Consider the following 57,671-nt stretch of genomic DNA (forward strand, 5'->3'; position numbering starts at 1 on the left):
CCTGGCGGGACATCGGTATTCTGGTGATTTCTGTTTCCACGGTGTCGGTGATTCCGGTGATCGGGTTGTTACTGGGTATTTTGCTGTTTTTGGTGATGGTCTTACGCTTCTCCGGTTGTTCAGTGATCAATGCGGCGGCGTTGGTGGGGCTGACCAAATTGGTTTGGTTAATAGCTGTCGCCGTGTTTGGCGCGAGCTTTCTGAATTAAACCAGTGCCCGGGCCGCCCACTGCGAATCGACTGCCATACTTATTGGCTCAGCAGTGCTTCCAACACCAGCGCACAGGCGCCAAGGGTGTGGTAGTCGCACTTCGCGCCGGCCTCGCTTTTACGATCGGTTACCTTGCTGTTGTCGGCATTTAAAATACGAAACCAGGCGCCATGTTGATGATCGACAAAGTGCGCCCAGCTGTAGTGCCAGAGTCGGTCGTACCATGTCCAATACTGTTCCTCTTCGGTCACCAGTGCCAATAACGCTGCAGCGGCAAAGGTTTCTGCCTGCACCCAAAAATACTTGTCGTCGTCACAGATGGTCCCGTCCGGTGCGAACCCGTAAAACAATCCACCATGCTCGTCATCCCAGGCTTGGTTAACAGCGGCATCGAACAGTGCCTTGGCGCGGTCGACCATCCAGGCTTCGGGTCTGTGTTTGTGCAGCATCAACAAAAGTTTCGTCCATTCTGTTTGATGCCCTGGCTGAAAACCCCAGGGGCGATACAAGTTTTTCGGATCGTCTTTGTTGTAATCCCAGTCTAGTGTCAGATCTTTATGGAAGTGCTCCCAGATCAACCCGTCGGCACGGTCCGCCTGATCAACGGCAATTTTTTTCGCCAGGGCATAAGCGCGGTCGAGGAATTGTGTGTCTTGTGTCGCTTCAAACGCCAGTATCATGGCCTCGCAAGTATGCATATTGGCGTTTTGGCCTCGATAGTCTGTCAGAATTTGCCAGTCGGCGGACACTTCATCCGCATATAAGCCAACGTCAGCCTGCCAGAAGTGTCTCTCTAGTAATTCGTAGGTGTGGTAAATATCGGCGCGGGCACTTTCATCGCCGGCTTGAAGGGCTGTGGCGTAGGTGAGCAGAACAAACGCCAGTCCATAGCAGTGATTGGTTTCATCCGCGGGGGCATTGTTGTTCAGTGTCCAGGCATAACCCTGACGTTCATTTTGCCAGTGCGTGCCGCGGATGAACGCCAAACCGTGTTGCCACAAATGTCTGTATTCTGGGTCTTTGAAGAGGTGTTCGGCGGTGGCGAAATTAAACACCATCCGGCAACTGCTGACCAAATGCTTGAGTTCCGGTGCAAAGGTTTCGCCAGAATCGAGATAGTTTTGGTAGTAGCCACCCGTTGGGTCAAAGGCGCGTTCGGTATAAAACGCCAGAATGCTGTCCATGTGATCTTTCAGGAACTGCGGTGAGCGAAAATCTGGAGTCATAGTCGTACCCATGATGTGATGGACAGGAAAAGAGCTGAACGAGGCTACTTTAGCAGAAATTTAACGCCATTAGAGCGTATCAAACACTATGTAACAAAGTCGATTTGCCTTCAGAGCGTCACCATCAGCATGCAGGGTAATAAAATGGAAGGCTTGCCTTCGAGTTACTCGCGCAATGGATTGCAATGACGGCATCCATTCACGGTAAGATGGCGTATAACGGTGGTCCATGTGCAGACAGAGAGCGATGATGAAAAATGTGGTGGTGTTTGGGCTAAGCCTGATGTTACTCGGTTGTGCGCAGCCGATGAAATGGCCTGCCGCGCCCCTGTACGAATTACCTAACACGGCGCCTACCGCACAGTCCTATTGGTCTGAACGGCAAGTCAAACAAGCATTGGTGGGTCACTATGCTCATTACGATATCGTGGCTTACGAAGACACCACCGCTCGCCAGCCGATGCGCAGTTTTATCGTTTCCTATGGCTTTACCGACTTTCGACTCGAGGGTGACCAATTACTGGAGCAGGACCGCTTTTGCCGTGCCACACACCAGCTGAATTATGACACCGTGACCAGTTTTTTTAACGATCAGGCGACCCAGGCGATTGTGCCGCCGCCTCAGGCTGTTGAAGTCACCTGGCAGGATGGGCTTTGGCAGATTTATCGCCCGGCAACTCCGACCCTGTTGGGTATAACCGGTAACCCGGCGTTACCGTTGACACAAGACCCTGGCGACCCGGACATTATCGATGCTGACGGGGATGGCAAACCAGGGGTGACCGTCGACCTCACCATTGCTGAACGCTGGCAAGAAGAGCTGTATATTATTCGCCGCGAAATCTTTAGTAACTTAATGTGGTGGTACCCGGACGGCTCACTCCGAGGCTATGTCATCGATCAATCGGAACAATTGGTTATTGGTGCATCGCGGTTTTTTCTGAACAAGGCATCCAATCCGGCGCAGGCCAAACCCATAGGCCTAAGCCCAATCTGGTTGGTGCCTATCGATGAGGAGATCGATACCTGTGCGGAGTTGATGGCCCAGCGGGATCGCTGGTTTCCACCAGAACCCCGGTTTGTGACTGCTAACGAAGAGCAGCCTTAATTCGGTCTCGCAGATGTTCAAAGCGAAACGGTTTCCCGACAAAATCGTTCATGCCCGAGGCCAGCGCTTTGCTGCGGATGTCCTCACTGGAGTTTGCCGTCAAAGCAATAATCGGAACGTCCGGGTCTATTTCGCGTATTTTCAAAGCACATTCAAAACCATCCATTTCCGGCATTTGGATATCCATGAGTATCAGGCTGAAATGATTGCTTTTAAAGGCCGCGAGGCCTTGCTTGCCATTGTCAGCAGTGACGACATGGAATCCGAGCTTGGCCAGCATCGCTCCGGCAATTTTTTGGTTTACACTGTTGTCTTCGACCAATAGAACCCGGCCCTGATGATCATCGGCAGTCGGTACCTTCCTGGCCGGTCGTTTTTCGGTGGTTTCCTTGCGCTGCGGCATCAATGGCAAGCTTAACGTGAACCGCGTGCCTTCATTTTCGTCGCTGCTGACTTCAATCGACCCGCCCATCATCTCGGCTAATTGCTGGCTTATAGTCAGCCCCAAACCTGTACCGCCAAACGTGCGGCTTGTTGTGTCTTCGGCCTGTTGAAATGGCTGGAAGATGGCTTGCAGCCGGTTGTGGGCAATCCCGATGCCGGTGTCATTAACCTGCCACTGAATATCGGTTGAGGTCAGCTGTCTTACAATCAGGTCGATCTTTCCCTGTTGGGTAAATTTAACCGCGTTACTGAGCAGGTTAAGCAAAATCTGGCGGATCTTAATACTGTCGCCCATCACCCATGCGCCGTCTTGCCAGTGTGGCGGTAAGCTAACATTCAGTGAGATCTTTTTCTGATCTGCCAGTGGTTTCATAACAGCGATGATCTGGTGCATCAGTAGATTCAGGTCGAAGGCCGAATGCTCCAAAAGGACTTCGCCGGTTTCAATGCGGCTGAAGTCGAGCACGTCGTTGATCTGAGCCAGCAGTGCCTCGCTGCTGGCACTTAATGTATCCAGCCAGTCATTTTTGATGGTGGGGTCCTGCTGCATAATCTGGATGGTTCCGATGATGCCATTCAGCGGTGTGCGCAGTTCGTGCGACATGTTGGCCAAAAATTCGGATTTCGCATGACTTGCTTTTTGCGCCCGTCGCATCATGCGCCTGCCCTGCACGGTACTCAGGGTTAATAAAAAGGCGAGCACCAGAATGACGCCGACCAGGGAAATGAGTTGCAGGCGGATCTGAAAATAGGTCGCGATGACACTCTGACTCATTTCCTCATAACGGAAATAACTCAAACCAAAAATTTTCACCACCTGTGCCCGATAGGCCTGCGTCCAACGGTTGGTTTTGTTGAGCAGCTCTGCCGTGTCTTCCGGTGACAATTGATACAGCTTGGATTCATAATGTTCGAAGGTTTCCAGTATGTCGTTCAGAAAATCGAGCACATTCAATTGTCGGGTTTTTGCGATGTCCAGAATTTTGCCTTGCAGTAGCACATCAAGTCGGTTCCAGACCAATTCAATCATCACGCTGGTGGCCTGTTGCTGAGTGTCCGAATCGCTCAGGCTCAGCATCGTCAGTTCGTGGCGCAACCTTTCCAATTCCGTTTGCAGCTGTGCAAGGTGCCAGGGATGATTATCGAGATATTGCTCAGAAAGGTTTTTCACTTCCCGATTGAGTAAGTTTACCGTCAAAACCAGCCAAATCAGAATGCCGATGGACAGAACGCTGCCCAACACAATGGCCAGACTTAGCTGGGAAGAGGATTGATCTTTTTCTTGGTTGGCAAGCATGTTGTTTACGCGCTAAACCTCTATTGCTTTGGCTGCAGTTGCAGAGACTTCAGTTGCCAGATCGACCATGAACTTAACAGACTGATGTTTGTTTCTGAGCTGGTTTTATTCCAATCGAATATGATCCAGAAAGGCCCTTTGTTGCGAATGGGCATTAACTTCCCATCTCGTAATATCGCGATGAAGGCTCCAGCGCTCACCGCTTCGGGTATATCAATGGTTACTTGATAATCGTTCAGTGCCGTCGCGGTCAATATGCTGGCATCTGCGGCTATGTGTGTTAACAGGTCTTGCAGATAAACACCGGTAAAAGTCGAAGGCATATCATCCCAAGGAGATTGCACCGTCAATGTGGCTGGCGCAATACTGAGCAATTGGTCTTGGTCGAACACCCATTTTTGTTGTCCGAACTCAATCTGCAGTTCGGCCGCTGCAGCAAGCGGCCCGAAGAAAGCGAAGAGTACGCTAAACATAAGCTTCTTAAACACCACAAACTCTCCATTAATGTCCTTTCCCGGAAGTGTAGCGGAAATTTTGGCAGTAAGAGTTCGTGCGTAGCTAGAAAATGTCGTCGTTGTTTAATGACGGAATAAAGACTGGTAATTCGTTTTCTGATGCTTATACTTTCAGAAATTTCTGAAAATTCAATAATGTCAATGACATTGGTCAAGTGATTGGAGAATAACGATGCAAATGTCGGCCGAGACGGAAACGTTCGTTGTCCACTTTGGTGAAATGGCCAGTCGGTGGGGGTTTAACCGCACCGTCGGGCAAATGCTGGCGCTCATTGTGCTTAGTGAGAAGCCGCTTAACGCGGATGATATTTCGCAGCTGCTGGCGGTATCCCGTGGCAATGTCAGTATGGCAGCCAAGGAATTACAGAGTTGGCGGTTGGTGAAGGTGCATCGGGAGCCTGGCGACCGCAAAGACTACCTGGTCGCAAATGGCAGTATCTGGGACCTGGCGCAACAGGTGATGGCAGAACGCAAAAAGCGCGAGGTTGACCCAACTTTATCGGTGGTCCGCGGTTTATTGATGACCATGGATGACCAGCCGGAATCCCACGCTCGTCAGCAAATTCAGGAAATGAATGACCTGTTGGAACTGTTCAGTAAGTGGTTCGATGACGTCAATAATATGCAACCAGAGCACCTCAAAGCGCTGATGAAAATGGGCGCCGGCGTTGGGCGAGTGCTGGAGATGACACAACGTTTAACGCCCGGCAGTAAAAAACAGGAGCGACCATGATGGATCCGGCATTGGCACAAACTCTGATGCTGTCGCGTATGCAATTTGCCGCGAACATCAGTTTTCACATTCTGTTTCCGACCATCACCATTGCTCTCGGGTGGATGCTGTTTTATTTCAAAGTTCGCCATGACCTCAGTGGTCATCCGGTGTGGCTGCGTATTTACCGGTTTTGGGTAAAGGTGTTTGCGCTTTCCTTTGCATTAGGCGTGGTGAGTGGGATTACCATGAGTTTTCAGTTTGGTACCAATTGGCCGGGCTTCATGCAAACCGTGGGTAATATTGCCGGCCCATTGCTGGGATACGAAGTGCTGACTGCCTTTTTTATGGAGGCAACCTTTCTGGGCATCATGCTGTTTGGTATGAACCGAGTGCCTAACTGGGTGCACACCACCTCAACCGCACTCGTGGCCATTGGTACAACCCTATCGGCTTTCTGGATTCTGGTTTTGAACTCATGGATGCACACACCAACCGGCTATGAACTCATAGATGGCGTTGCTCACGTAACCAGCTGGAAGGAGGTGATATTCAACCCGTCTATGCCGTACCGGCTCAGTCACATGTTGCTGGCTTCAGGTTTGACCGCCAGTTTTCTCGTGGCCGGTATTTCGGCTTACCGCCTGTTGAAGGGCGACACCAAAGCTGCGCCACGATATGCGTTAGCCACGGCGGTCTTTGTGGCCTCCTTGCTGATGCCGATTCAGGCGCTGGTTGGTGATCTTCATGGTCTGAATACGCTGGAACATCAACCCCAGAAAATCGCGGCTATCGAAGCCGTATGGGAGACGGAAGCCGGTGCTCCATTGGTGTTGTTTGCCTGGCCGGATGAGCAATCAAGAGAGAATCGATATGAACTGGGCGTGCCGTATCTGGCCAGTTTAATCCTGACACATAAGGTGAATGGTGAAATCATAGGGTTGAATGCATTTGAGCATCATCCGCCGGTGAAGCCCTTGTTTTTTGGTTTCCGGCTCATGGTGGGGTTGGGTTTACTCATGATGGCGGCGAGTTGGCTGAGCACGTTCTATATTTTGCGCAGGCACCAGATTCCGGTTTGGTTATTGCGGGTTTTAACTGGTATGACATTTTCCGGATGGCTGGCGTCGTTGGCCGGATGGTACGTGACGGAAATCGGCCGGCAACCCTGGTTGGTAACCGGTGTACTGAAAACCGCAGATGCGGTGACCAGTGTTGCCGGTACTCAGGTTGGTGTGTCGTTGGCACTTTATTTAGCCTTGTACGCCTTCCTGCTTATTGCTTACATCCAAACACTTTTTTATCTGGCACGAAAATCGATTCGGGTGGCTGAATACGATGACACCGAAACAACCAAACCAGGTTTGAGATTTTTAATGGGGCAAGCATCATGAGTCAGTACTTACCGGAAGTATTTTTAATGCTAATGGGCTTTTCTATTTTGCTCTACGCCATTCTGGATGGATACGATTTGGGCGTGGGTATGATTATGCCGCAGAACAATGAAGCTCATCGAGACACCATGATTGCGTCGATTGGACCGTTTTGGGATGCGAACGAAACCTGGCTGGTGCTGGCCGTTGGCATTTTGTTGATCGCGTTTCCAATGGCGCACGGGTTGGTTTTTGAAGCCCTGTACTTTCCAACTTTTTTATTGTTGTTGGGACTGATATTACGCGGAGTGTCTTTCGACTTTCGTGCTAAAGCCAAGGACCAGCATAAAGGGCGCTGGGATCTGCTGTTTCGGTTGGGTTCCTGGTTAGCAGCCGTGATGCAAGGTTACATGCTGGGCCGTTACGTGACCGGGTTTGATTCTGGTTTTGCCGCGCATCTGTTCGCTGTGCTCAGTGCTTTGTGCGTCAGTGCTGCTTATGCATACATTGGCGGGGCTTGGCTGGTTATGAAAACGACGGGGCTTGTACAACAACGGGCTGCTTTCTGGGCTCGCCGTGCCGGTTGGTTGGCGGCCTTGGGTATGTTGACAATAAGTGTGGTGAACCCTTTGATCAGCGCCGACGTGGCCGCCCGTTGGTTGACATTCCCTGCGGTGTTTCTGCTTGTCCCCATTCCGTTAATGTGCCTTGTGTTGCTGGTTGCGGTGGATCGCTATCTGGCACACGTTCCAACTCGTGATGATATTGGCTGCTGGTTCCCGTTTGTGGCCGTTGCATTTTTATTTGTGCTGAACTTTTTTGGTTTGGCATACAGTTATTTTCCAGACGTTGTACCGGGATTGTTGTCAGCGCGAGACGCGGCCAGCTCTACAGCGAGCCTGACGGTGATCTTTTACGGTGTGGCTGTCGTGCTGCCCTTCATTTTGCTTTACACCGCCTTTGCCTATAGGGTGTTCTGGGGCAAGACGCAGAAGCTCAGTTACTACTGATGCCATGTTGGGTGGACGCACAGCCGCAGCGTCCACTCCTTCAGCTGATCTGAACAATTCCATCAGTTTCTTCCGATTTCACTGCCTGACAAAATTCCCAACAATAGCCGGCAGAAATTAACCACTGGAGAAACAAAAGTATGAAATTAGTTCACCTTACCCTTGCTGCTGTCTCAACGTCTCTCGCCGCTGGCGCATTTGCCGCGGACTATGTCATCGACCCGGCGCACTCTTCGGTTAACTTTACCGCCGGACATTTAGGCATCAGCAAAACCGTTGGCCGGTTCAATGAATTTGAAGGAACCTTCTCTGATGACGCCGATAACGCCAATGCATCTATTGTCATTCAGGCGGCCTCTATTGACACTAATCACCCCGATCGTGACAAGCACCTGCGCTCACCAGACTTTTTCGATGTGAAGCAGTACCCAACATTGACGTTTAAAACCAATACATTTACGACCGACAAGTTGACTGGTGTGCTCACGATGCACGGCAAATCGAAGCCGGTTGAGCTGGACGTGACGCTGATCGGCGAAGGTGAAGATCCTTGGGGTGGTTACCGTAAGGGTTACCAAGCGACTACCACCATTAACCGCAGCGAATGGGGTATCACTTATTTCATCCCCGGTGTTCCTGACGAAATTGAAATAGAAATTCAGATTGAAGGTATCCGCAAGTAATGGCGAGGGACTCGCAATGACCTTTGAGCTTTTTATGCAAGCCTTCATCGCCCCGGTACTGGTGGCGATAGTGGCGGGTTTCGTCAAGCGTTGGTACCCGGTCGTTATTGCGATCGGTTTCTGGGGCATCAGCCTGTGGGTGAAAGGTTTAACTTTAGAAGCCATGGACAGTATCGCCATGGTTGTGACACTCAGCGCGGTACTGATCTTGCTGAGTGGCTCACTGTCAAAACGTTGGCTGGCGTTGGCTCAATGGTTCACGTTGGCGGCGTTAAGTACCTGGCAAGTGAAAAATTTTGCGCTGGATCTGCCTCTGCTATCTTGGATCATTCAAGCGGTATTGTTGACGGGTGTAGTTGCCTTCTCTTGGCTCGTACCGGCAGGCGAATCCACAGCCCCGAAAGCGTGGTCGCGTTTTGACACGAGACAGCTGTATTGGTTGATTCCAGTGGGTTATCTGGCCATTGTCAGCCCTCTGGCTGGCAGTATATTAATCGGACAAATGGCTGGGTTAATTGCGGTTTTTGCATTGGCGGTCTGGATTTTTCACGCAAGCAGGCATTCGGATGAACAGCAGTTGGCTCTATTCGTCGCCGCACCGGCATTGTTTGTGGGGCAAATGGCTTGGCATTACGCTGAGATTCCCTGGACATCGTTATTGGTCGGCCTGGTCGGGTGGGTGCCTTTGCTGATGACATCAATGCGAAAGCGAGCCGCATGGTTCCACTTATTGATCGCGACGGTTTTGTTTGCTGGTTTGACCTCACTCGGGCTATGGCTGGAGTGGCCTGAACAATCTCTCTATTAGACTAACCTATGATTCCCAATTTCAAGGCGCCGGTGACGGCGCTTTTTTCGTGGCCCAAAAAACTGAAATTACGAACCTGTAAAATCTGACAGTAGTCGTTTTGAGCAGCGTAAAGCACACTAGGCAGCATCAAGAAAATAGTTGTAAACGAGTTGGCAGAGATCAACCGGGTTGAAAAAAGCGCGTAGGTGTTGGGGCGTAACCGTAAGAATGACATTCACGATGAATCAATAAAAAAGGTTTTATTTTGGATAAGAAAGATTACCTCAAAGAACGTGACGACCTGTTTGCCGATGCTCGATCTGTAAACGAAGGCTTGCCTCGTCCCCACGATCTGTCCGATGAAGCTTTGATATCAATTGTCGAAAGCAGCGCTTATGAAACGGACTATCGTCTGGCTGCCGGTGAAATTCTCGCAAAGCGAGGGGATCCGCGCATTTCACTGGATGATCCATTGATGATGGATATCCCCGGTGCTTATGTCAATTTGGGTGTTTCGGAAGACGATGTCGAAGAGTTGTTTCAGGCAAATCGTTCTTACGGTGTCATGCGTGACAGTATCGCTCTGGAAGCACCTCAGCATCGCATAGAAGTACTGCCGTTTCGCATGGCAAAGTATTGCGTCACGAACGAAGAATTTAATCAATTTGTTGCAGAATCAGGAACGCACCATCGCCCATCGTCTTGGCATAACGATCAGTATGATTCCATCAAGGCAAACCATCCGGTGTTTTCAGTGTCGTTCGAGGCTGCTAATGAATTTTGCCAATGGCTGTCGGAACGAAATAAACGTCGATTTCGATTGCCGACAGAAGCTGAATGGGAGTATGCCTCCAGCGGACTGCAACAATATAAATACCCTTGGGGTAATCAGTACCTGGATGATCACGCCAATACGATTGAATCCCGGTTGATGAGTACAACCCCAATCGGCATGTTTGCTCGCGGCAATTCGCCTTTTGGCGTTATGGATATGGCGGGCAATGTTGAAGAATATACGTCTGGCCGGTATGTGACCTACAGTGGTGGGCCAATTCCGGATGACAATTGCATGAAATCCCTGGAAGGGGCCTTAGTGGTGCGCGGCGGCAGTTTCGCGCGCTTTCAGGATTTGACCCGGACGTCATGCCGGCATGCAGTGAGTCAACCTGACAAGTTTGCAATCGGTTTTCGTTATGTCGAAGAATTTCCGCTTCACTAATTCGAGACATTGACTAAAAAACTTTGAACTGTGTCTAAAAAATTAGGCATACCTGGTTTTGCTTCTGTGGTTAAATGGGGCAGGCCTTAATTTTCCGTACTGCCAAATGGAGATTTGTTCAGTGAAAATGGTTTTCGACGTAATTGAACAATTACAACGGTCGCAATCGATGTCTGAATTGCCTGAAATATTGAAATCTGTTTCTGACATTGTCGAGTTCGACTACTTTCTGTTTGGGCTCGCTATTCCGAACACTATCACTAATTCGGATGTTCTGATGTTCGATAATTACCCAAGTGAATGGCGGAAGTCTTACGACTCGGAAGGCTATGTAAAACGCGATCCGATCGTGCAATACAGTATCAGCAGTTATCTGCCCATTACGTGGTCACAGATTATGGAATCCAGTGACTACAAGAAGAAAGACCTGGAAATCATGTGGGAAGCAAATGCGAACGGGCTGAAAGCGGGATTCAGCGTGCCTATTCATGGAACCATTGGTGAGTTTGGTATGATCAGTTTTGCATCCAGTATTGGGACGTCTGAGCAACAAATGAAATACGCAGATGCCATACCTGTCATTCAGATGGTGATACCAGCACTGCAGGATACAATACGCCGATTGCGAGCGGCGCAAGAGAAAGAACCTCAGGCAAAATTGACCAAAAGAGAGATCGAATGCCTTACTTGGGCGACAGAAGGTAAGAGTTCTTGGGAAATCTCGCAAATTCTTGGCTGTTCAGAGCGTACCGCTATATTCCATTTGACCAATGCGGCAACTAAACTGGGGGCGACCAACCGTTATCAGGCTATTTCCAAGGCACTGCTTTCTGGGGTCATCAATCCATCTTTCTCCTAAAGTGCTACTTATGTCTAAAAAAACCTGCAAGGTTTGACAGGTAGGCAAAAGCTGCTCTGCTGGTAATATGTCTCCAAAGCCAACGGAGACAGAGTATGAACTTCACAATAAAACATTCAGCCTTTCGCACTATCTCACCTGAAGAATTCAATGGTCTTTTAAGCTTGCGTTATGAAGTGTTCAAGCAACGCCTGAACTGGGAGATTGAGACCCAAGGTACGCAAGAACAGGACGACTACGACGACAATAATGCCGAATACCTTTATGCCGAAGACGATATGGAGCGTGTTGTGGGTTGTTGGCGTTTAATTCCGACGACCGGCCGCTACATGTTGAAAGACACATTCCCGGTTTTGTTGGGTGATGAGCCAGCACCTTACGGCAAGAAGATTGTCGAACTAAGCCGCTTTGCTGTCAAAAAGAGCAGTTCATTGATTGGGACAACCATCAGTGAAGTCACACTGAAATTGCTCCAATCCGTATATATTCATGCGGTTGAAAATGATATTGAAGAATATGTAACAGTAACCTCTACCGCTATCGAACGTCTGATGCGCAGAACCGGCATACCTTGCGAACGCATCGGCGATAAACAAGTTCATATGTTGGGTGATACTCGTTCAATTGCATTATCCATTCCGATTAACGCTCAATTCCGAAATGCTGTCCTGAACTGAGTTTTCTCCTGTCTGTCCGTGACTTCTTTTGCCAGAGCTTGCTCTGGCTTTTTTATGCCTCTCTTCCCAGTATTCTGACTCAGGACACTAGTTTCTGGTACCATCCGCAGCACACGACCTGAGTGTGACGACATGACATTACGCATTTCGACTGCTTCCGATATCGATACCTTATTGGGCTGGATTCCCGATGAGATTTTTGGCGCACAATGGGGCGCACTAGTCTATCAATGGCCGTTAACGAAAGCTCAAATTCTTCAACGGTCTTCTCTTGATGAAGTAACGTCTTTAACGCTTGAACATCAGGGACGGATTTCAGGATTTATTGAAGTAGTGCATGAATCTGCGTCGGAATGTCGCTTGTGTCGGGTGATTGTGGATGCACAGCAGCGTGGTCAAGGGTTGGGGGCATTGCTATTGCGAGATACGCTGGCATTTATTAGGGAGCAATGTCCGTCAATTAATCGAGTGACGCTGGCTGTGTTTGAGCAAAATTCCGGTGCCCGCCGTTGCTATGAATCCGTCGGTTTCCAATACTTGCCCAATGTTCGTACCCGGCAGGTTGGTGCCGAATGCTGGACGCTACTGGCGATGGTTTTGGATATTTCAGTCGAGAGGAGCACTAACGAAGAACGCCCGAGGTTATCCAATGACTAAAAACGAAACCAATATCATTTTATTGGGAGGCACCGGGTGCACCGGAAAAACGGCTTTGGCTCATTCCATCATGTGCAGGTTCGCCATGCCTTACTTTTCAATAGACCACTTGATGATGGGGCTTTACCGGAGCCAGTCGAATTGTGGTTTTTCGCCGGATGACAGCGATCAGCATATTGCCAGCCAAATGTGGCCGACTGTGCAAGCGATGATTATGACCGGAATTGAGAATCGACACAGCAGTGTTTATGAAGGAATTCAACTGCAACCGGCGACCATGCGGCAATTCGATGAACGGTATCTGCCCTTCATTATCCCGCTGTGTATTGGGTTTTCTGAACGTTATATTGAGCTGGAGTTTTCTGGTGCGATACGAGATAACCGAAACCGTATCGAACAACGTCAATTTGGCAGCGAAAATTTGGCGAATATGGTCGAGAAAAACCGCATTATGAAAGAACAATGCGGCCTGTACGATGTGCCTTATTTTGAGGTGGATTGTCACTATGATCAGACGATACAGGCAGCGTTGTCATACATCGAACGTAAGATATCACCGCCAAAAAATTCTTCAGAGAGTTGAGAGAATTGTTGTAATGGTGTCGGATGCGCCGTTCTTAGGGATGCCTCTTGGATCGGTTGGCCAATTAGCATCATACTTGGCCGGGACCGAACAGAATCAAGACTGAAATCAACACCAGTGTCATGCCTATCCATTCTGCCCGGGTAATTTTTTCCTTAAAAAAGGCATAGGTAATCAGCACAGTAAACAGAAATTCGACTTGCCCCAATGTTTTTACGATAGCGGCTTCTTGCAATGCAAAGGCACTGTACCAACCAATGCTGCCAACCGTCCCCGTGATACCGACAAACCAACCCGCTTTGGCGTTGTTGCGTAGCACTCGCCAGTTGTGTTTACTCTGTCGATGCAATAAAACGGTACACAAGCTGCCCTGAATGAATATCGACAACAACAAAATATAGGCTGCCGATATCGTGAGTGGCGCTTCCAGCAATAGGTTAGCTTCGCGGACATAAACCGCCGTAATCGCGAATCCAATACCCGCGCCTAAACCCAACAGCGCGGGTATAGGCGACCACTTGGCGGCATCTTGGTTTTTTTGCACGCTCACAAGAATGATCCCTGTCACGCCGACGCAAATTGCCACCCAGGTCCACGTGCTGAATGCACGACCAAATAACATGGCGGCCAGCAGGGCAGCCAGTAATCCTTCTGTTTTAGCATAGGTAGTGCCCACGGCAAAGTTCCGGAAACTGAGCAACTTAACCAACAATAATGTGGCCATTAATTGACCAATTGCCGCAATGGTGACGTAACCTGTAAATGCCAGCGTCGGAGCAGGCAGCGATTGCGGTTCATAAATCGTGACGATAACGAAGTAGATAATCGCAACGGGCAAACCGAAACCATACCGTGCCCAGGTAGCCACAACAGCGCTCATCGATGTCGTCATGTGTTTTTGACCCGCCGTACGAACCGACTGCATGAATGCGGCCAACAGCGTAAAGGCAATCCATTCCATGGTTATTTCCTGGTGTCAGAATAATGGGACCTTCATGTTAGGAGCAATACCAACTGAAAACGAATGAAATAACCGACTGCAACTCATGCAGTTTTGGAATACCTGGAGCCATTGCCCTTAACCGTGAAACTTGCCATGTCAGCCCCGACCTAGGGCAACTCTGATTAATTCGAATCACCTCAGTCCTATCAGATCGAAGGATGAGCGAGGCGTGTGTTGCAGGGAATGGCGAGTCCTTTTCAAAATACACAACAAAGCTCAGTCATCGATCTGAAGGACCCGGAGGGCGGGGCTGAAATGGTAAACTTCGTTGTTAAGTCCTTTGCCAAGATAATGAATATTGCCTGCAGAACTTGCCTCGAATTTTGCGCATTTCTTCACCCGCTGCGGTAGAGAGCAATTATTCAGAGGTGCCCTAAGTCTTTCAGATCTGACAAAACTGAATAGAGTTGAATGAATCCCAGTGGGTCCGGCAATGGTATAGTACCTCTTTTGACGAGCGACGCCGTTCACCCGCTAATCAATCATCAGGGACAGCCATGCTAACAGCGATTATTTTTGATTTAGACAATACCCTCACTCACCGTCTTCGCAGCATCGAACATTTCAGTCAGTATTTTTTTCAGCGATATCAATTACAGCTGTTAGAGCGAAACAGTCAGCGCATTTTCGACATTATTCGCGAAACCGACAATGGCGGTTACGGCAGACCAGAAAATCCACACCCGAAGCAAAAAATGTCCATTGCCATTCGTTTGCAGCGAGAATTGGATTGGCGCGTCACGCCGGACGTTGATGAAGTTCTGCATTGCTGGCTGACTCACTTTCCCAAGTGCAGTGTCGAGATGCCTCGTGCCGGGTCTGTATTGCGGGACCTTAAACGGCAAGGGTATCGTTTGGCGGTCGTTTCCAATGGTGCGGAGTTTTCACGACACGCAACCTTGGTCGAGCTCGGATTTATGCCGACGCTTGATGCGGTCATCAGTTCTGATGCCCAGGGCTGTAAAAAACCAGACATTGCGATCTTTGATGCCGTCTTGCGAGCGTTGAACTGCGCACCTGACAAAAGCGTCTATGTTGGTGACCATCCCATCAACGACATTCATGGCGCCCGGGACGCCGGAATGCATACGGTTTGGTTGCGTGGATTTCACGCCTGGCCAGCGTCGATTTCGGCGCCACAGCAGAGCATCGATCAACTGGCGCAGCTGCCTGACATTATTCCGTTGCTATGTTCATAGTCTCTAAAATACTGCGGGTTAAGTTCTCGTAAATGATTTGGTTAATCCAGCATGGTTCAGCACTTTTCTCTTTGGTTTTGTTTCTGTGTTCGTTCGAAATGTCGCAGCATAACCTCTACACTGTTAGGCTCCATTGTGTCAGGAATGAACTATGTCGGCTGAAATACAAGACATCATCGCTTTTGTTCGCGCCCACGAACCATTTGACTGTTTGCCTGAGAGCGAGCTCGCTACCATGTGTGGCCAAATTGAAGTCAGTTATTTTCAGGCGCAAAGTCAGATTCTGCATTTTGGTGAATCCATTGATTCTCTTTGTTTAATCCGTTCTGGCTCGGTTGAAGTCTTTCGGCGTACCGGTGAACTTTATAATCGCCTGGAGTCTGGTCATGTATTTGGTCAAATGGGTATCCTGATGAATGGTCATGTGCGTTATCCCGTCAGAGCGTTGGAGGATTCACTGATCTATCGGATCCCGTCTCAGGTTTTTCTCGATCTGTGCGAACAATATGGTGAATTCGGTGATTATTTTGAAGTGAATGAACACTCCACGTTGCAACAGGTGGTTTTGAATCAGGTGGCCGACAATGACATGACGACCGTGCGGGTTCGGGACATTATTCAGCGCGATCCCGTGTATCTTTATGCTGACGCCAGCGTTCACGAATGTGCAAAAGAAATGACGGAACAACGAGTATCCTCCGTCGTAGTTTTTGATCACGCGACCGATCAACCGAGCGAAGAAGCAGGTGTATCGGTTGCGTTGCCTTCCGGTATTGTCACAGATCGCGATCTGCGCAGTCGCGTGTTGGCCGAAGGTCTGCCTCTGAGCACGCCACTGCGCGATATCATGTCGGTCGACCTGATCACCGTGGAACACGACGCCTATGTCTATGAAGCCATGCTGTTGATGTTACGTCATAATGTTCATCACTTACCGTTAGTGCACCGTCACAAAGTGACCGGCGTGGTTTCTCTTTCTGATATTGTGCGTCATGAATCCCAAAACAGCTTACTGCTGGTTCGCGGCATTATGAGCCAGGAAACCGTTGAGGATTTGGTTGCTTTGTCGCCTCAGGTGGCATCAGTCATGGTACGAATGCTGAAGGAAGACGCCAACTCGCACATGATTGGTACCGCCATGTCGGTCATCGGCCGCGCCTTCAAACAACGACTGCTGCAATTGGCTGAAATGGCGCTGGGACCACCGCCGGTTCCCTATTGTTTTTTGGCACTGGGCTCCATGGCGCGGGAAGAACAACTGCTGGTCACCGACCAGGATAATGCCATGATTCTGTCCGCTGATTACAATGAGGCCAAACACGGTCATTATTTTAAAAGTCTCGCAGATTTCGTTTGCGATGGCTTGCACGCGTGCGGTTATACCTATTGCGATGGCGGCATCATGGCGTCAAACCCACAATGGCGTATGACTCTGGAGGGTTGGAAAGCGCAATTCAGCTTGTGGATTGAGAAGCCGGATCCTCAAGCGTTGCTCAATGCGTCAATATTTTTCGACTTGAGTGGTGTGGCCGGAAAAACGGCCTGGGCGGAACAGCTGACGCGCTTTATCGTGAATAAAGCAAAAAGTAATCGTCCGTTTCTGGCGGCGTTGGCGCGAAACGCGTTGAATCGGACACCGCCACTGGGTTTTTTTAAAAATTTCGTCGTTGAAAAGGATGGGCGGCAACGCTATAGCCTGAATTTAAAGCGTCGGGGTACGGCACCGCTGGTTGATGTTATTCGCCTGCATGCGCTGGCTGAAGGTTCACTCGCCCAAAATTCTTTTGATCGATTGGATGATATTGCTCAATCCAAGCTGCTACCGGAAGGCAAACGGGATGAAATTTCCGATGCGCTGGAATATCTCTCGATGATTCGAATTCGGCAACAGGTTGCGGCCGTGGAAGCCGGTGAAACGGCAGACAATACCGTAGAACCAGAAACCCTGTCGCAAAAAGAACGTCGTGGTTTGAAGGAGGCTTTTCAAGTACTCAGTAATGCCCAAAAATTTCTCCGCTACCGTTATACCGCCGGTCCAACGGGGTAACGTGGTGTCTTTGTATCCGTATCAGGTGGTGCCAGACCAGTGGGACGATTTTTTTTGCGAGCAATCGCAGCAAGATATGCCGGAGTTTCTAAAGACGTTCTACCGTCAGCCCTTTGCAGATGACCAACAACGGGTAAATGCGACGGAATTTGTGGCGATAGATATTGAAACGACTGGCATGGATGCGCAGCAGGATGACATCGTCAGTATTGGCTTAGTGCCTTTTAATATGTCCCGGATATTTCTCGCGCGGGCTCAGTACTGGGTGGTACGCAGTCGTCGGTTAACATCATCGTCGGTGGTTGTGCATCGGATCACGCACAGTGACGTTGCCGACGCGCCATCGCTCAGATCAATACTGCCTAAAGTTGCTGAGCAGTTACAGGGCAAACAGGTTGTGGTGCATTACCGCTATATGGAACGAGAGTTTTTCCGTTCTGCCATCGCTGGGTTGTTCGGGGCGAACTGGTTGTTTCCGGTCGTCGATACGCTGGAGTTGGAATCGCACTATCTGCGCCGCGAACGTTCTTTGCTGGCAAAGTGGCTACAAAAGCCGCTCCCTTCCGTCCGGCTACCCAACGCACGGGAACGCTATCATTTGCCTGCTTATGAAAATCACAATGCACTGGTGGATGCTTTGGCAACGGCGGAGTTATTGCAGGCTCAGATCGCCAAGCAACATTTGAGTGAACTGCCGGTCCGAACACTTTGGTGCTAAGCCGGTTCAATGTGGAGATTTGATGAAGTGGGGATGGTGCGCCCAGGAACTGGGCGCACAAGGGCAAGTTATTTATTGATTTCAGTGCGCATGCCCATCAGCAGCGAGACACACATTAACAACAGAACAAAGGTGAAGGGCAGGCCGGTCGATATCGCTCCCGCCTGTAGGGCTTCAATAGCCTGGGTACCACCAATCCAAAGCAGCGCTGCCGCAATGGCACCTTCAACCGACGCCCAGAAAATGCGTTGAGGCACTGGCGCGTCTATCTTGCCGCCAGCGGTAATACTGTCGATAACCAGTGAGCCGGAGTCCGACGAGGTAATGAAAAACACCAACACCAGGACAACCGCAATAAAGGATAAAATCGTGCCCAGAGGCAGTTCATCGAACATCTGGAACATCGCCAATGGTACCGAGGTCAGACCATCTGTGCCCAAGGCGCCTACGCCATTTTGAATCTGTTCAATCGCGATGCCACCATAAACAGACATCCAGATCACGGTGACCGCGGTGGGTACTAGCAGCACGGCGGTGACAAACTCACGAACTGTGCGTCCCTTTGAGATGCGGGCGATAAACATACCGACAAAAGGTGACCAAGAAATCCACCACGCCCAGTAAAACACCGTCCAGCCCTGCAACCAGGCCTCATCTGGCCGGCCATGAGGGTTCGACAGCGGAATAATGTTTTTCAGGTAGGCGCCGACGGTTTGTGGGATGGTGCCCATTGATACTGCAAATGCAACCAAAGCCACAAACGCCAGCAGCAGAAACGCAATGATCATATTGATATTCGACAGCAGTTTCACGCCGCCTTCCAGTCCTCGGATGACCGAGATGATGGCAAGCAGTGTGACCACGACGATGACAATGATCTGCAAACCAAGTCCAGCGCTGAAGCCAAAGACATGACCAATACCCGCCGATGCCTGTTGTGCGCCCAGGCCCAAAGAGGTGGCCAGACCAAAAAGGGTTGCCAGTACCGCCAGGATATCAATGATGTGTCCGGGCCAACCCCAGGTATGGTCACCGAGAATTGGATAGAATGCGGATCGAATCGACAACGGTAAGCCCTTGTTGTAGGCAAAGAACGCTAAAGAGAGTGCGACAACGCCATAGATCGCCCAAGGATGCAGGCCCCAGTGGTACATCGTAGCGCCTAACGCCATGCTGGCTGCTTCTGGAGAATAAGCCTCCACACCCAATGGTGTTTCATACCAGCCGGTAAAATAAGCGACCGGTTCTGCAACACCCCAGAACATCAGGCCAATGCCCATGCCTGCGGCAAACAGCATCGCCAGCCATGACACAGTAGAGTGTTCGGCGGCTGCGTCACGACCACCAATGCGGATTTTGCCCCAGGGCGATATGGCCAAGCCCAGACAAAACACAACAAAGATATTGCCAGACCACATAAACAAAGCGTCGAACTGGGCAATGATGTCCCACTTCAAACCGTCCAGAAGCGATTTGGCTGACTCCGGGTCGCTCACCAGCGTGGCGATCAGGAACAAAATAATTAAACCGGCGCTGATACCAAAAACTGGGTTATGAATGTCAAAGCCCCATTTCTGTACGTTGTCCTGACCAACGGTATAGTCTGTATTTTCGATACTGTACTTATCAGTTGAAGTACCCATTTTTTCCTCCCAGTGAATAATTGTTTTTAAAAATACGTATATTTACCGTAAATCGCAACCAATCGATCAAAATATAGTCAATTTTGACGAATTTTGTGTGTTTTCTGCGTTGGTGGAATGTTTAGAGATGTAAATAATTAGAGGGCGGTAACAGTCAATGATTTAAGCTGTTTCCTGCCTGTGGGTAAGGAATAACACCGTCGGTCAAAGGCTTGTACGATCGCTTTTATGACTTTAATTTGGCGAAGGGATGGTGACTTCCAAGGCCAATCTCCACCCAGTCGTGGCGAATTCGGGACTTGCGTCTAAACTCAAGGGTTTAGTTTCCGAAAAATGCCGCCCCGTCGTTTTATCGACACATTTTTACTTTAGGATGGGGGCTTTGTGAACTAAGTGCGACTGACGTGATCCTATACGGGTAACCACGTACGACGCCTGAAGGCAGTTATTGAATAATAAGAAAGGGGGCGAGATGACAGCGCATCTCACGGAACTTCCCACAGAAGCGATATTGGATTTTCACCGCGTTCGGCAAGACAGCGAACGGTTGGCCGAACCCTATTCTGAAGCGGACCAGACGATACAGTCTATGCCCGATGCGAGCCCGGTAAAATGGCATCTGGCGCACACCACCTGGTTTTTTGAAACCTTTTTATTAAAGCCGTTCCTACCAGAATATCGCGTATTCGATCCACATTATGAAGTCCTGTTCAATTCCTATTACAACAGCGTCGGTGAGCAGTTTCCGCGCCCGCAGCGCGGGTTAATTTCGCGCCCCGGAAAAGATGAGGTATTGCGTTACCGGCAGTACGTGAATCAGCAAATGGATCAACTGCTGGCGTCCCCGCCTGCAACCGTGCAACAAACACTCGCACCTTTGTTGGAGCTGGGTCTTCATCATGAGCAGCAACATCAGGAATTGTTAGTCACCGATATTCAGCATGCTCTGTCGATCAATCCACTCAGTCCGGTGATTACAAAACCAGTCGACCCGTTTCCGCCAGTGTCGGCGTTAAATTGGGTGTCTGTTGAAGAAGGCCTATATGAAGTGGGTTTTCGGGGGCGTGGGTTTAGTTTCGACAATGAACTCCCGCGGCACCAGGTTTATCTTTATGGGTTCAACGCCGCTGACCGGCTGATTACCAATGCAGAATTTCAGGCCTTCATGCTCGACGGTGGTTACGACAACCCACTGTATTGGCTTAGTGAAGGTTGGGCTTGGAAACAGCAGCAAGCGATTCAGGCGCCACTGTATTGGAAAGCGCGAAACGGCGATTGGTTTCATTATAGCTTGGCTGGTTTAACCCCTGTCGATCCGAATGCGCCAGTTACGCACGTCAGTTATTTTGAGGCCAACGCCTACGCCAATTGGGCAAGGGCGCGTTTGCTGACTGAATTTGAATGGGAAGTGCTGGCGCAGGTGGAACCACATATTCAACACACCTATAACCCGGACCAATTGCAACCCGCTCCAGCACCACGCACCGCCGTGCAACAGTTATATAACTGTTTGTGGCAATGGACCGGCTCCCAGTATTTGCCTTATCCCGGGTTTAAGACGCCGGAAGGGGCTGTTGGCGAATACAACGGAAAATTTATGAGTAACCAATTTGTCCTGCGTGGAGGCTCCTGTGCGACGCCGCCAAACCATGTGCGGGATAGCTATCGTAACTTTTTTCCAGCAACGGCCCGTTGGCAGTTCACCGGTATAAGGATCGCAAAAGATGACTGAGTTAAACGTAAAACGGCAGGCGTTGGTTAATACGGCGGATCAGTTTCTGCTGGATATCTATGGCGGTTTGTCGCAACCGCAGAAATCGCTGCCTTGCAAATACTTTTACGACGAAAAGGGCTCGGAGTTGTTTGACCAGATTTGTCAGACCGATGAGTATTACCACACGCGAACCGAGCTGAAAATCCTGGATGATATTCTGCCGACGGTTGCTGGGATGATTGGCCCCTATGTGGATATTCTGGAATTCGGGTCCGGTGCCGGTATTAAAATTCGCAAGCTCATCAACGCACTTGAACATCCTCGCAGTTACACACCGATTGATATCAGCGAAGAAATTCTTTTATCCAGTTCGCACGCATTGCAGCAGGAATACCCGGAATTGGAAGTGCATCCGGTGGTTGCGGATTATCTTTCGCCAATCGAATTGCCGGCATCCTTTGCGGATGAAACGGCGCACCGAAAATTGGTGTTTTTCCCAGGTTCAACGATCAGCAATTTTGATATGCCCGATGCCATTCACTTTCTGAAACACATTCGCAGTTTGTTGTCGCCGGGCGATGCTCTGTTAATCGGTGTCGATTTAGTGAAGCCCGTCCCGCGGTTGTTGGCGGCTTATAATGACCGGCAGGGCGTCACAGCTGCGTTTAACCTTAATCTGTTGCATAGGATTAAAGCGACTTACGATACAGACTTGAACGTCGATAATTTCTGGCACCATGCGCTGTATAACGCCGAGAAGCACCGCATTGAAATGCATCTGGTCAGCCGAGTCGCGCAAACAGTGACGATACAGGGGCAGTCTTTTGTTTTTAAAGAGCGCGAAACCATTCACACGGAAAACTCCTATAAATTTTCCATTGAAGGTTTCCGCATGATGGCTCTGAACGCGGGCTTTGACAGCACGGAATGCTTTACCGACGACGCTAATCTGTTCTCTGTGCATTTTTTAACCGCAACCTAAGCGCCGTTCGCGGCAATCAGCTGGATGACTATGTGCCATACTTCACAGTCTGAACATTCCTGCCATGGCTGAAATTGCGCTCATTGACCAGTCAGAGTAATGTCAGCGGGTTATTTGGTTGAGGTAATGTGAGTGAAATACCGTTTAGTCAGTCTGGGTAAATTAAAACCGGGCGTGAATGAGAAAGACGCACTTCCGGCGTTGATGAAATTAACCAAACTGCCCGAGCTGACTGTGCGGAAGAAACTGCTGGCGGGCAAGCGCACCTCATTGATGACCAGCGCGGATGTCAATAAGATCGCCTCGGCAAAAGGGCGTTTTTCCGCCGTAGGTTTACTGTTGGAAGTCGTTGAAGTAGCCGATGCTCCGTCACCGACCGTCGCCGAACCCCAGAAAGCTTCGTCCTGGAAATTCGCCCGACACTTCAAACGGCTGGTCTGGTCTTTCGTGGCAGTATTGGTTCTGTTGCTGGGCGCTGCCGGTGGTCTCTGGTATTGGTTGTTTATGATGCCGGACCCAAACGCCTCACAGGTCGAATCCGCGCTGGTTCATGATCAAACATTGGCGGTCGCCAATATCGACTTTTCCCAACTCAAGAAACTTGAGCAGCTGACCAGAACCCAAGTATTGGATTTCTTTAACCCCGATGCAGATGCTAATCTGCTGGTTGATGTGTTGTCCATGGCAGCGACCGATCAGCTGACTTTGAATCAGGCATATATTGTTGCGCTGGCCAGCAGCGGCGGCAATCGGGTTGATGGCCTTGCGGTGGTCACGGGTCACTTTTCACCGGAGCAGTGGCGTGCGCAGATCAGCCGTTATTTTGATATGGGAAACCCTGAGCAGGGAATTACTCCGATGCAACCGAAAAAACAGGTCAATGCGGACCAATGTCCGTCTGAGGTGGTTGCCGGTGCTCAGCCTGTTTACGCCAAGCTCATTAAAGATCAGGTGGTCTTTGCGACCTCGGTTGCCGCCATTAATCAATTTGAGTCAAGACTCACGTCGGTGCCCGGTGCGGGAACGCAGCTGGCGCAGTGGCAGCAACTCAAAAAATTCAAATTCCTCAGTGCCATGGTCTTTTCGCCAACTGACAGCAGCAATGCCTTGCCCGGCATTGCCGGAATGATTGGTGGCCAAGTCGCCAAAAGCATTCCCAGTGTCAGCAGTCTCTCGTTGAGTGCTCAGGTTGACGTTATGGCGCGGGGCGTTCGGTTGGACGCTATGCTGAACAGCGCTGACAGCGCCTGGAATGCCCAGGCCAGTAACATGGCTAATAGCTGGATCGAAACCACTAAAAATAACAGCCGCGTGACCTCGGATGTCCTGTCGTCTTTGATCAATCAATTATCGATTCGTGCTGACGACACCAAGGTGGCCGCCAGTTGGTCGGTGAACCGGCATTCTCTGAGTGATTTAAAACATAGTCTGGAAAACAGTTTGGCTTCTCTGTTTGGCGGTTCCATGGTCAGTGTTGGCGCTGGTGAGACAGAAATCAACGACAAACCGATGAATTACAACCGGCCCATCAGTCTGGCGCAATTGCCAAGCTTCGACGTGCCAGAATACGGTGGCAAGCCTCTGTTTACCAATGGTCCCTTCGCGGTGGATGTGCAGGGTATCCGAATGCTCGACAGTGATTTTCTGGAAATGGCTGTCGACGCTAAAGCGGCGCTACCCACCCTTGAAGATACCTCCGGATTGGGCGAGTTGTTTCGTTATTCGCTGATGATTGACGACGTACTGGATCGCCAGGGGGGCAGTCTGCTCCGGGATGAACTTTGCGTTACCAATCCTGCGTTTTTTGGTGTTAAAAATCATGAACCCGAAACCCAGGGAACTGCTTTTTTTGAGCAAGCCTCGGCGACCAAACGAGTTCGGCTATCCGCTGATACCAATGTGTCTGATATCAGCCAGGTGCGCGGACGCTACCAGTTGGGTTATCCGGTTTCGGTGCAGAAACTGCCTGTAGAGCTGAAAGCGGGCGCGATGGCTTCCTTTGCAGGAACCCAGATTGAGATTGTCGCTTTGGGGCGCAGCAGTGTGCGCTACAAAGTGACCGGTAAGGCGGATCAGTTATTAGAAGTGCGTGGCCTGAATTCTCAAGGTCAGGTTCTGCGCGAGGGTTGGAAGTCAACTTTTGGTGCGTTATCCGATCAGAGCTATCGCGGCGAGGTGTCTGCTATTGAGCTGTATATCGCCAATGGTTTTGAACAGCGTAGCGTTGAATTCGTTTTGGACAATATTTTTGTCCGCGAAGGCGAGGGTGATGATGCGGTTCATCCGTTCGCGCTGTCCTATACCCCTGTGCAACGTGCAAAATGGAATCAGTACCAGTTTGTCGATATGCGTTTAGTCAAAGCCACGCCGGATCAATGGTCGATGGATGATCCTACTCAACGCGCTGTCGCAAATAAAGCCTGGCCTGGTGTCAAACTGTTTGTTACTCATAACCCTGACGGTTGGAATAACAATCCTCAAGCTCATGTGAACCTGCCGTTGTGGATTGAGCTGTATGCGTCCATGTCGTCACTGAGCTATCAATTGTCCGATCAAGAAGCGGTTGAGCAATTTGTACCGGTGCGGTTTCCGTATCGCCAAGATGAAGAAGGAGTTCGTTTGCTGCCCAGTCAGACCGTTCGGCAACAGCCTTTCGGCGTGGTGAATTTTGAATTCGATGCAGGCTACAAGGCCGGACAGCCGTTTAAAAACTTTGCTGGAAAGCTTACCCTGCGAATGCCTCTGACGCTGACAAATCAGGACTACCCATTTAACGACTTATGGAAAACCAAGCAGGTAAATGGCGTAGATGTGACGCTCGATAACGTCAGCCGGGGTACCTTTGCCGGGTATCACTTCGAACTAAGGGGGGATTTGAGTAACTTGATCGCTGTTCATGGCATCAATGAGTACGGAGAACGCATTGCTCCGTCTACTTTGAACTACCAGAGTGATGGCTATTGGTTGGTGACCATTCCCTTTCGTGACGAGCTGAATAGCCTGCGCATTGTCACTGCGACCGAGCAGGATGTGTTTGAGTTGCCGTTTCGTTTTTAGCGTCATGAACTGATTGAACAGGTCGGGATCATTAGCTGGGCCGGCCTGTTTGCGTCACGACCGACTATACTGTTTGTATGCATCAGCGAAATTTGACCCTTGAGTTGTAGGTGAATGCTATGCGAGCTGTATTTTTAGTCGTTTTAATATTTTTCTCTCAGGTCGTCGAAGCCAAGCCCCTCGTGCGATTTGCCATCGGTGATTGGCCTCCTTATGTTTCCGAGTTCGATCCCCAGGCTAGGCTGTTGGAGCGGCTAATTCGCGAGGCGTATGCCTCGCAGCATCTTTCAGTCACGTTTGATTATTTTCCCTGGAAGCGTAGTTACGAATACGTCCGACAGGGCGAATATGATGGCACTTTTCCCTGGAACTCTACTCAGCAGCGACGAGATGATTTTCTCATTCATTCTGTCCCTCTGGTTCAGGATAACGGGGTTTTCTTTCACCTGAAATCAACGCCGTTTGACTGGCAGGCTTTAACAGACATTGGCAAATATCGTGTCGGTGTGGTGGTTGGCTTCAAACAACAGGAGGTCTACCGGCGTTTGGGTATACAGGCTGAGCTGATTGAAACTGAAGAAGCCGCATTTAGAATGTTGATGGCGGGTCGTATCGATGTGTATCAAACCTCCAGACTGGTCGGTTTGACGACGGCGCGGCGGCTGTTTACAACCGATCAATTACAGCGACTGACCTATCACTCAAGGGCTGTGGAGGTGAATACCTATTTTGTATTGTTTGCTAAGCATTCGTCCAGAAGTGCGGAGCTGGCGGATGCCCTCGATGCGGGTTTGAGGTACCTTCAGGCCACTGGTCAATACGAAAGCCTGATGTTCCTAGAGAGTCCTGATGTATCGCCAATAAAGCCATAGCCAGAAGCCAAAAATTCTTAAGCGGCATCGTGAATTTGAAGAGAATTACTCATTCTCTTCGTGACATGCCTCACCCTGATTTCGGTTGCACAGGGCTGAATTGAATCAACTGAAGCACCTGTACCTCAAAAAAGGCCATCTTCTTAACGCATTAGACTTTAGTCGCATGCCACACCAGGTTGAAACGTTTTGACAGCAGAGTTCTTATTTTGATCTATGCTCCTTCTTATGCTGTAAGACTCAAGTCTAGGTGCCCTTATTCCAAATCAGGGCTCTGGCTAGTGTGTTTTAGGTTAATCGATAAAGAAAAATAGCTGTTAAGTTAAAATTATGTAGTGGCTGAATTTCAGTCTTTAGCGTTTTCACTGATATAACAAAGCTTATAAATTACATTTTAGTATAATAAAGGTCTTTTAAAATTTTCTTAATCGTTTAAGATTATTCACGCAAATGGTGCACAGTTTTCAATAGAGCCTGGGCTCAGATGATAGAAATACAACAAAAATAGGTGATTACGATGAAAAAAGTTCTACGAAGAAATGCGCTGGCTGTCGCGCTGACCACCGCAATGGCAGGCACCGTGATGGCTGCTGGTCATATGCCAGCCAAAGGCTCCGGTGATTATCACTGGGAATCTCTGGATGCTTTCAGCAAAATGGATCTTTCTGGGCAGACAGTGACGATTTCAGGCCCTTGGTTAGCGCCGGAAAACGCTATTTTTCAGGGTATCTTGTCTTATTTTGAACAGGCGACCGGTGCAAAAGTTGAATACACCGGTTCAGATAGCTTTGAACAGCAAATCGTTATTGATACACAAGCGGGTACACCGCCAAACATAGCAGTTTTCCCTCAACCGGGTTTGGCAGCTGATTTGGCTTCTCGTGGTTTGTTGCAACCTGTCGATACCAAAGTGCGTGATGCTGTGAAGAAGAACTATGCAGCAGCGGACTCTTGGATCGATTTGGCGACTTACGCAGACAAAAGCGGTAAAGATAATTTCTATGGCGTATTCTTCCGTGTCGACCTGAAAAGTTTGGTCTGGTACTCACCAGATAACTTTGAAGACAATGGCTACGAAGTGCCTGAAACCATGGAAGAGTTGATTGCGCTATCAGACAAAATGGTGAAAGACGGCAACACACCTTGGTGTATCGGTCTGGGTTCTGGTGCTGCTACCGGTTGGCCAGCAACCGACTGGGTTGAAGACATGATGTTGCGCACGCAGTCTCCTGCTGATTATGACCGTTGGGTCACCAATGACCTGAAATTTACCGATCCGAAAGTTGTCGAAGCCATTGAAACCTTTGGTAAGTTTGCATTGAATGATACCTATGTTGCCGGTGGGGCCGCAGCGGTATCGACGACGGATTTCCGTGACAGCCCTAAAGGTCTGTTCAGTGTTCCAGCTGATTGTATGATGCATCGTCAAGCAAGCTTTATTCCTGCGTTCTTCCCTGAAGGTACCGTAGTCGGTGAAGATGCCGATTTCTTCTACTTCCCGGCTTTCGCATCCAAGAACTTAGGTAAGCCAGTATTGGGGGCGGGTACTGTTGTCACAGTGGCTAAAGCCAACAAAGCAACCGACGCGGTTCTGCAATACCTGACAACACCGTTAGCTCATGAATTGTGGATGGCCAAAGGTGGCTTCTTAACGGCTCATAAGGGTGTGAATACGGACCTGTATATGGATGAAACGCTGAAGCGTCAGGGTGACATTCTGTTGAACGCAACCACATTCCGTTTCGACGGTTCTGACTTGATGCCAGGCGCTGTAGGTGCGGGTTCTTTCTGGACCGGCATGGTGGATTACACCAGCGGTGTTCCTGTTGATGAGGTTGTTGAAGAAATTCAAGACAGCTGGGACGCAATCAAGTAAGTTCTCAAGGGCCGCACATGCGGCCCTCCTTTCCTTTTACAGCTAATTATTAGTAGGGGGCCGTTGTGTTTCAACAACTCGTCAACGCTGCGATAGCAATTGTATTTGCTGTTGGTGGCAGTATTCTATTTTACGTCGGCAGTAACCTGTTGTTGGATAAATTCCTGACATCTGATGGTGCTCCTGCTGACAAGCAAATCAAACGCGACTCGCTCAGAGAAGGTATCCGCCCGTGGATCTTTGTCGGACCTGCGCTGGCGTTTTTGTTAGTCTTTTTGGTTTATCCCGTTTTTAAATCGTTGCAGCTTTCGTTCATGGACCGTGAAGGCGAAGAGTTTGTTTGGTTTACTAATTATGTATGGGCTTTTACCAGTGATGGTTTTCAATCGTCCATTATTAATAACTTGCTGTGGTTGATTATCGTACCAACAATGTCAACCATGTTTGGGTTGGTGATTGCGTATTTAACTGACCGTATATGGTGGGGCAAAATTGCTCGCACACTGATCTTTCTACCAATGGCCATTTCGTTTGTTGGCGCCTCTATTATCTGGAAATTTGTTTACGACTACCGTGGCCCCGGCTCGGATCAGATCGGTATTTTGAACGCGCTGGTGGTTGCCTTTGGTGGTGAGCCGAAAGCGTGGATCGCTGTGCCGTTCTGGAACAATATTTTACTGATGGTCATCCTGATCTGGATTCAAACCGGCTTTGCCATGGTCATTCTGGGTGCGGCCATTCGCGGCGTACCGGAAGATACTCTGGAAGCCTCAACACTGGACGGTGCCAGTGAGCTGGAAATCTTTTTTAAGATCGTGATTCCGCAGATTTGGGGAACCATTGTCGTGGTGTGGACCACCATTACCATTCTGGTTCTGAAGGTCTTCGATATCGTTTATGCCATGACGAACGGGCAGTGGGACACGCAGGTGCTGGCGAACCTGATGTATAACGAAATGTTCCGTAATGCCAACTCCGGTACCGCCAGTACCGTGGCCGTTATTCTGATGATCGCTGTATTGCCGGTGATGATCTACAACATTAAATCCGCTCGAGAAACTGAACAGTAAGGGGTTGACCGTGTCTATTGAAGCGCATAGTACAAAAACAGCGGCGGTGACCAAGCAAGCCATGGTAATTATCCTGGTTATGTTATGGACCATACCGACGGTCGGTTTATTGGTCAGCTCTGTTCGCGATAAAGATCAATTATCGGTGTCTGGTTGGTGGTCTGCGTTAACCGCCAGTGAAAGCCAGGAAGTGTATCGACTACCGAAAGAGGATGTTCAAACCCCGTCGGACAATGGTTATCTGATCGTTGATGAAATATTCGATGACCAATCTAAGGCCATCATTTCAACCTGGGGGCCTACCGCCAAAACCCTAAGTGATTTTGCCGCCGGGGAAACCATGACACTGGATGATGGTAGTCAAATGACTGTCAATGAAGATGGTTCCATCGAATGGGTTAACGATGAGCCGTTCACGCACAATCGCGGGCCCCGAGTGTTTTATCAGGTGAAAACACCTCCGAGATTCACACTGGATAATTACCGTGAAGTCTTAAAATCCGAAGGGGTCGGTCGAGCTTTTATCAATACCTTTACGGTGACGATTCCTGCGACCTTTATCCCTATTCTAATCGCCGCATTTGCTGCTTACGCTTTGGCCTGGATGCGGTTTAAAGGACGTTTGTTTTTCCTCGCGATGATTATTGGTTTGATTGTTGTGCCACTGCAAATGAGCTTAATCCCTGTTTTGCGGTTGTTTGCGGATATTGGCGCCATCACCGGAATGCCTTCCAAGTCTTACATCACAGTTTGGTTGGCGCACACCGGCTTTGGGTTGCCTTTGGCAATTTATCTGTTACGCAATTACATGGCTAGTTTGCCTAAAGATATCATAGAGTCTGCCTATATGGACGGCGCCACGCATTTTCAGATCTTCATGAAAATGATTCTGCCTTTATCGATGCCCGCTTTAGCGTCCTTTGCCATTTTCCAGTTTCTCTGGGTATGGAATGATCTGTTGGTTGCCGCTGTGTTCCTTGGACAGGGCGAAGGTAAGACGGTAATGACGCAGCAATTGATTGAACTGTTAGGTTCACGTGGCGACAACTGGGAGATTCTCACCAGTGGTGCCTTCATCTCTATTGCTGTACCGATTGTGGTATTCCTGTCGATGCAGAAATATTTTGTCCGTGGTCTGCTCGCTGGTTCGGTGAAAGGGGGTTGATGCGTGACTGTAACCAATGACTGGTGGCGCGGTGCCGTTATCTATCAGATTTACCCACGTAGTTTTTGTGATGCGAACAACGATGGTGTCGGAGACATTCCCGGCATCATCAGCAGGCTCGACTACATTGCGGCCCTGGGTGTGGATGCCATCTGGTTATCGCCCTTTTTTACCTCGCCAATGAAAGACTTCGGTTATGACGTCGCTGATTACTGCGATGTGGATCCGTTGTTTGGCGATATTGAGGATTTCAAGCAGTTGGTGGCACAAGCGCACGATCGTAAGTTAAAGGTAATTATCGATCAGGTGTACAGTCATACTTCGGATCAGCACGCCTGGTTTGCTGAAAGCCGACAGAACAGGACCAATGCCAAAGCCGATTGGTATGTCTGGGCTGACGCTAAAGCAGATGGTACCCCACCGAACAACTGGTTATCGTTATTTGGTGGCTCTGCCTGGCAGTGGGACACGCGCCGTCAGCAATACTATCTGCATAATTTTTTAACCAGTCAGCCGGATTTAAACTTCCATAATCGGGACGTGCAGGACGCCATCCTGGACGCCGCGCGTTTTTGGTTGGACATTGGTGTCGATGGATTCCGCCTAGACGTGGTTAACATGTATTTTCATGATGCCAGCTTGGCTGACAATGAAATCGCGGACACACCAGACAAAATGTTTGTGGGCATTGCGGAAACCAATCCATTTGCGCGACAGCATCACATGAATCAGATGTGTCGTCCGGATAATTTACAGTTTCTGCAGCGATTGCGTAGCGTATTAGATAAATACCCTGGCTCGACAACCGTCGGTGAAATTGGTGCGCCACACGCACTGGATATCATGGCAGCCTATACCGAAGGTCGCGATAAGCTGCACATGGCCTATACCTTCGAACTCTTGGGTGAAAAGCATTCGGCGGATTATATACGTCAGACCATTGATCAATTGAATGCTAAATTGGTGAGCGGCTGGCCCTGTTTGGCGATCAGCAATCACGACGTGATACGCAGTGCCTCACGCTGGAGTCCGTCTGGTGATGTCATTCGTTCTCAGGCAGAAGCCATGTTGGTTTTTCTGCTGACGCTGCGCGGCAGTGTCTGCCTGTATCAAGGTGAAGAGCTGGGGTTCGCAGAAGGTGATGTTCAGTTTGAACAACTCCAGGATCCGTTTGGTGTCGAATTCTGGCCTGAGTACAAGGGTCGTGATGGCTGCCGAACGCCAATCGCGTGGGATACCAGCGTTAATAGCGGTTTTAATCAGGGGGCACAAACCTGGTTGCCTATTGACCCGCGGCATGCGGCGCAACCCGCCTTGGCGCAACAGGCAGACGACGATTCCATGTTTCAGTTTACGGCGCGATTGTTGGCTTGGCGAGCGCATCAGCCGGCGATAGTGCAGGGCAGCTTTGAATGGTATCCTACCGACGCGAACGTGTTGGCCTATGTGCGTCAGGACGCGTCGCAAGCTGTCCTCGTCATGGTCAATCTTTCTGATCAGCGGTTCGAGGTCCCCGAACCGGAAGGCTATACCCAGGTGTCAGGTGCGCAGCATCCTCACGTTGTTGAAGCCTTCTCATATAAAATATATGAAAAGAAATTGCAGTAATGAGCCGTAAAAATCCCGACAAAAAAGCACCGCCACCGCGACTGACTGTTAAGGAGGTCTCGGAAAAGCTCGGGGTTTCTACCGCCACCATTTCCAATGCGTTCAACCGGCCGGATCAGCTGTCGGTTGAATTGCGTTCCCGAATCCTCAGAGAATGCGAAAAATTAGGCTATTTCGGACCAAACCCTGCCGCCCGCAGTTTGCGTACTGGCAGTACCGGTGTGGTGGGTGTCATGCTGGCCGAAAACATGTCCTACAATTTCAAAGACAGTTGCGCCATTGAGTTTCTGGAAGGTGTCGCTTCGGTGTTGGATGAACAGAAAAAGAATCTGTTGTTGATGCCCGGACGGCAGGAGTTTTACGCGCAATCGAGCCTTGAGGCTATTCCTGACCGGTACATTATCTACGGACCGCCGAGAGACCTTGTTCTGTTGCCCCGTATTGAAGCTCAGCGCAAACCCATTGTTACGGTCGATTTCAGTTTGCCGAACCACCTGGCACTGAACGTCGACAACTACCGCGGTGCCAAAGAAAGTGCCCAGCGTTTGTTCGCCAAGGTCGGCCAAGACATAGCCATTATAGGCTTGCGCTTGACCTTGACCGATAAATTTTTGCGGCTTGATAATCACCAATTACATGACTTCGAGATGTCCGTGTCCCGTCAGCGTTTGGACGGTTATCTCGACGCTGCTAAAGAAGCTGGCATTGAGATTTCCAATGATCATATTTGGAGTACACCCGAAAGTACCTGGAACGAAGGGGTAAAGGCAGCGCGCAACGCACTGATGAATACCCCGGTGCCCAAAGGTCTGTTGTGTCAGTCCGACCAGCTCGCATTGGCCGCTCTTTCAGTTGCCCGTGAATTGGGCATCCGTGTGCCGGAAGATCTGAAAATCGTTGGCTTCGATGGCATCCCTGAAACGGTCCGTTCACACCCAACCTTATCGACCGTGCAACAGCCTTCGTTCGAAAAAGGTCAGTTAGCTGCCATGATGGTGCTGTCGCCAGATAACTTCAGTTCACGGGTATTACCGGTCACCTACATTGACCGGGAAACAACCGCTTAAGGCTCTCCCTAGGCATTATTTTGCTTCGAAGCCGTGCGATCGGACGGCATTCGTCGCCTTAGAGTTCAGTCAGGAGAGCGCCAAATCCACCAGTCTACAACCGATTGAAGGTTGAGCAGTTCCATAGCATAGAATATTGCTCGAAAAGTGATCTTAGGTTGAGTATCTTTAAGTATATTGAAAACCTTTACCATCGCCAAAGACGGCATTATGCAATGGATTTGGGTATGTCGATCTTAAAGAGATTAATCGGATTCTGCTAATCGTATTACTAGGAGTACTTACTTTTATTGGCTAGTAGCAGTTGACAGTGATTGAAGGGAATTAAGCAGATTAATGAAAAATTCTAACCTAGTGAAATTTAAAATGGATCCAGTTCCTTTTTGTATCTTCAAAGAGCAGATACAAGGTGAGCTCATCGCTGATTCTGCTGTACGAAATAGTAGATTGAAATCTAAACAGGTTGCGAAAATAACTGGCCAGCAGTTGGAAGATGGCTCCTGGGATAGATTTCATACATTAAGCACTCGCTCCATTAAAAAAATTACAACCGAAAATGCTGTTAAGCGATTGCTTATACTTGGATTAGGGAAAGATGATCTCCCGTTGAGGAGAGCCTTTAGTTATATGGAAAAATATTTGCTTCGAGAAATTGATTATCGTGATGATAAAGAAAACCTTAGTGATTGGAGAGAAATAAACGAATTGTTTTCCGCTGCCTGGATGTTAGAAATTGATAACTCAAGTAGTATTGCAAATCGGGTTGCAGATAAATGGGCGATGCTAATAACCCAAAGTTTCACCCAGCAGGAGTTCAATTACCGAGATTATCTGGCAGCATTTAAAAAGATATTTAAGGTTGATGCAGGAAAAAGAGTCTGGAACTTGGAGTGCTTCCATGTTGTTTCAATTGCTAGAGGTCGATTGGAGCCAAAAACCGAAAATAGATTTATAAAACACATTTTGGGTGGGGATAAGGGGTTGTACTATTTAACAAGTTGCGGGAAATTAGACTCAATTCCCTCGGAATTTATGTCCCGGAATGCAGTAAGATTTATATGGTCACATTATTTCTTAAGCAGATTTCCTTCATACAAAAAATACAGCGAGCCTGTTTGTAATTGGCTCAAGATCAATAGGCTTGAGGATGGGCTATGGGATTTTGGGCCAAAGTCAAAAGATGATGTTTTTCTGCCTTATTCCGATTCGTGGAGAATTCATATCAATAGAAAGATTGATTCGACAATCTTGGTTGAAAATTATTTACAAAGTGTAAGTGCCTATTAGAACTTAGGGGGCCCTTTGATGGATTCAAAGCTCCTCAGCCCTGTCTGATCAAGGAAGGCGCGACGCGTTTGTTGCAGGTAATAGCGAGTTCTTTTACAGCGTGCAGCAGTGCTCAGTTTTTAATCTGATAGATCCGAAGGGCGGGGTCGAAATAGTAAAATCCTTTGTTTAGTCCATTGCCAAGATAGTGAATGTTACCTCGAAACTTGCGAATTTCCGAACTCGCTAAGCTAGATGGGCACTATGCAGAGGTGGCCTAGGATTTCATTTCGAGTTATTAACGTATTGTTCATTCAGTAAATGTACATTTTTGGTACTTAGGTAGATCGAAAGCGAGTTTTCGCGCTATTTCATTCGCAGGTTTAATGTCAGTCTTTCTGCGCTTCTTAAAAAAAGTCCCGGCCAGCGGCCGGGACAAACCCAGCATTGCCTAGCAACACTCTATGAAGCTGTTGAGGTGGGAATCGCTGTGCGCTTCCAAGGTTGAATCTCCAACAGAAACGGCAAACATACCCGCCGCCTTAATAGCCTTTAATCCAGCAACAGCATCTTCGAAGGCTATGCAGTTTTCCGGGTGTACGCCTAAGCCATAGGCGGCATACAGGAAAATATCTGGTGCAGGTTTGCTGCGTGCCAATGAAGGGTTGGCGATGTGGTCAAAACTGTCGGTGAGCTGTAAGGCGTGCAGGATATCTGGTGCATTTCGACTTGCGGATGCCAATCCGATTTTAATGCCCTGGGCGCGTAGATTTTGCAGGTAGGTCCGCACTCCCGGAAGTACGTCTTTCGACGTAAGCTGTTGCAGTAGCTGTCGGTAGTAGCTATTTTTTTCGTCGGCCAGCGCGATTTTCTCAGGGTCGCTAACCTTCCGATTACCCAATTTCAGAATGAATTCCATGGATGCCATCCGGTCGACGCCTTTAAGTTGTTCGTTGTCAGCGTGATTAAACTCGATCCCCAATTTGTCTGCGGTGGCTTTCCACGCCTGAAAATGCAGAGGGGCGGTGTCGGTGATCACTCCGTCGAGGTCAAAGATGGCGGCTGAATATGCGCTGCTGTCTATCATGTTTGTTACCCTAATCAGGCTGGCAGTTAAGTTGTTGTTTGTGTACGTAACGCAAAATACATGGAAATTTTAAATGGTGAATTAGCCGGACGGCGAAAACTCTTCGCCGGAAGTTCGATCGGTTTCTTCACTGTTTTCGCAGGAATCTTTTTCCGTGTTTTTCGCGCATTCCTTTGCATATTATAGACTCGCTGTCTTTAAACTCTGTTCAACATGTAGCGGTTTGCCGTTAAGCAGTACTGTTAACGCCTCACCTGAACACAGCTCAAAAGATGCCTCCTGGTGATCGAGCGTGATGGCTATTACTCGTCCCTGATAACTCACCTTGAACGACAGCGAGCGCCAGGCTGCAGGCAACGAAGGGCGGAAGCTGAGCTGTCCCGAGGCATATCGAAGACCGGCAAACCCTTGTACTGCGCCCATCCAAATGCCACCCATCGCTGCTGTGTGCACACCGTAATAGGTGTTGTGGTGAGTATCTTCCAGGTCGAGGTGCATGGTGGTGCGGTAGTAGTCGTACGCTTTCTCTGCATAACCAATTTCGTTGGCAATGACGCCATGTACACAAGTCGATAAGGTTGAGTCATGCGTGTTAATCGGTTCGTAATAATCAAAACACCGTTTTTTGGTATCCGGGTCAATGTCATCACCCGCTAACAGCAACGCGAGAAGGGTGTCCGCTTGCTTCAATACCTGGTGTCGGTAAATGACCAGTGGATGAAAGTGCAACAGTAGCGGGTATTTTTCCGTTGGCGTGTTTTTAAAATCCCACCTTGGTTTTTGCAGAAAACTGTCGTCTTGCGCATAGATTTGTTTGTCGTTGTCATACGGCAGGTACATGGTGTTGGCTGCTTGTTGCCAGTGGATGATTTCCGTTTCCTGGAGGTTGATACGCATCATTAATTCGTGGGCAAAAGCCGGTTGTTCGCTGAGCAATATTTGGGCAAGCTCGCAGGCCCAGCGCAGATGCTCCTGTGCCATTTTATTGGTGTAAAAATTATTATTAACGACCGCCGTGTATTCGTCGGGTCCGGTAACCGAAAATATCCGGAAATGTCCATCTTCACCACTGTGACCTAAGTCGAGCCAGATGCGGGCTGTCTCCAGAACCAGTTCCGCTAGTCCTTCCTTTAAAAAGGCGTAATCTCCCGTGGCCTGAAAGTAACTTTTACTGGCATAAGCGATGTCAGCGTTGATGTGGTATTGCGCCGTGCCAGCCGGGAAATAGGATGAGCATTCTTCACCGCCAATGGTGCGCCAGGCGAAAAGAGCGCCTTTGGAATGCCCCATTTCACGCGCCCGTTGTTTCGCAGAGGCGAGCGTGCTGACGCGATATTGCAGCAAACTTTTTGCCATATCCGGGTGGCTGAACAACCAAAAAGGGAAAATATAGGTTTCAGAATCCCAAAAATAGTGGCCGTCGTATCCGGCTCCGGTTAAACCCTTGGCGGCGATACTGCTAAGCCCGTCTCGTCCGGTGGATTGAAAAAGGTGAAACAGGGAAAAACGTGTGGCGTACTGGGCACCATCATCGGAGTCAATTTGGATGTCCGCCGTCGACCAGAAGTCACGCAGAGCTTTAGACTGTGCGGTTAAGAATTCGTCATGAGTCAGTTGCGCCAGTTGCTGAGCACTGCGCCGTGCATTATTAAGCAGTTCGTCCCCAGCGTGCTTACGTGAGTCGGTGTAACTGACCGTGCTGATGACTCGGCTGAGTTTACCTTCGCTCACGTTCAATGACACCTGATGTGCTGAGCGCTGCTCGCTGTGCTCCGAGGTAATTTCGGCCGCATCTGTTTGGGTCGTCATAAACGCGACAACATCAATGCCGCTGTTGCGTGTACGGTAGTGATAGTAACTACCGTCGCTTGCGTGATGCTCCGCTTGTCGTAGCCAGTTTTCAGCGGGAATGGTTCCACCTTTTCGTGGGTCATCCACATCGTTTAACGAGCTGTTGGATGGATCGAGGACGCTCCGGACCGTTACTGTTCCGTGGAAATTCAAAGGCCGGATTGTGAGCTGGGCTCTTGCGGCAGATTCATCCAGATGCGATGCAGCTCGTTGGAAGCTGATTTCCAACGCTTCGCCGGTCGGGCATTGCCACGTAAGGGTGCGTGTATAAGCCCCTGTCTGAAAGTTCAGTTCGCGTTGGTAGTCAGTGACCTGCTCTGGTGCGAAGGTAAAGCGCACGCCGTTCAATTCAATTTCAAAATACTGCCGTGGTACCGGAATAATGCGGTGGCAATTCTTTGCGAAGCCATAAGCAGACTCATCGTACTCAATCGGCAATGATTCATAGACCCCATTGAGAAAGCAGGCGGCCGATGTGTTTGGTGTGCCGTCTGGGTAGCCTTCATCAAAGTATCCTCGTATGCCCAGGTAGCCATTGCCCACGGCAAACAGGCTTTCTTTATAAGCTGCGTCAGCAGCCCTGAAGCTGTGTTCGCGATAGCACCAAGGGTCTGCTTGTGGAGTTTGGTTCATGAGGGGGGTCCTGTCAGAATTAACTAAAACGATTAAGATTCTAATTCGTTATCGGTTAAAGTCCAGTTTTTCCTTATAAAGTTTAACTATTGATCGCTTTGAACAACTCATATAAGTCATATTAGGTGGTTTGAGGCATTTTTATACCCCTTGGTTATATTGTGCTTTTGCGCTGGAAATTTCCGGATCTATTAACTAGAATCGTTCAAACTTAAACGATTAAGATGATAAGTATGAACATCGACTATGAAACTCAACAAACCTTGGAACGGGTCTGGTCCGGTTTGCGCTTCGTGAAATGGAAGAAAACGGACATTGCACGGTTTAAGCAGCGCTATGACGCCTACTTTCCACGGCTTTTCCAGCAGTTGTTGCCACTTTATGGTCATCATTACGATCTTTTTTATTACTTGACCAAATTGTGTCAGCATCTGGCGGATGCTTTTCGGCAAACAGCGGTAGAGCAAGACGCTCAAGAATTGTGGTACCGCAGTGAAAAGATGGTGGGCATGGCGCTTTATGTGGATCTGTTTGCGGATGACCTCTCCGGTTTGATGAGAAAAATCCCCTATTTAACGTCGTTAGGTGTCAACTATCTGCATCTTATGCCGCTTTATAAAGCGCCAGCAGGCAACAGCGATGGTGGGTACGCCGTCAGTGACTACCGGGTGGTGAACAGCAAGCTAGGTACCGTGGCCGATCTGTCTGCTTTGGCGGATGCATTGCATGAACATGGCATTAAATTGGTGCTGGATTTTGTGTTTAATCACACCTCAGACGAACACGAGTGGGCGCAAAAAGCTCTGTCTGGTGAGCAGCGGTTTCAAGAGTTTTATTACTTCTTCGACAACGAAAATGAGGTGAAAGCGTACAACGAAACCGTGCGTGAAATTTTTCCGCAGGTTCGGCGTGGCAGCTTCACCTACCTTGAACAACAGCGGCAGTGGGTCTGGACAACCTTCAATTCCTTTCAGTGGGACCTGAACTACAGCAACCCTGATGTGTTTGTCTCCGTCGTCGATGAAATGTTGTTTCTCGCGGGTTTAGGTTGCGACGTTTTGCGTCTGGATGCGTTAGCGTTTATCTGGAAAGAAAAGGGGACCGTTTGTGAAAACCTTCCTAAAGCGCACACCTTAATTCGGGCGTTTAACAGCTGTTTGCGTATCGCCGCACCACAAGTGTTATTCAAGAGCGAAGCCATTGTGCATCCGGATCAGGTGTTGGAATACATCGACCGCGATGAATGCGAACTCTCTTACAATCCGCTGGCGATGGCGTTGCAATGGGAAGCATTGGCGACCCGCCACACGGCGTTGTTGACTCGTTCCCTGCAGAAGAGCTTTAACATTGCGGCGAATTGCGCCTGGGTGAATTACATTCGATGTCACGATGACATCGGTTGGACCTGGGATGATGCACTGTCGAACAGTCTGGGTATCAATGGCGGTGATCATCGGCGGTTTCTGAATCAGTTCTATACCGGGCAATTTCCAGGCAGTTTTGCCAGTGGGGTGCCGTTTCAGGAAAATCCCGTCAATGGCGATTGTCGCGTGTGCGGTACGCTCGCCAGTCTGACTGGTGTCGAACAGGCGCTGCAACAGCACAATGATCTCTATCTTGAGCATGCCTTAAGCCGGATAGCCTTGTTGAACGCCGTCAATCTCAGTCTAGGTGGCATACCTTTGCTGTATCAGGGCGATGAACAAGGTGTGTTGAACGATTTCGCGTACTTAGATGACGCAGATAAACGCGACGATGCCCGTTGGGTCAACCGAAAACACTTAACTGAAGCTGATTTCTCTGCTGTCCAACAGCCGGATACGGTCAACGGGAAAATTTTTGCGGAGTTAAAGCGGTTGATTGAACTGCGTACCCAACACTCGGCATTTGGCTCTGCCTCGACTCACATTCTGAACGCACCGAACCCGCATGTGCTGAGTTTTGTGCGGCGTCATGACGATGGCAGCGCGCTCTGGGTCTTGGCTAACTACAGCGAACATGAGTTCACTTTATATCATCTGGGAGATGATGAATTGGCAGGCCAGCCTATGACTGATTTGATCAGTGGTGCCAATCTGCACGCTGCAGATCTGCACTTCACAGCCTATCAGGTGTACTGGCTGACAACACAGTCTTAACCATTTAAAGAGTGCGAGCGATGAAAACAAAAACAAAAACGACCCAATCCAAAACCAAGAACTTCATGTCTCTGTTGTGTCTGTTCGGGCTGTGCTTGTCTGCACAGGCAGTCGCCGAAACGCTGACCATAGCCTGCGGTGCAGTTGGGCAAGAACGTCAGTATTGTATTGACAGCGTGCAACGTTGGAGTGCGCTGACCGGACACGACGTCAGTGTGATCAATACGCCGGATTCCTCCAGTGATCGCCTGGCTATGTATCAACTGCTGCTGCGCGAACGGCACGATACCGTTGATGTGTTTCAGATCGATGTGGTTTGGCCGGGCTTATTGCACAAATATCTGCTCGACCTGAGCGACTATATCCCGCTTTCCGACATCAATGCACACTTTCCGGCGTTGATTGCCAACAACAAAGTGGACGATCGATTGGTCGCCATGCCGTGGTATGTCGATACCGGTTTACTGTATTACCGAAAGGATCTGCTGCAGCAATATGGCTTGGAGGTGCCCAAAACCTGGCCTGAGTTACGAAGTATTGCGCAGAAGATCGTTGACGCTCAACGAGTGAATAACCCTGGGATGACGGGCTACGTATTCCAGGCAGACAGTTACGAAGGCCTCACCTGTAACTTTGTCGAGTGGCTCGGCGCCGCCGGTCGCGGCACGATGATCTCCCCACAGAAAACAGTCGATTTAAATCACCCAAAATCCGCTGGGGTGCTTGATTTTATGCGTTCGATGGTTCGCAGTCCATTGACACCAGATACCATCCTTGAGTTCCGAGAAGAGGATGCTCGAGCCGTATTTCAGGGTGGTAATGCCGTGTTTATGCGCAATTGGCCTTACGCATGGAACTTGGCTCAACAGTCCGATTCAGTGGTCGCGGGAAAAATCGGAGTTGCGCCCTTGCCTGGCATGACCGAGCAAACTGCTGGTGCCGGCACCTTGGGCGGTTGGCAGTTGGCTGTCACCAAATATACCCGTCACCCCCAGTTGGCAGCGGATTTGGTTAACTTTATGACGAGTACTGCTGAGCAGCGCACACGATTGGCGCTGGGGTATTTTCCGACGCGTAACTCACTGTATCAGCAAATTCCTTCTGCGGATATTCAACCTCTGTTTGATGCCGTCGGAACGACATTGGAAACAGCAGTCGCCCGCCCTGCGACCCAATTAGGAAAGGACTATAAGGACGCATCAAGAGCAATCTACGTTAAGGTTCACGATTTTCTGGCGCAGGAGGCGGGCACCGGTGCGGAGTTATTGGATGTGTTGTCGGATGAAATCGAACACGTTTCGATGGGGCGAGTTGTTCATAACTGATTGAATAGGAGGTTCAGTTTCGCGCGAAGCAGCCGATGATAAAACAATAAAACCAAACGCAGTGAGCAGCGGATTTTGGGTCTACACTCAACAGATCCTTGTTGTACTGCAAAAAAATCAGGTGGGTCTTTATGCAAATCACGGTGGTATTAAGAATTATTATTGGCCTGGCGATATCTGCCTTTTTGATTGTTTTCTTGGCGGTAGCGGCCATGGTGAATCAGGGCCGTGTTAAGGCAGAGCTGTCCGCCTTGACGGACAGGGCTTTACCGGCGGTCAATCAGGCTTATGAACTAGCGTTGGCCTTGCAGACAGCAAATCGAGCCGTCACGCAGCATGCCAGTATTGTAGATGATGCTCAATTACAGTTGCGGGAACAGCAATTTCAGCAGGCTATGGCGCTGACCCAGGTAAACATAAACGCACTGGACCGAGCGTTGAGTTTCAGCCCAAAGCATCGCCAGTCACTACAAAACCTCGCCATCGATATCAACGCAGCACTGGATGTCGGTGCACAACATATTGTCACCAAAAACAGTCTACTTTCCGCTCAATTTCGGTTTTCGACAAATTACGCCAATGTCTTGGCTCAATGGAACAACTACGAAGCTGATTCCAAAGTAATCGACCGGATTTTGGTGAATCTGAATAATCCTGCTAATGGTGAAGTTGGCAGTCCACGTACCGCAGGAGACGGTAAATATGTGCAGGACCGGATTCCGTTAGCGCGAGCCGTGTTCAATGCTTTACCGACGTTATCAACCCTGGAGGACGTAGATTCTGCACTGGAAGACATGGCCAAAAATGCCAGTCGAGTTAACACACGAATGCAGCGCATCAGTGAAGACAATGCACTGCTGCATGAGAAGTTTCTACCGTATGTAACCTTGATTAATGACGCCTCCGTTGCGGAGACCAGTGTTATTCATGACTATCGGCAGCGGTTGGAATGGCAGTTTTTGTCTGCACAGCAATTGAGTACCTTGGCGACTCAAGTAAACGATGTGCTTGCCGAGCTGACAGTGATGATTGAACAACTGAATGCGGTCGCTGATGACAGTGTGGTTAATATCGATAACACCAACCAAAGCGCCCGCACAACGTTGGTCATTGTTTCGGTATTGGCGCTGGTCATTGCCAGTATTGTCGGTATGACGACGGTGTTGGCCATCAAGAAACCTTTAACGCAAATCATGGTGGCCCTGGAGCAAATTGCCAGTGGCGATTTAACGGCCCGTTTAAATGTCACGCGACGCGACGAGTTCGGTCGCATTGCCTTGGGTATCCGTTCGCTAGTGGACAGTGTGAAAACCATTGTGTCGGAGTTAAAAGAAAATGCTGCATCGGTGCAAAGAAATACCCAGGAAGTGACTAACGTCACACAGGAAAACAGCCGCTTGTTAGACGATCAGCGAACTCAGTCTGCCAATGTGTCAGTTGCCGCAGAGGAGTTACACCAGTCCGCCATTCAGATATCCGACAGCGCGAAAGACAGTTCGCATCGCGTTGATGAAGTCAGCCGTTTGTTGTCTCAGGGGAATCAGAAACTGGATGCGAGTGTAGCCGCCATAAATGCATTGGTACAGGATCTGACAGACGCTTCCGGTGTGGTTAAAACTGTCGAGGTGGAGAGCGATAACATCAGCAAAATCCTGGAAGTGATTCAGGGAATCGCTGAGCAAACCAATTTGTTGGCGTTGAATGCCGCGATTGAAGCTGCTCGTGCCGGTGAGCAGGGTCGTGGGTTTGCGGTGGTTGCCGATGAAGTGCGGAACCTGGCCAGCCGGACTGCGCAATCGACCGAAGAAATCAACGCGATGATTTCATCGTTGCAGGCCAGCGCCGCCAAAGCGGCTACCATCATGGCAAGTAACCTGACCCGGTCGGATGATGTGGTAACCAACACAACAGAAACCCGTGAAGCGATCAGTCAGGTGTCCGTCGAAATTCATCAGATTGCCGATATCAGTGCGCAAATTGCCGCTGGTACTTCAGAGCAGCAAGAAAATGTCACACATGTATCGCACTCGATTGGACTGATTGCTGATTTATCCGAGCAAGTTTCGTCACGGGCCCATCAAAACCTGACCTCCTTTGAGCAGTTAATGGCATTAACCAATAAGCAAACGCGCTTGGCTGAAAAATTCAAAACGGACTAATGCTCTGCTATCAGTCCGTTTGTTAATCATGCCGGCAGTCGATATACGTCTACCATTCATGGTAAGTCCTCGAGCTTTATTTGGCGATTAAAGTTAAGACAACTCTGATTAATTCAAATCACCTCAGACCTATCAGATCGAAGTATGAGCGAGGCGTGTGTTGCAGGGAATGGCGAGTCCTTTTCAAAACACATAACAAAGCTCAGTCATCAATCTGAAGGTCCCGGAGGGCGAGGCTGAAATGGCAAATTTCTTTGTTAAGTTCTTTGCCAAGAAAATGAATATTGCCTGCAGAACTTGCCTCGAACTTTACGCATTTCTTCACCCGCTGAGGTAGATAGCAATTATTCAGAGTTGCCTTAATATTCGAAAACCTGGCGACATGGTTCAATTGCGCGTTTATTGTGATTAAGGACTGATCTGGGCAGACGATTTAATTTTGTTTCGTGCAGAATAAGTCTATCTGAGGATCTTTCTTTCCAAGGGGAGATCCCCTTGATCCGGCCTTCACCAGAGGTGAAGTCGTTAAAATCGAATCGAAGCCCATTAGGGCTTCGCTTTTAATCGATTTTAACCCCCCCTATGTCGCCCGCTTTGGTGTTCTGCCATACCAGACACTTTCTTCGAACGGTCGCTTGAGCGTGCATCCCTGCACGCGCGGCGCTTCCAAGGGCATCCATGCCCTTGAATCCGTTGCGATGTGTCTGTCATGTCAGCTAAAGCAGATGCGACGAAACAGTTATTTACGCCGGTCCTTGGTACATAAGGTTTAGATGTTGGTTTTATCAATCAAGAAAGTGACTCTTACTGCGGTTTTCCCTCCTTTCAAACGACCACGCGAAGCAATTTACACCTCACGGGTTGTTCGAGCAGGGATGCTTGAACAAGTGAGCCGGAAATGGCGATCTTTGACGACGACTATCTCCCAGTTAAACCAAGTCATGGATTGTTGAACATGCAGCAGATCTATACCAAATGCTCTAAAGCAAGCGCCATTCTCTGCTGTCCTTTAGCATCTAACAACTTACTGCTGGTCTTAACGCACGCGCCTCGTCCGTGCAATACGTCAAATGACGTATGCCACTGCGTCATCCTGCGTATACCCGTCTTCCTCAGAATCTTTAGTATCGGTTGCGATTGAGCTGTCACCAAACTGCTCTTGGAACAACGCGAGCCTTCACTCGCAATTTCGCTACCGAACGGAGAATTACCATGAAAATCACCACTTTGATGAAAGGGGCAGCGTTGGCCGTATCCGCCAGTATCGCTGTGACGACCTGGGCTGCAGACACGATTAAGGTCGGTGTACTGCATTCGTTGTCGGGCACTATGGCCATTTCAGAAACCACGTTGAAAGACACCGTGCTGATGATGGTTGAAGAGCAGAACAAAAAGGGCGGCTTGCTGGGTAAGCAGCTTGAAGCGGTAGTGGTCGACCCTGCTTCCAACTGGCCACTGTTTGCCGAAAAAGGACGGGAATTACTGACGCAGGAAAACGTCGACGTTATTTTCGGTAGCTGGACATCGGTATCGCGTAAGTCGGTATTGCCTGTGTTGGAAGAACTGAACGGTTTGATGTTTTACCCGGTTCAGTATGAAGGCGAAGAAAGCTCGAAAAACATTTTTTACACCGGTGCTGCGCCGAACCAACAGGCCATTCCAGCGGTGGATTACCTGATGAACGACATTGAAGTCGAGCGTTGGGTGTTGGCCGGAACCGACTACGTATATCCGCGTACCACCAACAAAATTCTCGAAGCTTACCTGAAAAGCAAAGGGGTGGCTGAAGAAGATATCATGATCAACTACACACCATTCGGTCATTCCGATTGGCAGTCAATCATCGCCGATATCAAAAAGTTTGGCAGTGAAGGCAAGAAGACGGCCGTTGTTTCTACCATCAATGGTGATGCCAACGTACCGTTCTACAAAGAGTTAGGTAACCAGGGTATTTCTGCAGAAGACATTCCGGTTGTCGCGTTTTCAGTCGGTGAAGAGGAGCTGTCTGGCTTTGATACCACGCCGCTAGTGGGGCACTTGGCTGCCTGGAACTATTTCCAATCGGTTGAAAGCAGCGCTAACGCCGAGTTCATCGCTAAGTGGAAAGCCTTCGCCGGAGAAGAGCGTGTGACCAATGACCCAATGGAAGCCACGTATATTGGTTTCGAATTGTGGGTTGATGCCGTTGAAAAAGCCGGTACGACTGACGTAGACGCAGTCAGTGATGCCATCATTGGTTTGTCGGTTCCTAACCTGACGGGCGGAACAGCCACCATGGGTAAAAACCATCACCTGACTAAGCCAGTATTGATTGGCGAAATTCAGGATGACGGCCAGTTCGAAGTGGTCTGGGAAACCGAGGGCGAAGTGGCCGGTGATGCTTGGTCTGACTTCTTGCCAGATTCTGCACCGCTGATTGCCGATTGGACAGCCCCGATTAAGTGCGGAAACTACAACACCATCACCAAAACTTGTTCAGGCCAGAATTACTAAGCCTGTTGGGCAAGGATGAATGACAGTGACGTAAACGGACTTGCGTCAACTCTGGAAGATCCCACTGAGGTGGGATCTCTCCCCGTAAGACCTATTAATTTATCGAACCGGAAGACCTCCATGTTTCGACACGCATTGACACACAAAATTTTCAAAACGCTGATGACCCTATCACTGGTCTTCAGCGTTTCTCTAGTTCAGGCAACGTCCTTTGAAGAGCTGAGTCAAGAACTGACCATCGTAAAATTAAGCAAAGCCAAAGCGGTGGTCGAACAACTGGAACAGACTGGCCACCCATTGTTACTGCCACTGTTTGAGCACATGTTGGCCGGTGATCTTTACTACCGGGTGAGCGACGGCCTGCTGGTCAGTCATTCCACGGTAAAAGGTAAATTACAGATTCGTGCACTGTCGACGGGTGAACTGCTCGATGTAACGGAAGCTGATTTGGAAAAGATTAAAGTCAACAACAGCTTGCGGATTTTTCTTCGTAGCGCCATTGCGCGCATTCAGTTAACCTCGGAAGACGCCACTGAACGCAAAGCTGCCGTGGAAGCGCTCTATAAAAAAATGGACAGCGATACGGTTGCGACCATCGCCAGCCTGCGCGAAACCGAAACCAATGCCAGTGTGCGCGGTGCGATGGATATTGTACTCGCGATGGACAACGCCAAAAACGGTAGTGATGTCGATGCGCGGATCGCATCCGTAACGTTCCTGGCCGACAGTCTGGAACCGGCTATTCGCAACCTGATGATTGAACTTGCCGATCAGGTAGAAGAGCCGCGTTTGGCGATTGAAGCGCGGGTCGCCTTAAACGGTATTGAAGGTAAAATCCGTTTCTTTAACAAAGTCGATACAATCTTTTTTGGTCTGAGTCTGGGTTCAGTTTTGTTGCTGGCGTCGATAGGCTTAGCCATTACGTTTGGCGTGATGGGCGTGATTAACATGGCCCATGGTGAAATGATCATGTTGGGTGCATACACAACTTACGTCGTGCAGTTATTGATGCCGAATTACATTGATGCGTCGATCTGGGTCGCCATTCCGGCGGCGTTTCTGGTGTCAGGACTCATGGGGGTCATCATAGAACGTGGCGTTATTCAATTCCTGCACGGCCGACCACTGGAAACTTTGCTGGCGACATTTGGTATCAGCCTTATTTTGCAGCAGTTGGTGCGCAGCGTTTTCTCGCCGCTGAATCGTCAGGTGGATACGCCCAGTTGGATGAGCGGTTCCATTGAGTTGAATCCGGTGCTGTTTGTTACATTGAACCGGTTTTACATTTTTATTTTTGCGCTGGTGGTGTTTGCGCTATTGGTGCTCATTCTGAACAAAACGTCATTGGGACTGCATGTTCGCGCGGTATCACAGAACCGGAATATGGCGAAAGCCATGGGTATAAAAACGGCTCGCGTTGACGCGATGACCTTTGGTCTGGGGTCGGGCATAGCCGGCATTGCGGGCGTTGCCTTGAGTCAGTTGACCAATGTCGGCCCTAACCTGGGACAGGGTTACATCATTGATTCGTTCATGGTGGTCGTCTTCGGCGGCGTGGGTAATCTGTTCGGAACCTTGGTCGCGGCCTTCACCTTGGGCATCGCCAACAAAGTGTTGGAACCCATCACTGGTGCCGTGTTGGCCAGTATTCTGGTGTTGATCTTTATCATTCTGTTTATTCAAAAACGTCCTAAAGGGTTGTTCCCACAAAAAGGGAGGGCTGCTGAATGAGTGCAATTTCATCTCGTTTTAATACGCAATTATTCAAACGTTCTGGTGAGCCCGGAGCGGTGGTGGCGCCCTTTGTCGGTTTGCTGCTGGTGGTTACCTTGTTCGCGGGTGTCGGTAACCTGCTGATACCGGAAACGTCCATGTTTTATGTGTCGACTTACACCATCACGTTGTTAGGCAAATATTTGTGCTACGCCATGCTGGCGCTGGCAGTCGATATTGTCTGGGGCTATTGCGGCATTCTGAGTTTAGGTCATGCCGCCTTTTTTGCGCTAGGTGGGTATGGTATGGGCATTTACCTTATGCGCCAGATTGGTGATCGAGGTGTCTACGGTAACCCGATCCTGCCGGACTTTATGGTGTTTCTGAACTGGGAAAAATTGCCCTGGTATTGGTTGGGCTTTGACAACTTTGGTTTCGCCATGTTGATGGCGGTCTGTGTGCCTGGCTTGTTGGCATTCGTGTTTGGTTGGTTAGCCTTCCGTTCCCGCGTGACTGGTGTGTATCTGTCGATCATGACGCAAGCGTTGACCTACGCACTGATGTTGGCGTTTTTCCGCAACGAAATGGGCTTTGGTGGTAACAACGGATTAACCGATTTTAAAGACATTCTTGGTTTCAATTTGCAAAGTGATCTCACCCGCGTGACGTTATTTTCGATAACCGCGTTGATGTTGTCGCTAACCTTAATTCTCAGCCAAGCCATTATGAAATCACGCTTTGGCAAAGTGATTATTGCTGTTCGCGATACCGAAAGCCGATCCCGATTTTTAGGTTACCGCACCGAACGTTACAAGGTGTGGTTGTTTGTTTATTCCGCGGTGATCGCCGCCATTGCCGGCGCGTTGTATGTACCACAGATCGGCATTATCAACCCTGGCGAATTCACGCCCATTAATTCTATTGAAGTGGTTATCTGGGTGGCCATCGGCGGTCGCGGTACGCTCATTGGTGCTGTACTTGGCGCGCTATTGGTGAACTATGCCAAGACACGACTCACCGCTATTTTTCCCGATGCCTGGTTGTTCGCGTTGGGGGCGCTGTTTGTCATCGTGACCTTGTTCTTGCCGAAGGGGCTGTTTGGTTTCTTTGGCAGCGTGAAAAACAAAATGATGGGTCAGCCGAAACCTAACCTGACTGAGGAGACTGCGTGATGGATTGGCTGGAAACCGCTCGAGATACATTCCGCCGTGATCAGGTCTGGAACTTTATGATGCCGAAAGAAGTGCATGTGGACGTATCAAAGGATGTCATTCTCTATGTCGAAGATTTGAACGTTAGTTTTGACGGTTTTAAAGCGATTAATAATCTCAATTTGTATATTCGGGATGGCGAACTGCGTTGTTTGATCGGTGCAAACGGCGCCGGTAAAACGACTCTGATGGACATCATTACCGGCAAAACCAAACCCGACTCCGGTTCGGTTTGGTTTGGCCAAACCCACAACCTGCTTGAGCATGACGAAGCATCCATCGCGCACATGGGCATAGGCCGAAAGTTTCAGAAACCCACCGTATTTGAAGCGCACACGGTTTACACCAATCTGGAGTTGTCACTGAAAACCAACAAGGGTGTGTTGCCCACGCTGTTTGCCCGTTTGAGTCAAACCCAGAAAGACCGGATAGCAGAAGTGCTGGATATTATCGGGCTGACCGAACAGCAACAGATGGACGCCGGTTCACTGTCACACGGCCAGAAGCAATGGTTGGAGATCGGTATGTTGTTGGCGTCGGATTCTCGGTTGTTGCTGGTGGATGAACCCGTTGCCGGAATGACCGCCGAAGAAACCGAAAAAACCGCCGCGCTGTTGAATTCACTCGCAGGCAAACACACCGTGGTGGTGGTTGAACATGACATGGAATTTGTTCGCTCCATTGCCCGTACAGTCACGGTATTGCATCAGGGCTCGGTGTTGGCTGAAGGGTCGATGGACGATATTCAGCGCAATAAAGACGTCATTGAAGTTTACCTTGGCGAAGAACACGCCGAGCAAGCCGGAGCTGCCTGAGATGATCAGTATTAAACACGTTGACCAACACTATGGTGGCACACAGATTTTGTGGGACTTGAATCTGGAGATTGAAGAAGGTTCCTGTACCTGCATTATGGGACGCAATGGCGTCGGTAAAACCACCTTGCTGAAAACGTTGATGGGGCTTTTACCTACAACGCGCGGGGAGATTTTATTTCAGGGCCAACCGTTGCACAGCAAAACAGCCGAATACCGTGCACCCGCCGGTATAGGTTACGTACCCCAAGGGCGTGAGATTTTCCCGTTGCTGACCGTCGAAGAAAACCTGCGCTTGGGGTTGCCGGTTCGCAGCGACAAAGCCAAAGATATTCCAGAGAAAATATTTGAACTGTTTCCCGTGCTCGCCGATATGATGAACCGTCGTGGCGGCGATTTGTCGGGCGGTCAGCAACAACAATTAGCCATTGGGCGCGCTCTGGTGATAGATCCGAAAGTGCTGATTCTCGATGAGCCCAACGAGGGAATTCAACCCAATATTGTTAAGCAGATCGGCGATGTCATTCTCAAACTCAATGCAGAAGAGGGTTTAACGGTTATTCTGATTGAGCAGAAACTGGGTTTCGCCCGCCGCGTGGGGAAGGAATTTCGCTTAATGGAAAAAGGCAAAATTGTCGCCAGTGACAAGATGGACAATCTGAATGACGAACTGATTCGTCAGTATCTGGCGGTGTAATGCATGGCACGCGATGCAGGAAATAACACAACTGAGCCGAGGGTGGACGGCAATCATTCAGACATATTGGAAACAACAGAAATTGCGCCGGCCAGCCACTGGGCCGCTTTTTTGCGCTTGAAATTCGCGAACACCTCACGGGGTGTTCGGTTGGTGGAAAAAGAGCACAAAGGACCGTTGTATATACAAAAACCTTTCTACCCGGAGGGCGTTGCAGTTCCCCACGCTTATTTGCTGCATCCACCCGGTGGTCTGGTATCAGGAGATCATTTAAATATTCATGTACAGGTAGAACCCCATGCCCATACGCTGGTGACGACCCCTGGTGCAGGGCGAATGTATCGCGCTCGAGAGGATGAGTCTCCACAAGAGCAAAGCGCGACCCTTGAAATCGCCGAAGGTGGTGTAGTGGAGTGGTTACCATTGGAAGCGATTCTTTTTCCGGGCGCGCACGCCAAAGCGACGAATCGGATTTTTTTGGCCGAGCAAGCCAAAGTTATTTTCTGGGACGTGGTGTGTTTGGGCTTACCGGCGAATGGTTTGACATTTGATCGGGGATCGTTCAATCAGAATTTGATGATTTACCGGAACGATCGTTTGATGTTACAGGAACGTTTGGTTCTGAACGATGACAGTCGCGATTTTCTGCAGGCGTCCATCGGTTTTCAACAACACCCGATTCAGGGGTTGATGGTCGCCGGTCCGTTTTTAGACGATACCAATACTCTGGTTGACGAACTACGCAATCTTGTCGGGGCAAGTAATGCGCTGGTGGGGGTGACTCGGGTCAGCGATTTTATCGTGGTGCGCAGCTTGGGCGACTGCAGTGAGCAGGTGCGCGAATCGTTGACACAGCTGTGGAGCCCCATCCGAAAAACATTGCTCGGACGGGAAGGTTGTCCACCCCGAATCTGGAATACCTAATCGCGAATTTTAACAGGACAGAAGCATGGAATTGTTACCAAGAGAAAAAGATAAATTGCTGGTGTTTACCGCCGCTCTGTTAGCGGAGCGGCGATTGAATCGTGGTTTGAAACTGAATTACCCGGAAGCGATGGCGTTCATCACCATGGAGATTATGGAGGGCGCCCGCGATGGCAAAACCGTCGCTGAGCTGATGGCGTTTGGCAAAACGCTGCTCTCAGCCGAGCAGGTTATGCCCGGTGTCCCTGATTTGATTCACGAGGTTCAGGTGGAAGCGACCTTCGCGGATGGCACTAAATTAGTCACGGTGCATGAGCCCATTTGCTGAACCAGTTAACGAACACAGAATAATGAAACTGAGCCTCCCAACAGGGGGCATGATCCATAACGCAGTGAAACGAGGGCGTCATGATTCCAGGTGAAATAAAGGTTGCCGCAGGCAACATCGAACTTAATATCGGTCGCGCGACACAGACCATCCGCGTGGAAAATACCGGCGACCGGCCCGTGCAGGTGGGTTCGCACTACCATTTTTTTGAAGTGAATCCCGCATTGCAATTCACGCGCGAAGTAACCAAAGGTTATCGGTTGAATATTGCTTCTGGCACCGCTGTGCGGTTCGAGCCCGGCCAAGGGCGTGAAGTGGAATTGGTGGAGTACGCAGGCAGTAAAACTATCTATGGGTTTCGCGGCGAAGTGATGGGCGCATTGCAGCAAGGAGATCGCTCATGACTAAATCGATGGATCGTACCAGTTACGCGCAGATGTTTGGACCAACGGTTGGTGATCAGGTGCGTCTGGGGGATACCGAATTATGGATTCAGGTTGAAAAAGATTTCACCCGGTACGGAGACGAAGTGAAATTCGGTGGTGGTAAGGTCATCCGCGACGGTATGGGGCAGTCGCAACGACCGTCTGCTGAGACCTTGGATTTGGTGATCACCAACGCACTGGTTCTGGATCACTGGGGTATTGTCAAAGGCGATGTCGGTATTAAAGAGGGGCGAATCGTTGGTGTCGGCAAAGCCGGTAATCCGGATGTACAGGACCAGGTGGACCTGATCATTGGTCCGGGAACCGAAGTCATTGCCGGTGAAGGTTCGATTCTCACGGCCGGTGGTATTGATGCACACATTCATTTCATCTGTCCTCAGCAAATTGAAGAGGCGTTGATGTCCGGTGTCACCACCATGATTGGCGGCGGGACAGGTCCCGCGACGGGCACCAACGCCACCACCTGCACACCCGGCCCGTGGTATATTGGAAAAATGCTGCAGGCGACAGACAGTCTGCCGATGAACTTCGGATTTCTTGGTAAAGGCAATGGCAGTTTACCGGAAGCGTTGGCGGAACAATTGGAGGCCGGCGCCTGTGGTTTAAAATTGCACGAAGACTGGGGAACCACACCGGCGTCCATTGATAACTGCTTAACGGTTGCCGAAAAATACGATGTGCAGGTCGCTATTCACACCGACACGCTGAACGAATCAGGTTTTGTTGATGACACGATTGGCGCGTTCAAGGATCGGGTGATTCACACTTATCACACGGAGGGCGCCGGTGGCGGTCATGCGCCGGATATCATTCGAGCCTGTGCTTACCCGAATGTGTTGCCGTCATCGACGAACCCAACCCGACCGTACACGCACAATACAGTCGATGAGCATCTGGACATGCTGATGGTGTGTCACCACCTAGATTCCAATATCCCTGAAGATGTCGCTTTCGCAGATTCCCGTATTCGCAAAGAAACCATTGCCGCGGAAGATCTGTTTCACGATCTCGGTGCGTTTAGCATGATCGCTTCCGACTCTCAAGCGATGGGGCGAGTGGGTGAGGTGGTCACCCGCACCTGGCAAACGGCACACAAAATGAAAGTGCAGCGCGGCCTGTTGCAGGAAGATCTGGCGCTTGGTGCTGACAATTTCCGCGCCAAGCGGTATGTCGCCAAGTACACCATTAACCCGGCCATTGCGCACGGTATTGCTCACGAAGTTGGATCCATCGAAGCCGGCAAACTGGCGGATCTGGTGCTGTGGAAACCGGCTTTTTTCGGCATTAAACCGTCGCTGATTCTGAAAGGCGGCATGATTGCAGCCGCACCGATGGGTGACCCGAATGCGTCCATCCCCACACCACAACCGGTGCACTACCGGGAGATGTTTGGCGCTAAAGGCAAAGCTTGCGCGGCAACATCGTTGACCTTTGTGTCGCAAGCGGCACTGGACATTAAGGTCGGCGAAAGTCTGGGCTTGGATCGCACATTGGCGGCGTGCAAGAACACCCGCAACATCCGCAAAACGGACATGATTCATAACGATTGGATGCCCGATGTGACGGTGGATCCACAAACCTATGAAGTGCGCGCCGATGGCCAGTTGTTAACCTGTGAACCGGCGACCGAGTTACCGTTGGCACAGCTGTATTGTTTGTTTTAACGATTACCGCAGACAGTCGGTTTAACCCTGAACGATTTGAAATGAAATAAGCAGGAAATCATCATGCTGGAAGTCACAGAAAGAATAGGCATGCATTGCCACGAAAAAATAGACGCGGTTGTGGTTTTGACCCATGAACAACGTGAGCGCGGCCGATTAAAACTCACCAGTAAGACCGGTGAAGAGGTTCGAGTTTTTCTGGAGCGCGGCAAGGCGTTACATGTTGGTGAATACCTGAAAACCGAATGCGGCAAAGTTGTCCAGGTGGAAGGCGCCTTGGAAGCCGTCGCGCACGCCAGTTGTGAAGACTGGCACACCTTTGCCCGCGCCTGTTATCACCTTGGTAACCGCCACACCAAAATTGAAGTGGGTGAACGTTGGTTGCGCATTAAACCGGACCATGTTCTAGAGGACATGCTGCATCAGATCGGTTTGATCGTGACCCATGAAACATCTGTATTCAAACCAGAAAGCGGAGCCTATGCGCATGGTCATCACCACCACTAGCGCCAGCCTGCTGCGACTTCTGCAACTTTCCAGCGTCAGTCTGCCGGTGGGCGGGTTTTCTTTTTCGCAAGGGTTGGAAACCGCTATCGACCAGGGTTGGGTTCGCGACTTGGCCGCAACACAACAGTGGTTGACGCTGCAATTGCATCATTCCATTGCGCGTATTGATCTGCCAGTGTTGCGCGGCGCTATGGTCGCGTTGGCGCAAAATGATACTGCTCAATGGCAAGTTTGGAACGACATTGCCTTAGCGAATCGTGAAACCAAAGAACTGCGTTTTACTGATACTGCCATGGGGGATGCCCTGAAACGCTTATTAAAAACGCTCGATGTAGACGTGCCGCATACCGAGATCGGCGAAACGAGTTTTGTTACTCTGTTTGCCGTGGCTGCGCACGCTTGGCAGATCAATGTTGAATTGGCTGCCCAGGGGTTTGTCTGGTCCTGGTTGGAAAATCAGGTCGCCGCAGCCACCAAACTGGTGCCGTTGGGGCAAACTCAGGCGCAACGTTTACTGGCAGATCTGCAAAACGATATTCCGGTGGCCGTCGAATGTTCGGCCAGTCTTGACGAATTTACGCTCGGCGGCTCGTTGCCGGCGCTGGCTATTGCCAGCAGCCTGCACGAAACCCAATACAGCCGCCTGTTCCGATCCTGAAGGAGAAAACTATGTCTAAACAAACGTTACGTGTAGGAGTCGGTGGTCCGGTTGGCTCCGGTAAAACGGCGTTACTGCGATCATTGTGTGCGGCCATGAAAGATCACTACAACATTGCCGTGGTAACCAATGATATCTACACACAAGAAGATGCCCAGTTCCTGACCAAAAACGAAGCGCTGGAAGCTGATCGTATCCTCGGTGTAGAAACCGGTGGTTGTCCACACACCGCCATTCGTGAAGACGCTTCGATGAATCTGGCGGCCATTGATGAACTCATGGCGCGGCACGGAGAATTGGATGTCGTCTTTGTGGAGTCCGGCGGTGATAACCTCAGCGCGACGTTCAGCCCGGAGCTGTCCGATTTTACTATATACGTCATTGATGTTTCCGCAGGCGATAAAATTCCGCGCAAGGGTGGACCGGGTATTACCCGATCCGATCTATTGATCATTAATAAGATTGACTTAGCACCGTTGGTCGGAGCCTCACTGGAAGTGATGGATGTTGATACCAAACGGATGCGAGGTGACAAACCCTACATTTTTTCAAATCTGAAACAGGCCACCGGGTTGGATGACATCATTGCCACTATCGTCCGTGAAGGCATGTTGGAAGAAAAAGTATTACCGCCTGCGTTGGCGGTGGTGTAAATCGAATATCTATAACTGTTACGACTGGAGAAATTTATGAAAAAAATGGCGATCATTCCGGCCCTGTTTCCCTTGTTAGCCTCAGCACACGACAGTGTGAACACCAATACGGCCATTCATGCGTTGGAACATAACCTTAATAATCCTTTTTTCGCATTAAGTCTGTTGCTGGGCTTATCAATGCTGACGCAGGTGGTGCGCAAGGTTATTAAGAGATAGTTGACTGAAGATGGCTGCGTGGTCGAACCGGTTTTCGGTTTGACTGCGTTGAAGAACCATTACAAGGCGTCCTAATCTACTGTCCAAAACCTACAAAGCCTGACCGACCATTGCATGTGAGTGCTGTGAACCTTTTGATGCGAGTAAAAATACCGCTTCAGAAAAGGGCATTGCCGCCGACACTGACTCCTCTTAGTCTAATCGGATATCCATAATGGCGCTGATCGCAATCAGGTGTTGTCCCGAGCTGGCAAGTTGTCCAGTCGTCAGTTCGTTATGTTCCCTCAGCCACAACCAACCGTTATCGACCGCCACGATCTGACCATAAAGATGTGTCGTCGTTGGAGGTTGCCATTCTGAGTTTTGGTTGAGGTTAAAACCTGGGGGTGGCGGTGTGAATTGTATCCACGCCATTTTTCCGATAGTACTGGCAAAAAGGCGACTCGGATGAGTGTCTTCCGATTGGCTGTTTAATTCATTCTGTTCACAGCTCGCTAAAATGATGAGCACAACCGAGAGTGCAATGCACATCAACAGATTGATTCCTTTCATACGTTCCTCGATGTTGTTTCATTTTTTTTATTTCACAAAATACCGAATAGCGCTCGTTTTTCGTGTGATCAACTTCAAGTTTCTTGACTTTCGGTGCTTGGGTACCTAGCGTCGTTAAAAATTTTTAAACGGGTATCACATTTTGCAACAGGCACACGCGGTATTAGCGGACGTTTATGACGAGGTATTGAATTGGGTGAATGCCGTTCTTGTTGAACAGGGGATTCCGGCCGTGTCACAGATCATCGCGGTACGGGAAATGGCTTGGTCTTTTGTGGCCAGGGTCTCGCATCAGCGGGGAGTTTGGTATTTCAAATGTCTGCCACCATTTTTTTATCACGAACTGGAGGTTACCCATTTTTTAACGAAGCTCGCCCCAAGTACCGTTGCCAATTACGTCGCTTCTGATCCTGAGCGAGGTTTTTTGTTGGTCGAGGATGCTGGCCCAATGTTTCGTGAATGCTTCGACACCGGCTTCGACGCCTCTCTGTGGCTGGATGCCCTGTCGCGATACGCACACTTGCAGATTAACGCTATGTCGCACCCGATGCTGGCCAAGCTGGCCATTCCGGAGCGGAATGCCTATCGTTTGCGCGAGCTCGTCGGCACCGACATTACCCGGTATGTTGAGTTCAACAGTGACGACAAGGCTGAGCAGTTGCGCGCGGAGCATATCGACATCATTCATCGGGCATTTCGGGATTGGGACAGTACCATTGACGAACTGTATCGTTACGGCATTAGCGACACCATCAATCACGGTGATTTACACGATGGCAACCTCGCGTTTGCGCAGCAGGTTCGCATCTTTGATTGGGGTGATGTCAGTCTGACTCACCCGTTCATGTCATTGCGCTCTGTGTTGAGTAGTATCTCCCGGCGGGGTAACATCCCCGAGCGGTCGCCACAGATAGAGCCCTTTATTCAGGCCTATTTGCAACCGTGGA

50 protein-coding genes (2 of these 50 only partly in view) are annotated in these 57,671 nt (G+C 49.6%); 42 read left to right on the forward strand and 8 right to left on the reverse strand.

The window, feature by feature from the left end; translation table 11 throughout:
• A protein-coding gene (locus IYN85_RS00720; RefSeq protein WP_196156947.1) for a hypothetical protein crosses the window boundary here: on the forward strand, window positions 1-209 show its 3' portion. 91 nt of this gene lie to the left of the window's left edge; 209 of the gene's 300 nt are visible here — the last part of the coding sequence; the start codon falls outside the window, past its left edge; the stop codon is at window positions 207-209.
• A 40-nt stretch (window positions 210-249) separates the two neighbouring features.
• Here IYN85_RS00720 and IYN85_RS00725 read toward each other — a convergent pair whose 3' ends face one another.
• Window positions 250-1,437: an AGE family epimerase/isomerase gene (locus tag IYN85_RS00725; RefSeq protein ID WP_196156948.1), complete on the reverse strand. Its 1,188-nt coding sequence runs from the start codon at window positions 1,435-1,437 to the stop codon at window positions 250-252.
• A gap of 229 nt (window positions 1,438-1,666) precedes the next feature.
• Here IYN85_RS00725 and IYN85_RS00730 point away from each other — a divergent pair, with 229 nt between their 5' ends.
• Window positions 1,667-2,545 carry a hypothetical protein gene (locus IYN85_RS00730; RefSeq protein WP_196156949.1) on the forward strand — a complete coding sequence of 293 codons (879 nt, stop codon included), beginning with the start codon at window positions 1,667-1,669 and terminating at the stop codon, window positions 2,543-2,545.
• On the opposite strand, the gene IYN85_RS00735 is transcribed toward IYN85_RS00730, so the two are convergent.
• Together IYN85_RS00735 and IYN85_RS00740 are read right to left on the reverse strand one after the other, a co-directional pair.
• Window positions 2,526-4,286 carry an ATP-binding protein gene (locus tag IYN85_RS00735; protein WP_196156950.1) on the reverse strand — a complete coding sequence of 587 codons (1,761 nt, stop codon included), beginning with the start codon at window positions 4,284-4,286 and terminating at the stop codon, window positions 2,526-2,528. The two genes, IYN85_RS00730 and IYN85_RS00735, sit on opposite strands and share 20 nt — an antisense overlap.
• A 20-nt stretch (window positions 4,287-4,306) precedes the next feature.
• Window positions 4,307-4,759: an oxidoreductase gene (locus tag IYN85_RS00740; RefSeq protein WP_196156951.1), complete on the reverse strand. Its 453-nt coding sequence runs from the start codon at window positions 4,757-4,759 to the stop codon at window positions 4,307-4,309.
• Between the two features lie 214 nt (window positions 4,760-4,973).
• On the opposite strand from IYN85_RS00740, the gene IYN85_RS00745 reads away from it, so the two are divergent.
• The 10 genes from IYN85_RS00745 to IYN85_RS00790 all read left to right on the forward strand — a co-directional run bounded on the left by IYN85_RS00745 (window position 4,974) and on the right by IYN85_RS00790 (window position 13,364).
• Window positions 4,974-5,534 (forward strand): GbsR/MarR family transcriptional regulator, encoded by a 561-nt coding sequence (locus IYN85_RS00745; protein WP_196156952.1) that lies wholly within the window; start codon window positions 4,974-4,976, stop codon window positions 5,532-5,534.
• Complete coding sequence (locus IYN85_RS00750) at window positions 5,531-6,907, forward strand: cytochrome ubiquinol oxidase subunit I (RefSeq protein WP_230390405.1); 1,377 nt, start codon at window positions 5,531-5,533, stop codon at window positions 6,905-6,907. Before IYN85_RS00745 ends, IYN85_RS00750 begins: the two co-directional genes overlap by 4 nt.
• A complete protein-coding gene (locus IYN85_RS00755; RefSeq protein WP_196156953.1) occupies window positions 6,904-7,896 on the forward strand; it encodes a cytochrome d ubiquinol oxidase subunit II in 993 nt (330 codons plus the stop codon). The genes IYN85_RS00750 and IYN85_RS00755 overlap by 4 nt, the downstream gene beginning before the upstream one ends.
• Before the next feature lie 140 nt (window positions 7,897-8,036).
• Window positions 8,037-8,579 carry a YceI family protein gene (locus IYN85_RS00760; protein WP_196156954.1) on the forward strand — a complete coding sequence of 181 codons (543 nt, stop codon included), beginning with the start codon at window positions 8,037-8,039 and terminating at the stop codon, window positions 8,577-8,579.
• 16 nt (window positions 8,580-8,595) lie between these two features.
• A complete protein-coding gene (locus IYN85_RS00765) occupies window positions 8,596-9,387 on the forward strand; it encodes a hypothetical protein (protein ID WP_196156955.1) in 792 nt (263 codons plus the stop codon).
• 247 nt (window positions 9,388-9,634) lie between these two features.
• A complete protein-coding gene (locus tag IYN85_RS00770; protein WP_196156956.1) occupies window positions 9,635-10,588 on the forward strand; it encodes an SUMF1/EgtB/PvdO family nonheme iron enzyme in 954 nt (317 codons plus the stop codon).
• A 127-nt stretch (window positions 10,589-10,715) separates the two neighbouring features.
• Window positions 10,716-11,447, forward strand: coding sequence for a LuxR family transcriptional regulator (locus IYN85_RS00775; protein WP_230390539.1), 732 nt, complete (start codon window positions 10,716-10,718; stop codon window positions 11,445-11,447).
• A gap of 95 nt (window positions 11,448-11,542) precedes the next feature.
• Window positions 11,543-12,124: an acyl-homoserine-lactone synthase gene (locus IYN85_RS00780; protein ID WP_196156958.1), complete on the forward strand. Its 582-nt coding sequence runs from the start codon at window positions 11,543-11,545 to the stop codon at window positions 12,122-12,124.
• 132 nt (window positions 12,125-12,256) lie between these two features.
• A complete protein-coding gene (locus IYN85_RS00785; protein ID WP_196156959.1) occupies window positions 12,257-12,781 on the forward strand; it encodes a GNAT family N-acetyltransferase in 525 nt (174 codons plus the stop codon).
• A complete protein-coding gene (locus IYN85_RS00790; RefSeq protein WP_196156960.1) occupies window positions 12,774-13,364 on the forward strand; it encodes a 2-phosphoglycerate kinase in 591 nt (196 codons plus the stop codon). Before IYN85_RS00785 ends, IYN85_RS00790 begins: the two co-directional genes overlap by 8 nt.
• A gap of 70 nt (window positions 13,365-13,434) precedes the next feature.
• On the opposite strand, the gene IYN85_RS00795 is transcribed toward IYN85_RS00790, so the two are convergent.
• Complete coding sequence (locus IYN85_RS00795) at window positions 13,435-14,325, reverse strand: DMT family transporter (protein ID WP_196156961.1); 891 nt, start codon at window positions 14,323-14,325, stop codon at window positions 13,435-13,437.
• Between the two features lie 539 nt (window positions 14,326-14,864).
• Between IYN85_RS00795 and IYN85_RS00800 the strand changes: the two genes are divergently transcribed.
• The 3 genes from IYN85_RS00800 to IYN85_RS00810 all read left to right on the forward strand — a co-directional run bounded on the left by IYN85_RS00800 (window position 14,865) and on the right by IYN85_RS00810 (window position 18,331).
• A complete protein-coding gene (locus IYN85_RS00800) occupies window positions 14,865-15,566 on the forward strand; it encodes an HAD family hydrolase (RefSeq protein WP_196156962.1) in 702 nt (233 codons plus the stop codon).
• A gap of 151 nt (window positions 15,567-15,717) precedes the next feature.
• Window positions 15,718-17,613, forward strand: a complete 1,896-nt coding sequence (locus IYN85_RS00805) for a DUF294 nucleotidyltransferase-like domain-containing protein (protein WP_196156963.1) — start codon at window positions 15,718-15,720, stop codon at window positions 17,611-17,613.
• Window positions 17,614-17,617: 4 nt separating this feature from the next.
• Window positions 17,618-18,331 (forward strand): 3'-5' exonuclease, encoded by a 714-nt coding sequence (locus IYN85_RS00810; protein ID WP_196156964.1) that lies wholly within the window; start codon window positions 17,618-17,620, stop codon window positions 18,329-18,331.
• A 68-nt stretch (window positions 18,332-18,399) separates the two neighbouring features.
• On the opposite strand, the gene IYN85_RS00815 is transcribed toward IYN85_RS00810, so the two are convergent.
• Window positions 18,400-19,974 carry a BCCT family transporter gene (locus tag IYN85_RS00815; RefSeq protein ID WP_196156965.1) on the reverse strand — a complete coding sequence of 525 codons (1,575 nt, stop codon included), beginning with the start codon at window positions 19,972-19,974 and terminating at the stop codon, window positions 18,400-18,402.
• 472 nt (window positions 19,975-20,446) lie between these two features.
• On the opposite strand from IYN85_RS00815, the gene egtB reads away from it, so the two are divergent.
• The 10 genes from egtB to IYN85_RS00865 all read left to right on the forward strand — a co-directional run bounded on the left by egtB (window position 20,447) and on the right by IYN85_RS00865 (window position 34,672).
• On the forward strand, window positions 20,447-21,706 hold the full coding sequence (gene egtB, locus IYN85_RS00820; protein ID WP_196156966.1) for an ergothioneine biosynthesis protein EgtB: 1,260 nt from the start codon (window positions 20,447-20,449) through the stop codon (window positions 21,704-21,706).
• On the forward strand, window positions 21,699-22,670 hold the full coding sequence (gene egtD, locus IYN85_RS00825; protein ID WP_196156967.1) for an L-histidine N(alpha)-methyltransferase: 972 nt from the start codon (window positions 21,699-21,701) through the stop codon (window positions 22,668-22,670). Before egtB ends, egtD begins: the two co-directional genes overlap by 8 nt.
• Window positions 22,671-22,802: 132 nt before the next feature.
• Window positions 22,803-25,727 carry a hypothetical protein gene (locus IYN85_RS00830; protein WP_196156968.1) on the forward strand — a complete coding sequence of 975 codons (2,925 nt, stop codon included), beginning with the start codon at window positions 22,803-22,805 and terminating at the stop codon, window positions 25,725-25,727.
• A 119-nt stretch (window positions 25,728-25,846) separates the two neighbouring features.
• The gene (locus IYN85_RS00835) at window positions 25,847-26,599 is read left to right on the forward strand and encodes an ABC transporter substrate-binding protein (protein ID WP_196156969.1); all 753 of its coding nucleotides are present in this window, start codon (window positions 25,847-25,849) and stop codon (window positions 26,597-26,599) included.
• A 517-nt stretch (window positions 26,600-27,116) separates the two neighbouring features.
• Window positions 27,117-28,475, forward strand: a complete 1,359-nt coding sequence (locus tag IYN85_RS00840) for an ABC transporter substrate-binding protein (RefSeq protein WP_196156970.1) — start codon at window positions 27,117-27,119, stop codon at window positions 28,473-28,475.
• A gap of 65 nt (window positions 28,476-28,540) precedes the next feature.
• Window positions 28,541-29,545: a carbohydrate ABC transporter permease gene (locus tag IYN85_RS00845; protein ID WP_196156971.1), complete on the forward strand. Its 1,005-nt coding sequence runs from the start codon at window positions 28,541-28,543 to the stop codon at window positions 29,543-29,545.
• Between the two features lie 10 nt (window positions 29,546-29,555).
• The gene (locus tag IYN85_RS00850; protein WP_370592128.1) at window positions 29,556-30,710 is read left to right on the forward strand and encodes a carbohydrate ABC transporter permease; all 1,155 of its coding nucleotides are present in this window, start codon (window positions 29,556-29,558) and stop codon (window positions 30,708-30,710) included.
• A 3-nt stretch (window positions 30,711-30,713) separates the two neighbouring features.
• A complete protein-coding gene (locus IYN85_RS00855) occupies window positions 30,714-32,318 on the forward strand; it encodes an alpha-glucosidase (protein ID WP_196156972.1) in 1,605 nt (534 codons plus the stop codon).
• Window positions 32,318-33,385 carry a LacI family DNA-binding transcriptional regulator gene (locus IYN85_RS00860; RefSeq protein WP_196156973.1) on the forward strand — a complete coding sequence of 356 codons (1,068 nt, stop codon included), beginning with the start codon at window positions 32,318-32,320 and terminating at the stop codon, window positions 33,383-33,385. The genes IYN85_RS00855 and IYN85_RS00860 overlap by 1 nt, the downstream gene beginning before the upstream one ends.
• 336 nt (window positions 33,386-33,721) lie before the next feature.
• Entirely contained in the window at window positions 33,722-34,672 is a 951-nt protein-coding gene (locus IYN85_RS00865; protein WP_196156974.1) for a hypothetical protein, read from the forward strand.
• Window positions 34,673-35,102: 430 nt separating this feature from the next.
• Here the strand turns inward: IYN85_RS00865 and pgmB are convergent, their stop codons facing one another.
• Window positions 35,103-35,738 carry a beta-phosphoglucomutase gene (gene pgmB, locus IYN85_RS00870; RefSeq protein ID WP_196156975.1) on the reverse strand — a complete coding sequence of 212 codons (636 nt, stop codon included), beginning with the start codon at window positions 35,736-35,738 and terminating at the stop codon, window positions 35,103-35,105.
• Between the two features lie 180 nt (window positions 35,739-35,918).
• Window positions 35,919-38,222: a glycoside hydrolase family 65 protein gene (locus IYN85_RS00875; protein ID WP_196156976.1), complete on the reverse strand. Its 2,304-nt coding sequence runs from the start codon at window positions 38,220-38,222 to the stop codon at window positions 35,919-35,921.
• A 233-nt stretch (window positions 38,223-38,455) separates the two neighbouring features.
• Between IYN85_RS00875 and IYN85_RS00880 the strand changes: the two genes are divergently transcribed.
• From IYN85_RS00880 to IYN85_RS00955, 16 genes are all read left to right on the forward strand, one after another.
• Complete coding sequence (locus tag IYN85_RS00880; RefSeq protein WP_196156977.1) at window positions 38,456-40,360, forward strand: amylosucrase; 1,905 nt, start codon at window positions 38,456-38,458, stop codon at window positions 40,358-40,360.
• 20 nt (window positions 40,361-40,380) lie between these two features.
• Complete coding sequence (locus IYN85_RS00885; RefSeq protein WP_196156978.1) at window positions 40,381-41,685, forward strand: ABC transporter substrate-binding protein; 1,305 nt, start codon at window positions 40,381-40,383, stop codon at window positions 41,683-41,685.
• Window positions 41,686-41,816: 131 nt separating this feature from the next.
• The gene (locus IYN85_RS00890) at window positions 41,817-43,844 is read left to right on the forward strand and encodes a methyl-accepting chemotaxis protein (RefSeq protein ID WP_196156979.1); all 2,028 of its coding nucleotides are present in this window, start codon (window positions 41,817-41,819) and stop codon (window positions 43,842-43,844) included.
• Between the two features lie 1,212 nt (window positions 43,845-45,056).
• A complete protein-coding gene (gene urtA, locus IYN85_RS00895; RefSeq protein WP_196156980.1) occupies window positions 45,057-46,337 on the forward strand; it encodes an urea ABC transporter substrate-binding protein in 1,281 nt (426 codons plus the stop codon).
• Window positions 46,338-46,457: 120 nt separating this feature from the next.
• The gene (urtB, locus tag IYN85_RS00900) at window positions 46,458-48,068 is read left to right on the forward strand and encodes an urea ABC transporter permease subunit UrtB (RefSeq protein WP_230390406.1); all 1,611 of its coding nucleotides are present in this window, start codon (window positions 46,458-46,460) and stop codon (window positions 48,066-48,068) included.
• Window positions 48,065-49,222: an urea ABC transporter permease subunit UrtC gene (gene urtC / locus IYN85_RS00905; protein ID WP_196156981.1), complete on the forward strand. Its 1,158-nt coding sequence runs from the start codon at window positions 48,065-48,067 to the stop codon at window positions 49,220-49,222. The genes urtB and urtC overlap by 4 nt, the downstream gene beginning before the upstream one ends.
• The gene (gene urtD / locus IYN85_RS00910; RefSeq protein WP_196156982.1) at window positions 49,222-50,076 is read left to right on the forward strand and encodes an urea ABC transporter ATP-binding protein UrtD; all 855 of its coding nucleotides are present in this window, start codon (window positions 49,222-49,224) and stop codon (window positions 50,074-50,076) included. The genes urtC and urtD overlap by 1 nt, the downstream gene beginning before the upstream one ends.
• 1 nt (window position 50,077) lies before the next feature.
• Window positions 50,078-50,773, forward strand: a complete 696-nt coding sequence (gene urtE, locus IYN85_RS00915; protein WP_196156983.1) for an urea ABC transporter ATP-binding subunit UrtE — start codon at window positions 50,078-50,080, stop codon at window positions 50,771-50,773.
• A gap of 3 nt (window positions 50,774-50,776) precedes the next feature.
• Entirely contained in the window at window positions 50,777-51,697 is a 921-nt protein-coding gene (locus IYN85_RS00920) for an urease accessory protein UreD (protein ID WP_196156984.1), read from the forward strand.
• A gap of 25 nt (window positions 51,698-51,722) precedes the next feature.
• Window positions 51,723-52,025, forward strand: a complete 303-nt coding sequence (locus tag IYN85_RS00925; protein WP_196156985.1) for an urease subunit gamma — start codon at window positions 51,723-51,725, stop codon at window positions 52,023-52,025.
• A gap of 80 nt (window positions 52,026-52,105) precedes the next feature.
• Window positions 52,106-52,429, forward strand: coding sequence for an urease subunit beta (locus IYN85_RS00930; protein ID WP_196156986.1), 324 nt, complete (start codon window positions 52,106-52,108; stop codon window positions 52,427-52,429).
• Window positions 52,426-54,135 carry an urease subunit alpha gene (gene ureC / locus IYN85_RS00935; protein WP_230390408.1) on the forward strand — a complete coding sequence of 570 codons (1,710 nt, stop codon included), beginning with the start codon at window positions 52,426-52,428 and terminating at the stop codon, window positions 54,133-54,135. The genes IYN85_RS00930 and ureC overlap by 4 nt, the downstream gene beginning before the upstream one ends.
• 63 nt (window positions 54,136-54,198) lie before the next feature.
• Window positions 54,199-54,642 carry an urease accessory protein UreE gene (gene ureE, locus IYN85_RS00940; protein WP_196156987.1) on the forward strand — a complete coding sequence of 148 codons (444 nt, stop codon included), beginning with the start codon at window positions 54,199-54,201 and terminating at the stop codon, window positions 54,640-54,642.
• The gene (locus IYN85_RS00945; RefSeq protein WP_196156988.1) at window positions 54,623-55,300 is read left to right on the forward strand and encodes an urease accessory protein UreF; all 678 of its coding nucleotides are present in this window, start codon (window positions 54,623-54,625) and stop codon (window positions 55,298-55,300) included. The genes ureE and IYN85_RS00945 overlap by 20 nt, the downstream gene beginning before the upstream one ends.
• An 11-nt stretch (window positions 55,301-55,311) precedes the next feature.
• Window positions 55,312-55,953: an urease accessory protein UreG gene (gene ureG / locus IYN85_RS00950; protein WP_196156989.1), complete on the forward strand. Its 642-nt coding sequence runs from the start codon at window positions 55,312-55,314 to the stop codon at window positions 55,951-55,953.
• A gap of 36 nt (window positions 55,954-55,989) precedes the next feature.
• The gene (locus IYN85_RS00955; RefSeq protein ID WP_196156990.1) at window positions 55,990-56,172 is read left to right on the forward strand and encodes a hypothetical protein; all 183 of its coding nucleotides are present in this window, start codon (window positions 55,990-55,992) and stop codon (window positions 56,170-56,172) included.
• Window positions 56,173-56,364: 192 nt separating this feature from the next.
• Here the strand turns inward: IYN85_RS00955 and IYN85_RS00960 are convergent, their stop codons facing one another.
• Entirely contained in the window at window positions 56,365-56,724 is a 360-nt protein-coding gene (locus tag IYN85_RS00960; protein ID WP_196156991.1) for a hypothetical protein, read from the reverse strand.
• A 142-nt stretch (window positions 56,725-56,866) separates the two neighbouring features.
• Here IYN85_RS00960 and IYN85_RS00965 point away from each other — a divergent pair, with 142 nt between their 5' ends.
• A protein-coding gene (locus tag IYN85_RS00965) for a phosphotransferase (protein WP_196156992.1) crosses the window boundary here: on the forward strand, window positions 56,867-57,671 show its 5' portion. It continues 182 nt past the right edge of the window; only the first 805 of its 987 coding nucleotides appear in the window; its start codon is at window positions 56,867-56,869; its stop codon lies beyond the right edge, outside the window.

Source organism: Reinekea sp. G2M2-21 (genome assembly GCF_015687175.1).
GTDB lineage: Bacteria > Pseudomonadota > Gammaproteobacteria > Pseudomonadales > Natronospirillaceae > Reinekea.

Bases quoted from the DNA above. Each gene is read 5' to 3' on its own strand.
- IYN85_RS00805 (WP_196156963.1), top strand. From the start codon at position 15,718: ATGTCGGCTGAAATACAAGACATCATCGCTTTTGTTCGCGCCCACGAA.
- IYN85_RS00795 (WP_196156961.1), bottom strand. From the start codon at position 14,325: ATGGAATGGATTGCCTTTACGCTGTTGGCCGCATTCATGCAGTCGGTT.
- IYN85_RS00945 (WP_196156988.1), top strand. From the start codon at position 54,623: ATGGTCATCACCACCACTAGCGCCAGCCTGCTGCGACTTCTGCAACTT.
- IYN85_RS00890 (WP_196156979.1), top strand. From the start codon at position 41,817: ATGCAAATCACGGTGGTATTAAGAATTATTATTGGCCTGGCGATATCT.
- IYN85_RS00815 (WP_196156965.1), bottom strand. From the start codon at position 19,974: ATGGGTACTTCAACTGATAAGTACAGTATCGAAAATACAGACTATACC.
- IYN85_RS00875 (WP_196156976.1), bottom strand. From the start codon at position 38,222: ATGAACCAAACTCCACAAGCAGACCCTTGGTGCTATCGCGAACACAGC.
- urtE (WP_196156983.1), top strand. From the start codon at position 50,078: ATGATCAGTATTAAACACGTTGACCAACACTATGGTGGCACACAGATT.
- IYN85_RS00775 (WP_230390539.1), top strand. From the start codon at position 10,716: ATGGTTTTCGACGTAATTGAACAATTACAACGGTCGCAATCGATGTCT.
- IYN85_RS00840 (WP_196156970.1), top strand. From the start codon at position 27,117: ATGAAAAAAGTTCTACGAAGAAATGCGCTGGCTGTCGCGCTGACCACC.
- urtB (WP_230390406.1), top strand. From the start codon at position 46,458: ATGTTTCGACACGCATTGACACACAAAATTTTCAAAACGCTGATGACC.
- IYN85_RS00835 (WP_196156969.1), top strand. From the start codon at position 25,847: ATGCGAGCTGTATTTTTAGTCGTTTTAATATTTTTCTCTCAGGTCGTC.
- ureG (WP_196156989.1), top strand. From the start codon at position 55,312: ATGTCTAAACAAACGTTACGTGTAGGAGTCGGTGGTCCGGTTGGCTCC.
- IYN85_RS00755 (WP_196156953.1), top strand. From the start codon at position 6,904: ATGAGTCAGTACTTACCGGAAGTATTTTTAATGCTAATGGGCTTTTCT.
- IYN85_RS00780 (WP_196156958.1), top strand. From the start codon at position 11,543: ATGAACTTCACAATAAAACATTCAGCCTTTCGCACTATCTCACCTGAA.
- IYN85_RS00925 (WP_196156985.1), top strand. From the start codon at position 51,723: ATGGAATTGTTACCAAGAGAAAAAGATAAATTGCTGGTGTTTACCGCC.
- IYN85_RS00730 (WP_196156949.1), top strand. From the start codon at position 1,667: ATGTGCAGACAGAGAGCGATGATGAAAAATGTGGTGGTGTTTGGGCTA.
- IYN85_RS00880 (WP_196156977.1), top strand. From the start codon at position 38,456: ATGAACATCGACTATGAAACTCAACAAACCTTGGAACGGGTCTGGTCC.
- IYN85_RS00955 (WP_196156990.1), top strand. From the start codon at position 55,990: ATGAAAAAAATGGCGATCATTCCGGCCCTGTTTCCCTTGTTAGCCTCA.
- IYN85_RS00920 (WP_196156984.1), top strand. From the start codon at position 50,777: ATGGCACGCGATGCAGGAAATAACACAACTGAGCCGAGGGTGGACGGC.
- IYN85_RS00860 (WP_196156973.1), top strand. From the start codon at position 32,318: ATGAGCCGTAAAAATCCCGACAAAAAAGCACCGCCACCGCGACTGACT.
- IYN85_RS00740 (WP_196156951.1), bottom strand. From the start codon at position 4,759: ATGTTTAGCGTACTCTTCGCTTTCTTCGGGCCGCTTGCTGCAGCGGCC.
- IYN85_RS00735 (WP_196156950.1), bottom strand. From the start codon at position 4,286: ATGCTTGCCAACCAAGAAAAAGATCAATCCTCTTCCCAGCTAAGTCTG.
- IYN85_RS00785 (WP_196156959.1), top strand. From the start codon at position 12,257: ATGACATTACGCATTTCGACTGCTTCCGATATCGATACCTTATTGGGC.
- IYN85_RS00760 (WP_196156954.1), top strand. From the start codon at position 8,037: ATGAAATTAGTTCACCTTACCCTTGCTGCTGTCTCAACGTCTCTCGCC.
- urtA (WP_196156980.1), top strand. From the start codon at position 45,057: ATGAAAATCACCACTTTGATGAAAGGGGCAGCGTTGGCCGTATCCGCC.
- IYN85_RS00800 (WP_196156962.1), top strand. From the start codon at position 14,865: ATGCTAACAGCGATTATTTTTGATTTAGACAATACCCTCACTCACCGT.
- IYN85_RS00930 (WP_196156986.1), top strand. From the start codon at position 52,106: ATGATTCCAGGTGAAATAAAGGTTGCCGCAGGCAACATCGAACTTAAT.
- ureC (WP_230390408.1), top strand. From the start codon at position 52,426: ATGACTAAATCGATGGATCGTACCAGTTACGCGCAGATGTTTGGACCA.
- pgmB (WP_196156975.1), bottom strand. From the start codon at position 35,738: ATGATAGACAGCAGCGCATATTCAGCCGCCATCTTTGACCTCGACGGA.
- IYN85_RS00960 (WP_196156991.1), bottom strand. From the start codon at position 56,724: ATGAAAGGAATCAATCTGTTGATGTGCATTGCACTCTCGGTTGTGCTC.
- IYN85_RS00790 (WP_196156960.1), top strand. From the start codon at position 12,774: ATGACTAAAAACGAAACCAATATCATTTTATTGGGAGGCACCGGGTGC.
- IYN85_RS00750 (WP_230390405.1), top strand. From the start codon at position 5,531: ATGATGGATCCGGCATTGGCACAAACTCTGATGCTGTCGCGTATGCAA.
- egtB (WP_196156966.1), top strand. From the start codon at position 20,447: ATGACAGCGCATCTCACGGAACTTCCCACAGAAGCGATATTGGATTTT.
- ureE (WP_196156987.1), top strand. From the start codon at position 54,199: ATGCTGGAAGTCACAGAAAGAATAGGCATGCATTGCCACGAAAAAATA.
- IYN85_RS00865 (WP_196156974.1), top strand. From the start codon at position 33,722: ATGAAAAATTCTAACCTAGTGAAATTTAAAATGGATCCAGTTCCTTTT.
- IYN85_RS00765 (WP_196156955.1), top strand. From the start codon at position 8,596: ATGACCTTTGAGCTTTTTATGCAAGCCTTCATCGCCCCGGTACTGGTG.
- urtD (WP_196156982.1), top strand. From the start codon at position 49,222: ATGGATTGGCTGGAAACCGCTCGAGATACATTCCGCCGTGATCAGGTC.
- urtC (WP_196156981.1), top strand. From the start codon at position 48,065: ATGAGTGCAATTTCATCTCGTTTTAATACGCAATTATTCAAACGTTCT.
- IYN85_RS00745 (WP_196156952.1), top strand. From the start codon at position 4,974: ATGCAAATGTCGGCCGAGACGGAAACGTTCGTTGTCCACTTTGGTGAA.
- egtD (WP_196156967.1), top strand. From the start codon at position 21,699: ATGACTGAGTTAAACGTAAAACGGCAGGCGTTGGTTAATACGGCGGAT.
- IYN85_RS00725 (WP_196156948.1), bottom strand. From the start codon at position 1,437: ATGACTCCAGATTTTCGCTCACCGCAGTTCCTGAAAGATCACATGGAC.
- IYN85_RS00885 (WP_196156978.1), top strand. From the start codon at position 40,381: ATGAAAACAAAAACAAAAACGACCCAATCCAAAACCAAGAACTTCATG.